This window comes from Bacillus sp. SRB_331, from assembly GCF_003264175.1.
Lineage (GTDB): Bacteria > Bacillota > Bacilli > Bacillales > Bacillaceae_G > Bacillus_A > Bacillus_A mycoides.
In genome coordinates this window covers 173,015-230,066 of record NZ_NADV01000043.1, presented here as the reverse complement: position 1 = coordinate 230,066, position 57,052 = coordinate 173,015, and the positions used below count along the sequence as shown (strand labels likewise).

Genomic DNA, 57,052 nt, shown 5'->3' with positions numbered 1-57,052 from the left:
TCGCGCAAATAGCGTTTTTGTTATAAATTCATCTTTTTCGTTGCCTTACATTGAAACTCTCATATATGGTAAAATATAGTAGTAATATATTTTAAGGAGGTTTTAATATGCCACACGAAGTTTGGCTTCCTATACTCCTAGCAATATTCGTCGTATTTTTCCTTGATAAAGAGGAAAAACACAAACAATAACTTTATTTCTTTGTTCCAGCTTAAATATTGCGTACATATATTTAAGCTGGTATTTTTTCAAATAACGATTTTGTTTAGCTTTCTAACCTTTTCCCTATCTTACATTTATGAATTCAGATATAATAAAATATATAGTTACAACAATTTATTATTAGGAGGTGTAATGATGTCATTTGCAGCATGGAGCGCAATTTTTATGACTTTAATCGGAGCAATGTCCGGAGCAATATTTGGTATAATCTCTTCTAGAAACAAGAGCAAAAACACCAACTAAAAACCTAATAATAAAAGTTAATATCTATTCCAATGACAGCTGATACGTCCTTGACATTTCAGCTGTCACTTTCTATTTAAATAAGGATTCTATTAAGTTATATCTCAATTATTTTGAACGTCTCAGACATATCTGCATTCCACATGCTAACGTAATCTGCATGAGCTTTAGTTGGATACTGTTCCGCTTCTTCTGGTGTATCAACATCCTTGAATTGGTACGCTTCTGGGTTATAGTTTCCATTATGTTTGAGGTACTTTTTTGTTTTTACATTTTGAATTACGTATGCCATTTCCTCATTCCCCTTTTCGAATAATCTTTTTTATATTGCACATACTACCTCTAAGCCGATTTCTCCCCGGCTGCACTCTTTCAAAACGGAGAACGCTCCTTCGTGCCGTGCAAGAACGTAGCAGGTAACTTAATCGGTTGCCTGCTGTTTTTGTGTATAATCCTAAAAATTCTTGTACATACTGTTTAGAGAAAACATCTTAAGCCATTGGTGTCAAACTCCAGCACAAGGCATTCGTAAGGCCGTTCCGATAAATGGATCGGTCTTATTTTATCTTTGCGTTCCCCTTTTCGACAAAATAACGCTTTTGTTAAGATCTATGAATCCATTTCTTAAGTGAAAAACTTTTATAGAAGCACCTTTTTTGGACAAATTTACCGGGTGAATTAGCGGAAATTTCGTGTTATTCTGAACTTGTTGAATAACCCAATACATTCAACAATGCCCTTGATTGCATACTTAGTATGCAACCACCCATCCAGATACCTTAGCTAATACATCCCCCTAATCGTTGTTATAGCTAAGGTATCTTTTTAGATGCCCTGTGTGCAGGGCTTTTTCATTTCAGTGATGATGCTCTTTTTCCCATCTAATTATTGATGCTTTCAGTCCAATTTCTTAATAAAATTCAAATTTGATTAAAGTAACTGTGTTTTCCGTTCTTCCATACGAATTACTTTTCCACTTTGATATACAAATGATTGTTCACCAAATCCACCTTGAGGTGGTTCTATTAGTTGGACTTGACCATTTTTAACAACATATATTCCGTTTATTTTCAAATCTATCTCAGCTGTCATTTCTACAAGATTTTCTTTTCTAATTCCCACCAAGACCACTCCCATATGTTATAATTACTTTGTCGAAGCAAGTCGGGAGCAATCTCGGCTTTTTTGTTTGTCTACAAATATCGCACAACATTTTCTGGAACAAATGATTGTTCAAGAGATAAATGAAGCCGTATTGGAATCGGTTCTTTGCTATCCCTTGCTCGCTTACATATCTCTTCAGCTTCTTCCCATACAAATTCTTTATCCTCCAATCGCTTATAGCGCCAAATACCAATCACGTAATCTTCAAACAACTCATATCGCTCATCAGGCGCTGTCGTTGCTTTTAATTCATCAATCGCTTTGGCTTGACGTGGTATTTGCACAACCACATCTGCATACCGTAATTTTGAATTCAAACGGTGAATATGAGCTTTCTTAGGATCAAACGAAACAACTGGTTCCACGTCAAAAATTGTTAGTTGCTTTGGCATGGTTTTTCCCCTCCAATACCTGCAAGCTTGCAATTAAGATTCCTTCAAGCTGCGTTAACGTTAGTTGATCTAATGTTTGTCCGTTAATTTCAGCTAATCCCAATCCCAATAATTTACGAATGATTGCTAGTTTTCTACGTTCTACTTCCTGACGTAACAACATGCTTAAGCCTCCTGTTGGTGATTGAGCTTTCTCTCTAAATTTACAAACTTACTAAATTCTTTAATGAATGCTAGTTCAACAACACCAACTGGGCCATTTCTCTGTTTCGCTAAAATGATTTCTGTTATGTTTTTATTCTCTGTTTCGCGGTCGTAATAATCTTCACGATATAAGAATGCAATCAAGTCCGCATCTTGCTCAATTTGACCATTTTCACGTAGATCTGAGAGTAACGGTCTTTTATCTTGTCTGCTTTCAACAGCTCGGCTTAATTGCGATAATGCGACTACACATACATTTAACTCACGTGCCATAAGCTTCAGCTTCCGACTAATCTCCCCAATCTCCTGCATGCGGTTTCCTCTATGCTTCGGATCACCTACAATAAGCTGCAAGTAATCAATTGCGACTAGCACCTTTTTATCAGGATACTTACGCTTTAATTTCCTAGTCTTTGCGTAAATCTCTTGCATCGTTACATTTGCTTTATCGTAAATTTCTAATGGTAAATCATTTATCAAGCCCATAGCCTGACTAATCTTTTCCCAATCCTTTAAATTACATAGCTTTTTAGGGTTCTTTAATTTCGTAGCATCTATATTTCCAGTACTTGAGATCATACGCTTAAGTAACTGTTCTTCGCCCATCTCTAGAGAAAAGACCCCTGTTGCTGTATGAGCGCTTGCTGCATGGAAAGCAACGTTTAATACAAATGCTGTTTTCCCCATTGAAGGACGGGCACCGATAATAATTAAATCACCTTCTTGCAATCCTGCGGTCATTCTGTTTAAGTCGTCATAACCAGTTGGTATACCGGTTAAATCACCTACATCAATTTGCATGTTCTTATACAGATCAACTAGGGTTTCCTTTAAATTAAATTCATCTGAATAACCCGTTTCCTCAATGGCGCTTAACTCGTCAATCGATGTACTAATAACGCTCATATCTCTTTCATGCTGAAGACGATTATATAAGTTACCAGCAACCTCCTGAGCATGTCGCATCTTCCACGCCTCAATTACTAAACCTTCATGATAAGAAAAGTTTTTTGTTGTGGTAACAACTTCAGTTAAGTTTACAAAGAACGCAATACCACCAATTTGATTCATAAAACTGTCTTCAAATTTCCCCATGAGAGCAACAAGATCTATCGGGACTTCGGCATCCTCTAATTCTCTCATCGCCTTGAAAATCACTTGGTGCGTTGGTGAAGAAAACTGTTTTACCTTTAGCTGACAATCTTTAATTAAATCGCCTTCTTGAATAATGCTACCTAAAACACTTTGTTCAGCTTCTGTGTTACAAATCATATCGTTGCTCATTGAACCATCCACCCACTTTTTTGATTAAGCGCTGCAAGTTCTTCATCCGTTGGAATGTTTTGTTCCCATGATTGTTGCTGCTGTATTACGTTCTTAGTAGATTCCGATAAGCCTTTTTGTTGATAAGGAGCTTGAGTAGTTTGTTGCCCTTTTGCTAATCGTTGAGCACGAAATGCTTGATCAGCTGCTTCAACATCTGCTACTGTTTTCAATCCCTTAAGATGCCAATCCCGTAAAATCGTATTTACATAATTCATGTTTCTCGTATTCTTCTCTAAAGCAATTTCCATAGCTTTTACAACGAGCTCTGCATTTAAATCATCTATCCAAGCGTGAATACCATCTGCAATAAAAGGTGTAATCAGTCCGAAGTTTTGTTCGTAAAAAGAAATCGGATTAACCTCAACAACTTCTTCCGCGCCTGCGCGTTTTTCTTGTTGTTGTTCTTTTTCTTTTTCTTCTTCTTTTTCTTCTTCCTTGCTAGGGTCTTGGAAGCCCCTTATAAGCCCCTCCAAACGTGCTGATAAATACTCCTTAATTCTTGGAATCTTAAAGTCTTGTTGCACTTCTAATTCCAAGCAAGTTTCATAGAAATCAACTAAAAAATCCTGGTCCTTCACAGATTGAATTTCTTTTAAAACACACTTTTCAATGTTTACATTTTTAATAGGGTTGAATTTTAACCAGTTGATTAAGAACAACTCTTTTGTTTTTTGGTTGTAATTAATTTTCCCGTACTCTGCAAAACGTTCTAATAGCTTCATAACAGTTTCACGGTTATATCCTGTATCAGTTTCAATGATACGAAGTGGAAGCTCATAGATTCCTGATTGAGACGTCTTACTGTTTGTCATCAAATATAAGTAGAAATACTTTTCCTCCGGTGTAAGATCTAAAACAAATGAATCCTGCCAAAATGAAACATGTACTGGTCTATAAACTGCCATATTATTCATCCTCCCGTTTACATATCGCAAATCCGTCCTCTACACGTAATAAGCGATAATTCTTGTACCCTATTTTGAGATATTGGTTTACTAAGTAAATTAGGTGTTGCTCTGAGGTCGCTTGCTGAAATACCTTAGGGTTCAGCAACACTCTATGTAATGATTTGTCTAAAAGCATGTAGCACACTCCGTTGTTATACGAATGCTAATTTGATATAATTAATCCTAAGATCTTTTGCAAAACCATTTATCTATCACTCTGCCAAGTGATAGATTTTTTATTTTCTACGTGTTACTAATGAGGCGTTAACTCCTCTTGCTCTTAAATCTTTAATCACTACACGATAACTCATCGATGCCTCATGTTCTTCTTTAGTATCACGAAGCATTTTAAATTCTTTCATACATCGTTCCAGTTCTTCTTCCCAATGATTTGATTCTTCGGCTGATTTTGCATAAAACATGTTATGAATACATGCAACCATACAGTTATGAAGTTTATTCGCAAATGAAAAGTCTCCTGGAAGAACTAGATCATGAAGACGATCGTATTTATGTGTCATGAATTACGCCTCTTTTCTATTTGAGTTGATGCTGTACGCATCGTTACAACCAGAAAGACGTATTGTAAGGGGATGGGAGGAACAATCCCTTTCTGGTCATAACGACAAGCACAGTGCTTGTCCAAATGATTTATAAAATGTTATAATTGCTTTACAATATTTTTGTTAGAGCTACTGTTGTCTAGGCGGTAGCTTTTTCTTTTGCCCATTTATGTTTTAAAATGAATGATGCTTCGATAATTTTGATTCGAATCCCCACTAACTTCTTCTCTTGCTTTAACTCAACTGACTTTGAATCCTCACCAAGTATTTTCGCTATTTTAATTTCACCAGTTAGTTTTGCATCATAGCGTATTAGTTCCTTATATTCTCTTAAACTTGGTTTCTTATAATCTACTGTCATTTTTCTTCCTCCGTTACAGCACTTTTGTTAAAGTCATTAAGCTATCCACCGATTGAATAATAACGTTTTCTGCCATAGCCTTTTGCAACCAGCTTCTTTGTATTTGTTCCATAATGCCAAAATGAACTTGCTCAAGAGCTTGTACTACACATTGAGTAGCTTGGATTGTATCGAAGATTTCTTTTGCATGAACTGCGTATTCATGTTTCTTTTTTTCATCAAGCTTCCATGACCTTGTTGCAACTTGTAAGTTCATGATTTCCTTTGCTGCCACAATCCCCTCTTCAGCTTGTTTAATGTAGTTCATCAATTGTAGATTTACATCTTGAGTTAATCGTGGATCTGTAGGCGGTAATCCAACACCATAAATATGTTTAATCGCTTGTTGATTCAACTTTGCTCCTGTTGCATGACACCAATCCATCGCAAGCTCAAATTCCGGTTTAGAAAGTCCAGATTCAATACGAGTTAAGCGTTCATGTGTAATGCCAAGGTACTTAGATAGTCCTTTCTTCGTTTTCAGCTGAACATTATCACAACATTCTCTAGCATTCTGTAATAATTCTCCTATTGCTGAATTGCAGTATATGCTTGTTCCCATATCTGTTCGCCTCCATATTTAGTTTTCAAATGGTTACAATGAATTTAGTACATATGTAACTTGTCTATTTTTCATGTAAAAAGAGAGGAACTATTCCTCAATGTTTTCTTTCATTTGCATTTCTTTGATGATCGCCCAACCAGCCTTGTAATATGCTTGAAGGACTTTATCTATATCCTTTTGTGATTTTGGCTCAGGAGCCACAACATGGACTTTCGTTTTTCCAAATTCATAAGTCGCCGCATATTCTTCTTGTTGGCTCATGGTGTCACCTCTTGAAGTGCTTTTTATATGTTTATGCGACTGATCTGTTGGTACTGCCATGTTAGTTGATGGCATTTTCTCACCTACTTTCCATCTAAAAAAGTATAAGATTCTTGTACTTTTGTGTATCAAATTAAATCCTTTACATCACTACCAAGAATAGTGGCTAATCTAATAGCCTTTTCAAGATTTGGATTACTATAACCATTTTCCCAATTACTTATTGTAGATTTTGTAACTTGCATTCTTTTTGCAAGATCTTGTTGCGTTAACTTACTTTTTTTCCTAGCTCTAATTAATTTGATATTTTTGTTCACTGGTTCGCTCCTTGTATAAGTATTTTGTACTTTTATTATAAGTATAAGATTCTTGTACGTCAATATAAATGTACAATTATCTTGTACAAAGTTTTACAATCTATCTATATAAGGTACAATATCTTTGTACTTTTTATTAACGGAGGTGCTAAAAATGTTGAGACAAAGACTAAAAGAGATGCGTAAAACGCGTAAACTCACTCAGCAAGGATTAGCCGATAAAGTAAATACCACTAAAGGCACCATTAGTAACTATGAGAATGGTCATAGCACTCCCTCAAACGAAATGCTAAAAGATTTAGCGAATGTTTTAGGAGTAACAACAGATTATTTATTAGGAAGAGAAGATGAATCAAGAGTGTCTAATGCACTTCCTGATTTAAACAAAAAAGATACTCGTGATATCGCTCGTGACTTAGAAAAGACTTTAAAGGACTTAGAAAATAGCGAAGATGCTTTAATGTTTGACGGAGAACCAATAGACGAACATACAAAAGAAATGATTCGTATTTCTCTAGAAAACTCTATGCGCATGGCAAAACAATTAGCAAAACAAAAATTCACTCCAAACAAGTATAAAAAAGATTGAACGGAGCGAGAAATGAAAATTAAAGACTACATACTGAAAATCGTAAAAAAACACGGCACAACAAACCCCTTTGAAATTGCTAAACGAAAAGATATTATAGTGTTGTTTGAAGACCTAGGGAATACTCTTGGTTTTTACAACACTTATAAACGCTTTAAATTCATTCATATTAATAATAGGATTGACGAAACTACACAACGCTTTGTGTGTGCCCATGAACTAGGACATGCCCTATTACACCCAAAAGCTAATACTCCATTTTTAAGAAATAAAACCTTTTTTTCTGTAGATCGATTAGAGATCGAAGCAAATACATTTGCAGTCGAACTCTTATTACCTGATGAAATGATTTCTGAATATCAAGATACAAATCTATCAATTCAAGAAATAGCTGAAATCTATGGAATTCCAGAAAATTTTGCTCGTTTAAAAAGCTATTAATATGAATTTTAAATACAACTTTATAAGTTAGGAGCTACATAAATGAAAATATTTTTCTCATTTCTATTTGCAATAGCAATGCTAGCCACGTTTATTTTATTAATTACATCATTGGTATTTCGTTTAAAAAAGAAACCAAACACTAAGAAATATTTTAAGTTTACAGGTATGGCTTTTATTTTATCAATTATTTCATTAATTGTAGTTAACATGAACATGACACCACAAGAAAAACAAGAAATTCTCGCTAAACAAAAAGCTGAAGACAAGCTAAAGGCCGAAGAAAAACAAAAAGATAAAGAACAAAAAGAAGCTGAAGACAAGCTAAAAGCCGAAGAGAAGCAAAAAAATAAAGAACAAAAAGAAGCTGAAGACAAGCTAAAAGCCGAAGAGAAACAAAAGGCTAAAGAGCAAAAAGAAGCTGAAGACAAGCTAAAAGCCGAAGAGAAACAAAAGGCTAAAGAGCAAAAAGAGGCTGAAGACAAGCTAAAAGCCGAAGAGGAACAAAAAGCTAAAGAGCAAAAAGAAGCTGATGAAAAACTAAAAGCTGAAGAGAAGAAATTAGCTGAGGAACAAAAAAAGGCTGAAGAAAAACAAAAAGAGTTCATCTCCTATGCTCAAAATATCAGAGGTGGAAATTTTATTAAGGATATGAAGCTTAATAATAAAGAAGCTGAAATTATATTCTATGATTCGTTTGCATCTTATAAATCAGCAAAGACAGATAGCAACGTTACTGAAGAACAATATAAACAATATTTCTCAACTGGAGATGCTATTGAGAAAATGTTTGTAAGTGAACCTGCTAGATTACTAAGACAATTTCCAGATTTAAATACAGTAAAAATTACTCTGCCGTTCGATGGGAAAACATATAGTACTAACTTGGATAGAGATTCTTTGAATACATATCTTGGATTTAAGATTGAAGATTTAAAAGTTGAAGATAAGTCTTGGGTCAAAAAATTTAACGATCCATACGTGTATGATAAAACAAAACGTAACACATTCTTTAAGAAATTTGTTACTGTTCAATAATTCTTAATAAAAATAATTTATATCATGAAACTATTATGAAAGCAGGGATAACAGTTGCTCGTTTGGATTGATAGTTTTTTAAAATCTCCACAAGGATTTGTTGCGCTTGTCAGTGGTTTAGTTACCCTAACTTATTTTATAGCTACGCGTTTAATTCAAGTATTAGCTACAGATGAAATAAATAAACTTTTTTTAAGCAAGGTTCAACAAGTAAATTTAAAAATATGGCATTTCCTTTCAGCCGTATTATATTTTACTGCCTTGTTCGCTGGAAGTGGATTAGCCTTTAATTATTCATTTAGTAAAGTTGATATTGACAACCCAGGTATTTACAAAAACTTTATGTCCTGGTCATTTCTAATTTTTCTTATTTCACTTTTGATTGTAATTTTTAGTCCGTCGATTGTGAAGAAATTCAAAAAATTTAACCGTGTAATTATACCGTTAATTATGTTCAACATGATATTAGGGTTAGTATTTTATTGCTTTGTATTTAATCAACTTACATATATCGGGGTTAATCTAAACTATCTTGCTACAGTGGTACTCTTACCTTTAATACTCGTTTCCTTGTATTCTTTTATTTTTTCAAAAATCAATGCTCAAAAGTTGCCGATCAAGTATCGTATAAAGCCTGTTAGTGAAGACAAAATAAAAATTGAAAAGTTAGTCCATGGGCATATAATTGATGAAAAGAGAACTATTTGTTTCCCTAAAGGTTCTACAGACAAAGATATATTCTATTTATGCGACTTTTCTGCTGAGATTTATCTAAAATATGAAAAAGAAAATGAACATGAACAAAAAAATGAACATGAGGATAATAAATTTGCAATCTCCTCAACTAATAAAGAAATAAATCGAAAAGTTTATAAAAAAGAACATAAAGAAACTTATTAAGCTCCTTCCTGGAGCTTTTCTTTTATTATTATTATTAGTTTTTTTTCTACTATTTATCTACATCTCGTATAATAACTATTAACAAGGAGGCCTAACTATGAAAACCGCAATCTACCTACGTAAATCCCGTGCCGATTTAGAAGCCGAGGCACGAGGCGAAGGCGAAACTTTAGCGAAGCATCGCACTACCCTGCTGAAAATTGCCAAGGAAATGAACTTAAATGTTTTATCTGTTCGTGAGGAAATCGTTTCTGGTGAGAGCTTAGTGAAACGCCCTGAGATGTTAGCGCTGCTTGAAGAAATTGAAGATAATAAATATGATGTTGTTCTTTGTATGGATATGGACCGTTTAGGTCGTGGCGGTATGAAAGAACAGGGAATCATTTTAGAGACGTTTAAACGCTCGAATACGAAGATTATGACACCTAGGAAGACTTATGACCTTAATGATGAGTGGGATGAAGAATACAGCGAATTTGAAGCGTTTATGGCACGTAAGGAGTTAAAGATTATTACACGCCGTATGCAACGAGGTCGTGTCGCTAGTGTAGAGGCTGGGAATTACCTTGGTACACATGCACCATTCGGATATGATATACACCGTTTAAATAAGCGAGAGCGCACTTTAACAATTAATTCAGAAGAAGCTTCTGTTATAAGAATGATATTTGATTGGTATGCAAATGAGGATATGGGTGCGAGTGCAATTAGGAACAAGTTAAACGATCTTGGCTATAAGAGTAAGTTAGGGAATGAATGGAATCCTTATAGCATCTTGGATATATTAAAAAACAATGTGTATATCGGAAAAGTAACGTGGCAAAAACGAAAAGAAGTAAAACGTCCTGACGCTGTGAAACGTAGCTGTGCGAGACAAGATAAATCAGATTGGATTATTGCTGATGGTAAACATGATCCTATTATCCCAGAAAGTTTGTTTGAGCAAGTACAAGAAAAATTAAATTCGAGGTACCACGTTCCTTACAATACAAATGGAATTAAAAATCCTCTAGCCGGCATTATTAAATGTAGTAAATGTGGTTATAGTATGGTCCAACGTTATCCGAAAAATCGAAAGGAAACAATGGATTGTAAGCACCGTGGTTGCGAAAACAAATCAAGCTATACTGAATTAATCGAGAAGCGTTTACTCGAGGCATTAAAAGAATGGTATATCAATTATAAAGCTGATTTTGAAGCACATAAGCAAGGTGACAAATTAAAAGAAACACAAGTTATTCAAATGAATGAAGCTGCATTAAGAAAGCTTGAGAAAGAATTAGTGGATGTCCAAAAACAAAAAAATAATTTACACGATTTATTAGAGCGTGGCGTTTACACCGTCGATATGTTTTTAGAACGTTCGCAAGTCATTTCCGACCGTATCAATGAAATTACTTCCACGATGGAAAACTTAAAGAAAGAAATTAAAACAGAAATTAAGAAGGAAAAAGTGAAGAAAGATACAATACCTCAAGTGGAGCATGTTCTTGATTTGTACTTTAAAACAGATGATCCCAAAAAGAAAAACAGCCTCCTAAAGTCGGTTTTAGAAAAGGCTGTTTATAAGAAAGAAAAGTGGCAAAGGCTCGATGATTTCGAACTTGTGCTTTACCCTAAGCTTCCTCAAGATGGCGACATATAAGCGTTCGTGCTTTGTCGTCACCTTGTTGGTGTAATTAGATTTACTCCATTAAGCCCCAACGCATCATTCGTCGAAACAGCTAACACAACAGGCTTCCCATTTCTAAGCGTCGCTTTTGCTGCCATTAATACTGGAGAGTCTGTCATTGCATTTGCAAATTTACTCATCGAATTCCCTGTTAGTGGTGCAATCACCATGCAATCTAGTGGGATTTTCGGTCCTAGTGGCTCTGCGCCAACGATTGAATTAATTGCCTTAAAACCGGTTATTTCTTCGATCTTTTTAATCCATTCTTCCCCTTCGCCAAATCTAGTATTTGTTGATTGGACAGTATAAGAAACAACGGGACGTACTTCTGCACCTTCTGCAATTAACTTCTCTAAATGTGGCATAACTTCTTCATACGTACAATGTGACCCTGTAAATCCGAAACCAATTCGTTTTCCCTTCAAACTCATTTCTCATCATCCTCCTTTGCGATTGCATCTGCTATTAATAACTGAGAAAGAACATTCGCTAATATTTGTCCTGCTGTTTTCGGTGCAACAATCCCAGGAAGACCAGGTGCTAATAATGCCTTCACTCCACGCTTCTCCGCATAGCGAAAGTCCGTGCCACCTGGCTTAGAAGCTAAATCAATAACTAGCGTATGAGCTGGCATTTTTGAAATAACATTCGCTGTCACAACGAGATGCGGAATTGTATTAATAACAATATCGATATTACCTACTTCTTTCTCTATGTCTTGCATATGAAAAGGAGAAAACATCATTTCTGTAATACGAGCAATATGTTCCGAACGTCTCGCTCCAACTTTGACATGTGCTCCTAATGATTGAAAGGCTCTTGCAACACTCATACCAGTTCTACCAAATCCTAAAACCATTACATTCGATCCATGAATTGTGTAATCAGTATGTTGAATAACCATCATTAGTGTACCTTCTACGGTCGGAATAGAGTTATAGATTGCAACATCATCACGATCAAATAATTTTACAAGTTTGCGATTTGTAGTAGCTACGAGATTTTCCAAGTAAGGTGTACCAATACCTGAATATATAGTGAAGTTTTCTGGCGTCTTTTCAATTTGTTCTTTCGTTATGGAAACTTTCTCATTTGAAAAAATAGTATCTACTTCTCCTCTGGCATTCGTCCCTGCAACCGGCAAAATAATTGCATCTAAAGAAGTGAAATTTAAATCTTGTATACTTTCCTTTGCTGCCCCTGTGAAGCCATGATCTAACTGTTCAAACCCTATTAATGAAAGTTTCGCGTCCAGTTCGACTAGCTTGCGAATTACTTCTAGCTGCCGTGCATCTCCTCCTATGACAGCAATATGCATCTCAGTCAACATTCCCTAATTCACCTTCTTTTTCTTTCATTTATAAGAAAAATGCCTACTTTTTCTTTTTCCTCCACATCATATGTAATGTACGAGTTTGAGGTGATTGAAAAACAAAAAGCACACGTGATTTATCTTCTTTATATAAAGATAAAAAAAAGACAACCAAAATGGTCATCTTTCACTATGATCTTGAATGGTTCGTAAGATCGCAAAGTATCATATCATTTCCAACCTTCTTTATTTTGCTCCATTCTACTCTCACTTCTTGCTGTTCTCTTTTAAAACCTCCCCATTTCCCAGCAGGTATAATAAGCGCTTGTATTTTTCCATCTCTCTCATCAATTTCTAAATCTGCATGACCTAAAACTCCCATTTTTTCTGCTCTTTCTAAATCCACAATCTCTTTGCCACTTAATTCACTTAAACGCATTAAATCTCCCCCTATCCTACTTTTTATGAAGGTTATCCTATAATAAGTACCTATTCTGCATATATAAAAAAAATAACCGTATCTCATATAAAAGAGATACGGTTATTTCCGAAAGCGAATGAATTACAAGATCGATTAAAGTTTCATTCCTTTTGGCAGTTTTCCATCTGGACTAATAAGTGCCGCAGAGAATTCATCGGTAAACATATTGCGAATTAACTCGTCTACATTTTGCTTTGTTACAGTGTTTACACTTTCAATAATCTCATCAAGAGAACGATGTTTACGAAGAAGCAATTCGTTTTTACCATTACGGCTCATACGACTATTCGTACTTTCTAAACTTAACATTAAGTTTCCTTTTAATTGTTCTTTACTGTTAACAAGCTCTTTTTCTGTAATACCTGTATTTTTCAACGTATTTAACGTTTCTTGCATTGTTTCATACAGTGTATCTAATTGTTTACTACCTGTTCCACCGTAAAGTGTTAACATTCCTGTATCTTCATAAGAAGAGTGATAAGAGAATACTGAGTACGCCAATCCACGTTGCTCACGTACTTCTTGGAATAAACGGCTACTCATACTACCGCCTAAAACATTATTTAATACAATTAAGTTATAAATATCTTCGTGTCCCATTTGCAAGCCTTTATATCCTAAACATAAATGAGCTTGTTCTGTTTCCTTCTTACGTGCTACTTTATTGAAATGGAAGATTGGGCTATGTACTTGTTCACGATTTGTTGTCCCTTCGTAACTACCGAAATATTGCTCTACAGTTTGTAAAAATGATTCATCAATATTCCCTGCAATTGATACAACAACATTTTCAGGTGTGTAATGATCTTTCATATATTGACGTAACGTATCACCTGTAAATGTTTCAAGCGTTTCTTCTGTTCCTAAAATAGGATATCCAAGCGGATGCGTTTCATATGTTGCTTTCGTTAACATATCATGCACAATATCATCTGGCGCATCTTCGTACATTTTTATTTCTTCACATACAACATTCTTCTCTTTTTTCAGTTCTTCCTCATCAAATGTTGAATTAAAGAACATATCTGCTAAAACATCTAATGCATATTTAGCATGCTCATCTAGCACTTTCGCATAGTAACATGTATATTCTTTTGAAGTAAAAGCATTTACTTGTCCACCAATGCTATCAAATGATTCTGCAATCTCTCTTGCACTTCGCGTTTCTGTCCCTTTAAAGAACATATGTTCCAAAAAGTGTGAAACCCCATTATTTTTTTCATTTTCATTTCTTGAACCTGCGTGGATCCATATACCAATCGCAACCGAGCGTACAGTTGGTATATTCTCCATAACAATTCTTACACCATTTTTACACGTATATTTTTTAATCAAAAACTTTCCTCCTAATGCCAGTTTCTCTAAATAATTGCTATTATTTAATGATAACAAGTTTAGAGATGAATGTCATGCAAATGTATTTAATCCACACGTTTTTCATCTAGTAATTCTGTAATATTCCCCACTTTATATCCTTGTTCCTTTAAATTTTTAATCATAGTATCTAGCGCTTCTGTTGTAGATGAAGTAGGATGCATTAGCACAATAGCACCTGGATGTATTTTTCGCATTACTCTCTGCAATAGCACACCCGGTTCTGGCCGCTTCCAATCAATTGTATCTACAGTCCACATAATCGTCCCCATTTGGAAATCATCCGCTATTTTTACTACCTCATCCCGAAAGCTTCCACTTGGCGGAGCAAACCATCTCACTTTCTGATTTGTAGCTGCTTCTATCATTCGATTCGTTTTTTGTAATTGATCTCGTATTTCATCTGTAGACAGCGTTTTCATATTAGGGTGTGTGTAAGAATGATTTCCTACTTCTTGATTTGCATCGACAATCATTTTGGCAAATCGTAAGTTTTCTTTCACCCAGCGTCCTTCTAAAAAGAAAGTCGCCTTCACATCATGTTTTTTCAATATCTCTAATATACGTGGCAAATACTCATTACCCCAGGCCACATTAATTGTTAATCCCACCATCTTTTTATTTGGATGTCCTCGATAAATGGGAGCTGGTGGTAAATCTTCTAAGTGAACACTCGGTGATACTTCCTTAAATTCAAGTTGTTTTTGATCAAACTTCTTGATTTTCTTCATATTATTATAGGACGCTTCTATATCCACTTGTTTTCCATTATACCCAGGCGTCGCCTTCCAAATCTTATCAATCATCGCATTTTGCGGCATAATCTCGTACTGTTTTGCATGCTTTTGAATCTCTTCATGCAAGTTATCCTGCGCAAAAACGGAATAAGAGCCACAACCCATATATAAAGAAAATATAAATATGTACGCTAATATACGAGCTTTCATATAAACCCTCCCATTAACTATAAAAAAGAAACCATTTTCTTCTTATCTTTGTTAATTTGAGCGTTATGATGAAAACTATACCTATACTCACATAAAAATCTAAATAAATCACATTTTTTACATAACAAAAAAAGCCAGCTAAACTGGCTTTCACTTATTGTTGCTCTTGTGCGTTTTCTTCTTTAGCTGCTTCTTCTTTAGCTGCTTCTTTTTCTTGCTCTTCTTTTAGCAATACTTTTCTAGATAAGTTTACACGACCTTGTTTGTCAATCTCGATAACTTTAACTGAAATCTCATCACCGATTTTCACAACGTCTTCTACCTTACCTACACGCTCAAGTGCAAGTTCAGAAATGTGAACAAGTCCATCTTTACCGCTAAATAATTCAACGAACGCACCGAATTTTTCAACGCGTTTAACTTTTCCTAAGTAGATTTCGCCTACTTGTACTTCGCGAACGATATCTTCGATAATTTTCTTCGCTTTTTCATTCATCTCTTGATTAATTGATGAAATGAATACTGTACCATCTTGCTCGATGTCAATTTTAACGCCAGTTTCTTCAATGATTTTATTGATCTGTTTACCACTTGGTCCAATAACATCACGAATTTTATCTGGGTTAATTGCCATTGTAATAATCTTCGGAGCATACGCAGATAACTCAATGCGAGGTTCAGCGATAACAGATAACATGTGATTTAGAATGTGCATACGACCAACTTTCGCTTGTTGTAATGCTTCTTCTAAAATCTCACGAGATAAACCATCAATTTTAATGTCCATTTGTAGTGCAGTTACACCTTTTGCAGTACCTGCTACTTTAAAGTCCATATCACCTAAATGGTCTTCCATCCCTTGAATATCTGTTAAAATTGTATAATGCTCACCAGATTTCACTAGACCCATTGCAATACCAGCAACTGGTGCTTTAAGTGGTACACCCGCATCCATCATCGCTAATGTACTACCGCAAATACTCGCTTGTGAAGTAGAACCATTTGACTCTAATACTTCAGATACAAGACGAACTGTATATGGGAAATCCTTTTCAGATGGAAGTACAGGTTCAAGAGCACGTTCTCCTAGTGCTCCGTGACCAATTTCACGACGACCTGGTCCACGCATTGGTCTTGTTTCACCAACACTAAATGAAGGGAAATTATAATGGTGCATAAAGCGTTTTGACTCTTCTACACCTAGACCATCTAAAATTTGCACATCGCCTAATGCACCTAATGTACAAATACTTAATGCTTGCGTTTGTCCACGTGTGAATAGACCAGAACCATGTGTACGAGATAAAATGCCAACCTCTGATGCTAAAGGACGAATTTCGTCACCTTTACGACCATCTGGGCGGATTTTTTCAACTGTAATAAGACGACGTACTTCTTCTTTTACAATTTTATATAAAATCTCACTTACTTGTCCTAATGTATCAGCATCCGCTTCCTCAGCTTCGTAATGCTCAATTACACGCTTTTTCACTACGCTAATTGCATCTTCACGTGCATGTTTTTCGTGCACTTGAATTGCAGAATGCATATCTGTCTCAGCCATTTCACGTACAGCTTGGTTCAAATCAGCATCCACTTCATAAAGTTTCACTGCTGTTTTCTCTTTACCGACAGCTTGTACAATCTCTTCTTGGAATGCAATTAGACGTTTAATTTCATCGTGTCCAAACATAATTGCTTCTAACATTGTTTCTTCAGGTACTTGATCCGCTCCTGCTTCAACCATGTTAATTGCATCTTTCGTACCAGCTACAACAAGGTGCATATCACTTTGTTCTTGCTGTTCTACTGTTGGATTAATAACGAACTCGCCATTAATACGACCAACTGTCGCACCTGCGATTGGACCTTCAAATGGAATATCTGAAATAGATAATGCTAATGAAGAACCAAGCATAGCTGCCATCTCAGAAGAACAGTCTTGATCAACACTCATTACGATGCTGACAACTTGTACTTCATTACGGAAACCATCTGCGAAAAGTGGACGGATTGGACGGTCAATTAAACGACTTGCTAAAATTGCTTTTTCACTTGGACGGCCTTCGCGCTTAATAAAACCGCCTGGGATTTTTCCAACTGCATATAAACGCTCTTCATAGTTTACTGTAAGCGGGAAGAAATCTACATTTTTTGGCTCTTTTGATGCAGTTGCTGTAGATAGAACTGCTGTGTCGCCGTATCTTACTAATACTGCTCCGTTTGCTTGTTTTGCAAGCTGACTTGTTTCAATTGTTAGCTGACGACCAGCTAAATCTATCGAGAAGACTTGCTTTTCCTGACTCATTTAAGTACCCCTCTCAATTTAAAATATTCAATTCTTCTATGTAAATGGATAGTATATCACAATATTCTTTCCTCTAGTATTGCCGAAAATTAAGTAAGCTATAAAGAGTAGAAGATATATTTTTACCTAACAAAAAAGCGGGAATATTCCCGCTTCTTTGACTATCGACGTAAGCCAAGCTTTGTGATTAATTCACGGTAACGTGTGATATCGCTATTACGAAGGTAAGTAAGTAAGTTACGACGTTTACCAACCATCTTTAATAGACCACGACGTGAATGATGATCCTTCTTGTGAGTACGTAAGTGCTCGTTTAGAGTGTTAATTTGCTCCGTTAGGACAGCAATTTGAACCTCTGGAGAACCAGTATCAGTCTCATGAGTTCTAAATTGTGCAATGATTTCATTTTTACGCTCTTGTGTTAAAGCCATCCTATTTCACCTCCTAATAATTAAACCCCCAGTTACCTAGCAAGCATCGGTGAGTCGCAATGCCAAGTAATGGTTGTCATAAAGTACATAACATAGAATACTACTTTTCATTTGAAAAAGCAAGTATATTCTTTACGCTCGCAAAATATTCTTGGGCAACCTTTTTATCTTGAGCGATTTGAGCAACTAACTCATCAATTCCATTAAACTTTTTTTCTTCTCTTATACGCATGTGCCATTCCACTGTAACACTTTGATCGTATATGTCTTTATTAAATTCAAATAGATGCACTTCAATAGATAATTGACGCTCATTCTCTTTGAAAGTTGGTTTATATCCGATATTACATACACCATCATGCCATTCATCATGAACCTTCAATCTTACCGCATATACACCTACAGGTGGCAACAAATATTCATCACTTAAACCTACATTTGCAGTTGGGAAACCAATTTGACGTCCACGCTTATCACCGTGTACAACTGTTCCTTCTACCGTGTAAGCTCTCCCTAAAATAGATGGAATTTGTTCCATTTCACCGTTTCGAATTAACTTTCGTAATGAAGTAGAACTTACTTTTTCTTCTTGATATTCAACTTTTTCGATCACGGTCTGTGTAAACTCCCCTCTTGCATGAAATGGTAAAGTCTCCATCTTCCCTTTTCCTAAACGTCCATATGAATAATCAAAGCCTGCTACTACATGCTTTACATTTAAACCAATAATATACTCATCGACAAACTGCTGTGGTAATAATCCAGCAAATGGCTCATCGAATTTCACCACATATAAGATATCAATTCCTAAACTTGCGATGATTTCTTCTTTAAGGCGCATCGGTGTAATATACTCCACATGCGCTTCTTTTTTTCCTAATACAACAGATGGGTGTGGATGGAACGTCATGACAGCACTTTTACATCCTCTTTCATCCGCTATTTTTTTCGCTGTTCGAATCACACGTTGATGTCCTAAATGAATGCCATCAAAATATCCTAATGCCATTACAGTAGGTGGTAATTCTATTTTATTTTGTTCATGTGGATGAGTTAAATGAATAAGTTTCACGCTTGAATTCACCTTTTTCTGTAATAATCCTTCCAATAATTCATTATAGCTTTAGTTCTTGATTATTCACAAGTACTTTCATTGGCTTTAGCATTCCAGGGTGTTTTGGGTGATGCTCATAAATTGCTAAGCAACGATCATTTTTATCAAATACTGTAATAAATGGTGCTGTTGTTTCTAATTCATTCTTTAAGAACATACCGTTCTTTATTTTTTCAGCTTGCTTTTCATCTACAACCATTTTTGGAAACTTACTTAGCGCCTCATCAATTGAGATGAAAATAGACTCTACTGTTCCATTTTGCACGTTTTCTTCAATTTCTTCAAATGATATGCAATCTTCTAGTAAAAATTCACCAGATGCTGTTCTTACAAGGTGAGACATATGTGATGGAAATCCAAGTTTTTCACCTATCATTACTGCTAGTGTTCTTACATATGTTCCTTTACTACACGTTACACGGAAACGAAATGAAATATTTTCCCCTTCAAAAACTTCACGTTCATCAAGTAATACAAATTCATGAATTGTAATTGTACGAACTGGACGTTCAACTTCTTGTCCTGCCCTTGCATATTCGTATAGTTTCTTCCCGTTAACTTTTACAGCTGAGAACATCGGCGGCATTTGTTCAATTGTCCCTGTTAATTCCGCTAGTACCTCTTCTACTTCTTTACGTGTAATGACACGATTTACATCTTGTTTCTCCACAACTTCACCAGAAGCATCTTCTGTTGTTGTTGAAAATCCTAATGTCACTTCACCTTCGTATGTTTTTGTTTCACTTGTTAAAAATTGCGCAATTTTTGTTGCACGCCCAACGCAAATAGGTAATACTCCTGTTACATCTGGATCCAGTGTCCCTGTATGACCAATTCGTTTCTCACGCAATATCTTTCTTAATTTGAACACACAATCATGTGATGTCATTCCCTTTGGCTTATGTAATAATACTACACCTTCCATATACTCACCTCATCATTATTCTTTTGTAGTAATTGCAATTATGCAAAACTTATTTTACATTGAAAAAATGGATAGACAAATGTCTATCCATTATTCTTCACGTTTACCGTCTTTATTAATTTCATGTAAAAGTGTATCAATTCGATGACCATATCCGATAGACTCATCAAACTCAAAGGTAATTTCTGGTGTTTTACGAAGACGAATACGTTGGCCAATTTCTGAACGAATAAAGCCTTTTGCCTTCGCTAAACCTTTTAATGTATTTTCTTTCTGTTCTTCGTCACCTAAAACAGAAATGTATACTTTAGCAATTTGTAAATCCCCACTCACTTGTACATCTGTTACTGTAACAAATCCAATACGTGGGTCTTTAATTTTACGACTGATAATGTCGCCTAATTCTTTTTTCATTTGCTCGCCCACACGGTTCGCACGTAATTTCATAACTCTTCACCTCATTCAATACCATTCCAAATGTGTTATCGTACGTTCAATTTCAGGAAATGAATCGATATACTCAAGTACACGATTCATTTCTTTTTCACAGACAACACGATTTGAGGATACGGAAACAATTGCAATTTCTGTACGTTGCCATACATCTTGATGCCCAACTTCAGAAACAGCTACATTATAGCGCTGTTTCACACGAGTTAACACACGTTGCAAAATTGCTCGTTTCTCTTTTAAAGAATGCACATCGTAAATCATACACTCGAATGAGAGTGAAGCGATAATCATCGCTTCACTTCTTCCATAACGTATGCTTCAATGATGTCCCCTTCTTTAAGATCATTATATCTCTCAATTGTAATACCACACTCATAGTTTTGTGCAACTTCTTTTACGTCGTCTTTGAAACGTTTTAACGTATCAAGTTTTCCTTCGAACACTACTACGCCATCACGGATAATACGAACGCCACTATCACGTGTAATTTTACCGTCTATTACGTAACAACCTGCGATTGTTCCAACTTTTGTTACTTTGAATGTTTGACGAACTTCCGCTTGACCGATTACTTTTTCTTCGAATTCTGGATCCAGCATACCTTGCATTGCTGATTCAATTTCTTCGATTACTTTATAGATAATACGGTGTAAACGAACATCAACTTTCTCTAATTCAGCTGTACGCTTCGCATTCACATCAGGGCGTACGTTAAATCCAATTACAATTGCATTAGATGCAGAAGCTAAAATAATATCAGATTCTGTAATCGCACCTACGCCTGTATGGATAATTTTCACTTTTACGCCTTCAACATCAATTTTACGAAGTGATGCTGCCATTGCTTCTACAGAACCTTGTACGTCTGCTTTCACAATTAAGTTAATTTCTTTTACATCGCCCTCTTGGATTTGTTGGAATAAATCTTCCAGGCTGAATTTAGATTTCTCACCACGTTGTGCAACTAACGCTTCTTGTGCACGTGATTCACCGATTTGACGAGCTTTCTTCTCATCAGCGAATGCCATGAAACGATCTCCCGCTTGTGGCACTTCATTTAAACCTGTAATTTCAACAGGAGTTGACGGACCAGCAACTTTTACACGACGACCAATATCACTTACCATTGCACGAACACGACCGAATGATGTTCCAACAACAATTGGATCTCCAACTCGAAGTGTACCGTTTTGAACAAGTAATGTCGCGATAGTTCCTTTACCTTTATCAAGCTGTGCTTCAATTACAGTACCAGCTGCATAACGATTTGGATTTGCTTTATATTCTTCTACTTCACTCACAAGAAGGATCATTTCTAGTAAGTTGTCAATTCCCTCGCCTTGAATTGCAGAAATTGGTACGAAAATCGTGTCTCCACCCCAAGCTTCTGGAACTAATTCATATTCTGTTAATTCTTGCATTACACGATCAGGATTTGCCGCTGGTTTATCCATTTTATTCACAGCAACAATAATTGGTACTCCAGCTGCTTTCGCATGGCTAATCGCTTCAACTGTTTGTGGCATAACACCGTCATCAGCTGCAACAACAAGAATTGTAATATCTGTTACTTGTGCACCACGAGCACGCATTGTTGTAAATGCCGCGTGACCTGGTGTATCTAAGAACGTAATCTTCTTATCATTTACATCAACTTGGTATGCACCGATATGCTGAGTAATTCCACCAGCTTCGCCAGCAGTTACTTTTGAATTACGGATAGAGTCAAGCAATGTTGTTTTACCATGGTCAACGTGTCCCATAATTGTAACAACAGCTGGACGTTCTTTTAAGTTTTCTTCATCATCTTGCTCATCGATGAATGTTTCAAATTCAGTTTCACTTACAACTACTTCTTCTTCTACTTCAATACCGTAATCAGTAGCAATTAACTCAATTGTATCTTTATCTAAGTCTTGGTTAATTGTCGCCATAATTCCTAGCATGAAGAGCTTTTTAATAATTTCAGATGGCTCTTTGCTTAACTTTTTAGCAAGGTCACCTACTGTAAGGCTTCCAGAGAAAGTGATTTTATCTGGTGTTTCTACTATTGGTGTTTGTTGTCTTCCAGCAAAGTTATCTTGACGTTTATCTTCATTTGCTTTGCCTTTTTTCTTATTCTTATTGCTGTTCTTTTTACTGCGAACAACTTTCTCTTCTACTTCAAACTCATCTGCAACAGAAGGTTTTTCCGCTCCAGCGCTATATTGATTATCTAATTTGTTTACTACTTCATCTTCTAACATTGTCATATGATTCGAAACCTCGATATTCATCTCTTTTAGTTTTGTCATAAGATCTTTACTTGAGATATTATTTTTTTTTGCATATTCATGTACTCGAATTTTACTCATACCTTCACCCCCGGTAATTTGTATCGAGCATGCTACGTAGCTTTTTCGCAAAGCCTTCATCTAAAATAGCTACAACGACTCGCTCGTCTCTCCCAATCGCATGCCCTAATTGTTGTCGATTTTCGACTTTTCTCATTGGTATGTTGTAGTACGTGGTTTTATCAATGATACGTTTTGTAGTGTTCGCTGACGCATCTTCAGAAAGCAATACTAGCTTTGCTTTGCCACTTCGTACTTCTTTTAAAACGAGTTCTTCACCCGAAATAATTTTTCGAGCGCGGTTTGCTAGTCCTAAAAATGATTTCCAATCAGACACTTATTTCGACTCCTTCTCAACAAGCTCAAGAAGCTCTTCGTACAGAGAACTGTCGATTTTCGCTTTTAGATGATGTTCCAAAATGTTTTTCTTTTGGGCTTGAATAATGCTTTCTTTATCTTTTGATAAATATGCACCTCGTCCTGATTTTTTTCCTGATAAATCAATAGACACTTCGCCCTCTTTGGAACGAACAATGCGAACTAGCTCTCGTTTTGATTTCATCTCTTGCGTCGTAATACATTTTCGTAACGGAACTTTTCGATTGCTCATACTCATCACCTCTATTCGATTTCGTCTTCAGCTGAATCGAATCCGAATGCGATTACGCTATCTTCTTCTGTCACAATACCAAGTTGTTTCGCATCAGACTCACTTTTAATATCAATTTTCCAGCCTGTTAATTTAGCTGCAAGACGCGCATTTTGTCCACGCTTACCAATCGCTAATGAAAGCTGGTGGTCTGGAACAACAACAGTTGTTGCTTTCTCTGCTTCATCTACAAGTACTTTAACAACCTGTGATGGACTTAAAGCATTTGCAACATATTCAACTGGGTCATTCGACCAGCGAACGATGTCAATCTTTTCACCTTTTAGTTCATCTACAACACGTTGTACACGTTGTCCTTTCGGTCCTACACAAGAACCTACTGGATCAACATCGATATTCTCTGCATATACAGAAATTTTAGAACGGTCGCCTGCTTCACGTGCTACAGAGCGAATTTCTACAGTTCCATCATAAATTTCTGGAACTTCCATTTCGAATAAACGTTTTAAAAGACCAGGATGTGTACGTGATACGTAAATTTGTGGTCCTTTTGTTGTCTTTTCTACTTTTGTAATAAATACGCGAATACGATCATGTGGTTTATATTGCTCATTTGGCATTTGCTCACTTACAGGTAATAAAGCTTCTACTTTACCTAAGCTTACATAGATGAAACGAGCATCTTGGCGCTGTACAATACCAACCATAATGTCTTCTTCACGATCACTAAATTCTGAATAAATTACACCACGTTCCGCCTCACGAACTCGTTGTGTTACAACTTGTTTTGCAGTTTGCGCTGCAATACGACCAAAATCTTTTGGCGTTACTTCAATTTCTAGTACGTCACCATCTTGGTAGTTTGGATTAATTTGTCTTGCCTCTTCTACAGAGATTTCAAGACGTGGATCAAACACATTATCTACAACGTCCTTACGTGCTAAAACTTGAATTGTTCCCACTTCTGGGTTAAAGCTCACACGAACGTTTTGTGCTTGGTTAAAATTGCGTTTATAAGCAGAGATTAATGCTGCTTCAATCGCATCAATAATAATATCTTTGCTAATACCTTTTTCTGATTCTAATACGAGCAAAGCATCTAACAACTCAGTGCTCATGAAGATCCCCCTTCTTACTAAAACGTAACAGCAAGTCGCGCATTTGCAACTTTATCCATTGGAATTTGGATTTCTTTTTTACGTGTTTTAATTGTTAATAGTAGTGTAATTGTATTACCGTCGTAGGAAAGTAGCTTTCCTTCAAACATCTTCTCACCATCAATCGGCTTATATGTTTTAATTGCCACTTGTTTTCCTACCGCTTGCTGGAAGTCTTTCTCTTTCTTTAATGGACGTTCCGCTCCAGGAGATGATACATCCAAAAAGTAAAGATGAGGAATTGGATCCTCTTTATCTAAAGCTTCGCTTAAACGTTCACTTACCGCACCGCATTCTTCAATTTCGACTCCCTTTTCAGAATCGATGAATACGCGTAAGAACCAGTCTTGTCCTTCTTGCACATACTCTACATCTACAAGTTCAAGATTTAACTCTTCAACGATTGGCTGCGCAAATGCTTCTACAATTTCTGTGACTTTCTTATCCATAAACAGCCTCCTTCCTGCCGCCATGTACCATTTACAAGAAAAGATCCCGTTCATAAAGACGGTCTATCTTATTCTTTCTCGTTAGCTAACAAAAGCCCCTGCCGTTAAGCAGGGAATATCTGTCTTAGTATTACCAAATTTAAGAAGTAAAACTTGTAACAAAATATGTATATACGACAGAAATATCTTTACTATCTACATAAGCAAAATGTAGATAGTAACACGAAAGAGTGGGTTTCCCCACTCTCTTTTTCACAAAATATACATGACATGGTTATCTCGGTTTATAGTATACCATAGCAAATGTTGATTTGCAAAGATTTTTCCTACCTATTAGAACAGTGACAATTGGTTTTGATCCGGTAAATCTCCTAGACAACCTTGACCATCTAAATACTCAATAATCGTTTTAGAAACCTTACTGCGCTGCTGTAAGTCTTCTTTTGATAAGAAATCACCATTTTTACGAGCTTCAACAATACTGAAAGCTGCGTTTGTACCAAGACCAGGAACTGCATTAAATGGAGGAATTAAAGTATCCCCATCAATTATAAATTCGGTTGCATGCGAGCGGTATAAATCAACCTTTTGGAATGAATAACCACGCTCACACATTTCAAGTGTCATTTCTAGTACCGTTAATAAACTCTTCTCTTTCGGTGCTGCATCCAATCCTTTTTGTGCAATTTCATCAATTTTTACACGTATGGATGCTGAACCTTTCGCCATCGCCTCTACATCAAAGTCATCTGCACGAACTGTAAAATATGCCGCATAGAATAAAAGTGCGAAATGTACTTTAAAGTATGCAATACGTACAGCCATAAGTACGTAAGCAGCCGCATGGGCTTTAGGGAACATGTACTTAATCTTCTTACATGAATCAATATACCAACCTGGTACATTGTTATTTCTCATTTCCTCTTCCCATTCTTCTGGTACACCTTTACCTTTACGCACCGACTCCATGATTTTGAAGGCTAATGATGGATCCAAGCCTTGATAAATTAAATATACCATGATGTCATCACGACAACCGATAACTTCACTCAGTGTACACGTACCGTTATAAATTAATTCATTCGCATTACCTAACCATACATCTGTACCATGGGACAGTCCAGAAATTTGGACAAGCTCTGAAAACGTCGTTGGTTTCGTTTCTTCTAACATTTGTCTTACGAATTTCGTACCAAACTCTGGTATACCAAGTGTACCTGTTTTACAGTTAATTTGTTCTTCCGTTACCCCTAAAGACTCTGGACCAGAGAAAATTTTCATTACTTCTGGATCATCCGTTGGGATTGTTTTCGGGTCAATACCACTTAAATCTTGAAGCATACGAATAACAGTCGGATCATCGTGTCCTAATATATCAAGTTTCAATAAATTATCATGAATTGAGTGGAAGTCAAAGTGCGTTGTTCTCCACTCAGCACCTATTGAATCAGCCGGAAACTGAATTGGTGAAAAGTCAAAAATATCCATGTAATCTGGTACAACGATAATACCACCTGGATGCTGTCCGGTCGTACGCTTTACACCTGTACATCCCGCAACTAAGCGATCAATCTCTGCATTTCGAATTGTTAAGTTATGATCATTAGCATAGCCTTTCACATACCCATAAGCGGTTTTTTCCGCAACCGTACCAATTGTTCCTGCGCGGTATACATAATCTTCACCGAACAGTAATTTCGTATAGTTATGGGCGCGTGGTTGGTATTCTCCGGAGAAATTCAAATCGATATCCGGTACCTTATCCCCTTTAAATCCAAGGAACGTTTCGAAAGGAATGTCATGCCCATCTTTCACATATGGAACATTACATGTTGGGCATTCTTTATCTGGTAAATCAAAACCAGAACCTACAGAACCGTCATTAAAGAACTCTGATTGTTTACACTTTGGACATACATAGTGCGGTGGTAATGGGTTTACTTCTGTAATTTCCATCATCGTTGCAACAAATGATGAACCTACCGATCCACGCGAACCTACTAGATAACCGTCCACTAACGATTTTTTCACAAGCTTATGTGAAATTAAATAAATAACAGCGAATCCATGTCCAATAATACTTTTCAATTCTTTTTCCAAACGAGCTTCTACAATTTCCGGTAGTTCATCTCCATAGATACTTCTTGCCATTATATAGCTCATATCACGTGTTTCATCATCAGCACCTTCAATTTTCGGTGTGTATAAATCATCTTTTACTGGACGAACATCACCAATTAATGATGCGATCTTGTGTGTATTTGTCACAACAATTTCTTTCGCTTTGTCTTCACCTAAGAATGAAAAACAATCTAGCATTTCATTTGTTGTACGGAAATGTACAGGCGGTAATGAATGGCGATTTAACGGATTAGCTCCTCCCTGCGAACTGACTAAAATTTTCCGATATATCGCGTCCTCTGGATCTAAATAATGCACATTCCCAGTAGCAACAACTGGCTTATCTAACGTCTCACCTAGTTTTACTAAGTTAGAAATTATTGTTTTTAACTGTCCTTCATCTCGAACGAGTTCACGTTCCACTAAATGACGTAACACTTCTGGAGGCATAACCTCAATGTAATCGTAAAACTGTGCAATTTCTTCTACTTCTTCAGGCGCTTTTTGCATCATAGCTTCAAACACTTCACCTTTGTCACAAGCTGTTCCTACTAAAATGCCTTCGCGATATTTTTTTAATAGTGATCGTGGTACACGTGGTACACGATAAAAGTAATTCAAGTGAGAATATGAAACAAGTTTATATAAGTTTTTCAATCCAACATCTGATGTGGCAAGTAACGTCATATGACTTGGACGCCCACGTTTATACGCATCCCCTTGTCCCATACTATCGTTTAGTTGATCGTGATATTCAAATCCCTTTTCAATCACATCTTTTAACATCTTCACAAGTAAATATCCCGTTGCTTCTGTATCATAAATCGCACGGTGATGTTGCGTTAATTCAATATCAAGCTTTTTACACATCGTATTTAATCGATGATTTTTCATTTCTGGGAATAAGAACCGTGCAAGTTCTAACGTATCAATAACTGGATTTTTCGTTTTTTCTATCCCAGCCTTTTTAAAACCTACGTTAATAAAGCCCATATCGAAGCTTGCGTTATGAGCAACAAGTGTATGGTCACCCATCCATTCCTCAAACTTTTTAAACACTTCGTCCACTTCTGGTGCATCAGTTAACATATCATCTGTAATACCTGTTAATTCAATAATCGTCGCCGATAATGGTTGATGAGGATTTGCGAAAGATTCAAAGCGATCAATAATTTCTCCACCTTTTATCTTTACAGCAGCTAACTCAATGACTGTATCATATACAGCAGATAACCCTGTTGTCTCAACGTCAAAGACAACATATGTTTCTTCTGCAAGTAGACGATGTGCTTCGTTATATGCTATCGGCACACCATCATTAACTAAATTTGCTTCTACACCATATAGAACTTTAACTCCAGCCTTTTTACCAGCAGAATATGCTTCTGGGAACGACTGTGCAACAGCATGGTCTGTAACTGCAATAGCCTCATGCCCCCATTTTCCAGCTTGGGCAACGAGCTTAGAAACAGAAGTAACAGCATCCATTTGACTCATTGGAGTATGAAGATGAAGTTCTACTCTTTTTTCCCCTTCTTTTGCTTTATCTTTACGAGAAGGTCCCGTTATTTCATTTATATCATTTGCGATCATAACTAAATCACGCACGAATGTATCATTTTGAACTGAACCACGCGCTTTTACCCAAGTTCCTTTTTTCAAGGATTGTAACATCGGGATATCTTCTTTATCACGTGAGAACATCTTAATCATAATAGAGTCCGTATAGTCAGTTATCTTTAAAGTTAATAACGTACGTCCGCTACGAAGTTCTTTCGTCTCTACATGGAAAACATACCCTTGAACGGTTTTTCTTCTTTCTTCATCTTGAATTTCACGCAGCGGCGTAATCTCTTCATCTGGCTTAATAAGATAACCAAGCACAACTGGTCCTTCGTGAACAACATCACTTTCTTCAGCTTGCCTTTTAGCCATCTCTTCCATAGCCTGTATAACTCGTTGACGATCTTCTTCCTGTGTTTGCTCACGAAACTTTTGCATTTCTTCTGCATTTTGCTTTATATGTGTGTCTAACTGAAAACGCGGGAATCCAAAAGCTTCGTATTGATCACCTACTGGTTTCGCAACGTTTTTCTTTAAAGTAGTAGATTCCAGCTCATTATTCACATTTAATAGCAACTTCACGCCATTGACCTGCGGAAGTTGCTTCTTTAAGTACGCGAACATAGGTGAAAATGTAATTCGTTCTGTACAAAGCGGCCAATATGCCTTCACTTCTTCTTCTGTAAATTGTTTATTCTCTGCTTCTAATGCAAATGTTGTTCTTGCAATATGAGAAAATGATTGCTTAAGCTTTGTTTCTAGCAACTCATATAATTCTGTCGGCAAAATACGTGGCACTTGTAAGTCAAAATGCCAACTTTTATTCGCTTTATCAATAACTAGCTTTTCAATACCACCGCCATGTAAATATTGATTTATAAGGTCTTCTGGTATTTGCAACTGTTGGAGCAAAATTTGAAATCGCTCTTGTTGTTCATTTGTTAATGACATAAGCACTCTCCTTCCATTTGCTATTATAAATTGAAACGTACTACAAAGAAAGATTTCTTCCTTCTTCTTTTACAAAATACGTTTACAAAGAAAGAGAAGGTACCTCATTACGAGGTACCTCTTCTTATTTTAAAATATTAGCAATATATGTTTGAAGTTCTTCTACTTTCACTTCTTCAGACTCGCCTGTAGCACGTACTTTCACTTCTACAATACCTTCATCTGCTTTTTTACCAACTGTAACACGAACTGGAAGGCCGAATAAATCTGCATCTGCAAATTTAACACCTGCACGTTCTGCACGATCATCTAGTAATACTTCGTATCCTTGCTCTTGTAATGAGTTATAGATATTTCCACCCATTTCACGTTGTGCATCAGATTTCATATTTACTGGAATTACATGCACATGGAACGGTGCAACAGATTTTGGCCAAACTAAACCATTCTCATCATTAAACTGCTCTGCAATTGCTGCCACTGTACGAGATACACCGATACCGTAACAACCCATAATAAGTGGTTTTGTTTTTCCGTTTTCATCTAGGAACGTTGCGTTCATTGCTTCACTATAACGAGTTCCTAATTTGAATACATGACCAACTTCAATTCCACGTGCGAAAAGAATTGTTCCATTTCCATCTGGAGATTGGTCTCCTTCTTGGATGAAGCGTAAATCTGTATATTGACTTACTTTAAAGTCACGTTCTGGATTTACATTTACATAATGGAATCCTTCTTCGTTCGCTCCTGAACATCCGTTGACAATTGATGCTACAGCATGGTCAGCGATAATTTCGATATCCCCTGTAACACCAATCGGTCCTAAAGAACCCACTTCACAGTTTAATAACTCTTTTATTTCTTCATGTGAAGCAAGCTCAACGACTGAAGCTCCGTATACATTCTTCACTTTTACATCATTGACTTCATGATCGCCACGAACAAGTACTACTACTAATTTCGCATCTACTTTAAACACCATAGATTTAATGCATTTTTCCGCTGCGATATTTAAGAATGCAGATACTTCTTCAATAGCTTTTTGATCTGGAGTTGCTACTTTTTCAAGTGCCTTTTCGGCTTCATCACTCTTCGTATACGTAGCAACAACAGGAGCCATTTCAATATTTGCCGCATAATCAGATGTATCAGAATACGCAATTGTATCTTCACCTACATCAGATAACACCATAAATTCGTGTGTATCTTTTCCACCCATTGCTCCAGAATCAGCTATAACTGCACGGAAATTCAAACCACAACGAGCAAAGATATTAGAATACGCTTTGTATAAACCGCTATATACTTCATCCAAACTTTCTTGTGTTGCATGGAAAGAATACGCATCTTTCATTAAAAATTCTCTTCCGCGTAATAAACCGAAACGTGGTCTTTGCTCATCACGGAATTTTGTTTGAATTTGATATAATGTTAATGGTAGTTTTTTGTATGATTTAATTTCATCACGTACAAGATCTGTAATTACTTCCTCATGAGTTGCCCCTAGCGCAAACTCGCGAGCATTACGATCTTTCATACGCATTAATTCTGATCCGTAAGAATACCAACGACCTGATTCTTGCCATAATTCAGAAGCTTGCATAGCTGGCATTAATAGTTCTACTGCCCCTGCGCGCTCCATTTCTTCACGAACAATACGTTCTACTTTGTGTAACACTTTTAAACCAAATGGTAGAAAACTATAAATACCAGAAGCATTTTGACGCATAAACCCTGCGCGAAGTAATAATTGATGACTCTTAATTTCAGCATCTGCTGGAACTTCACGTAATGTAGGACTGAATACCATACTTTGTTTCATTTATTCGCACCTCTTCATTTTACTCTTACACGCAATAAAATCCCTCACCTCGAGTTAGGTGAGGGATTTTATTCTATGAGCTCTATTTCATTATAAACTTCTTCTTATTTTACAAGAAAAACTTACGGATGTCATTCCATGTTACAACTAACATAAGCAACATTAATAATGCAAACCCAATAAAGTGAACCATTCCTTCTTTTTGACGATCAATTGGTTTTCCTCGTAATGCTTCAATTAAGAAGAAGAACAAACGTCCACCGTCTAAAGCTGGGACTGGTAATAAATTAAATAAACCAAGGTTAATACTTAAAACTGCCGCTAAACTTAGTACACGCGTAAATCCATAATCTACAACTTGATCTGTTAGATTATAAATTCCTACTGGACCTGACAACTCATTAATAGAAAATTGACCCGTTACTAATTTCACAAGAGAATCAAAAATTAGTTTCGTCCATTCGTATGTTTGTTCAAACCCTGATTTAATAGAACCCATCACTGTTTTCTCTACAGGAGAATAAACACCAATTCTACCAACTTCGTCTTTTCCTTCTTTATCAAGCGTTGGTGTTACTTTCACATTAAATTGCTCACTATCACGCTTTACATGTAACGTAATTTCTTTATTTGGGTTTTCACGTACAATCGTTACAACATCTTTCCATGTACTAGTGTTCTTCCCATTGATTGCTTGAATCGTATCGTTTTCTTTTAATCCAGCTTGTTCTGCAGCACTATTCTCCATTACTTTTCCGACCATTGGTTTGTCAACAGGAACTCCTTGTACAAATCCAAGAATCACAAAAATAACAAATGCTAGAATAAAGTTCATTGCAGGACCTGCAAAGATTGTTAGAGCACGTTGGCCCAATTTTTTAGAGCCAAATTGTCTATTGTACGGAGCGATTTGAATTTCTTCTCCCGCAGAAATGATACGAGCTTTTTCATTCACTCGGAATGTTTGCAGTTCTTCCTCGTACTCTTCATAACCCAAAATTGTAAGATTATGCTCTAAATCAGCTTGTTCGACTTCAATGACACGAACATTTGGATATTTTTCATGTCCGTCAAAAACTAATTTCACAACTTCGTCTTTTTCATTTAATACAAGTCCAACCTTTTTTCCAGGTTTTAACTCAACTGTGTCCGCATCCTCGCCAGCCATTCTTACATAGCCACCAAGGGGCAGTAATCGAATCGTATACACCGTTTCATTCTTTTCAAATGAGAATATTTTCGGACCAAAACCAATCGCAAACTCGCGGCACAAAATACCTGCTCTTTTTGCGAAATATAGATGCCCTAGCTCATGGAAAAATACGAGTGCACCGAAAATTAATATAAAGGCAATCGCTGTATTCAATTCCATAACCACCTTTGCTAAATTTGTTCCATCACAAACCGTCTTGTGGCTGCGTCAATTTCCTGAATTTCCTCTAAGCTCGGACGTGCAATGACAGTGTGATGGTGCATTGCTTTTTCAATGAGGTCTTCCACTGTTAAGAAACCAATTCTCTTTTGTAAAAAAGCTTCAACAGCTACTTCATTTGCCGCGTTCATTACAGCCGGCATACTTCCACCTGTCTTTCCAGCTTCATACGCAAAACGTAGACAACGGAAACGCTCTTGATTCATTTTCTCAAAATGCAATGTTCCCATTTCCCATAAATTTAACTGTTTCGTGTCTGAAAGAGGCAATCTATCAGGATATGTAAGCGCGTATTGAATCGGTACTCGCATATCAGGTGAGCCAAGCTGTGCCATTACACTACGATCTTCAAATTCAACCATAGAATGAATAATACTTTCTTTATGTAGAACAACATCGATTTGCTCATAAGGGATACCAAAAAGCCAGTGTGCTTCAATTACTTCTAGCCCCTTATTCATCATTGTAGCAGAATCAATTGTAATTTTCGAACCCATTGACCAGTTTGGATGACGAAGTGCATCTTCTACGGTCACTTGATGCAATTCATCTCTCGTTTTATCACGAAAACTTCCGCCTGAAGCAGTTATAATTAAGCGAGAGATTCTTTTTTCATTTTCACCATTCAAGCATTGAAAAATAGCTGAATGTTCACTGTCTACTGGAAGTAACGATACATTATGTTTTCGTGCTGCTTCCATTACAAGATGCCCTGCAGTTACTAACGTTTCTTTATTTGCAATTCCAATTGTTTTTTTCGCCTCAATTGCGCGGAGTGTCGGTAACAACCCTACGCTACCTACAACAGCATTCACTACAATTTCTGTATCTGGGTGCAGCGCTACTTCTAATAAGCCTTCGCTACCATATACTACTTTTGTATTACCAGAAACAGCTTGTAATTTTAAAACATCTTCCTCTCTTTGCACAGAGACAATTTGCGGGGAAAATTCTTGAATTACCTTTACTGCATAATCAACATTTTTCCCTACAGAAAAAGCAACGAGACGGAATTGGTCTGGGTGCGAGCGTAACACATCTAATGTTTGTGTACCGATTGATCCGCTTGCACCTAGTAAACTAATGTTTTTCATGACTCCAACCCCTCGTTCATTTATTAATTGTATTGTAATAAGAAGTATAGAATTGGTAACACAAATAACCAACTATCTGTTCGATCTAAAATACCACCATGTCCAGGTAAAATTGTACCTGAATCCTTTACACCATAATGGCGTTTAAATGCAGATTGCACTAAATCACCAATTTGTCCAAAAATAGAAATGATAATCGTCAGAACGATTAAAACTCCTACATTCGCTTCAACTGGGAAGAACATATTGTAAACAAGTGCAACAACAATTCCACAAACAATACCGCCTAATGAACCTTCAATCGTTTTATTCGGACTAATTTCTGGCCATAATTTTCTTTTTCCAAATGCTTTCCCTATGAAATATGCACCTGAATCAGTTGCCCATATGACAAATAGTGCACAGAACACATATTTGATTCCTAATATTCTCGTTTCATTTAAATATAAGAATCCCATTCCAACATATGTCGTTGCCATAAGTAAAAATGAAGCATTGTCAAAAGTAAATGTATTCTTAGAAAGGACTGTATATGATAAAAGTAATAAAACAATCACAAATGTGATTTCTAATTTACCTAACCCAATCCACGTAAACAGTTCTGATGCACTACTCGGAATTAAAATAATCCACAATAATACTGCAGCTAAAACTGTTGGTACCGAAATAAGCGTAAGCTTGTTCATACGAATTAATTCATATAAACCTATAGAAGCAAGTGCATACACTAAAACTGTAAAAGGCACGCCACCGTAAATTACGATGGGAATGAATAGCGCGGCAGCAATCACTCCAGTAATAATTCTCTGTTTCACTACCAAACCCTCTCTTTCTACACGCCTCCGAATCTGCGCCCTCTATGTTGAAAGTCTGTAATCGCATTTAGCAAATGTTCCTCGGTAAAATCTGGCCAATACACATCTGTAAACCAAAATTCCGAATAAGCAATTTGCCATAACATGAAATTACTAATACGTAGCTCTCCGCTTGTACGGATTAACAACTCTGGATCAGGTAAAGAACTCGTCATTAAGTAAGAAGAAATCTTTTCTTCACTTATTTCTTCCGAACGAATTTTTCCTTCCTCACTATCTTTCATCATATGTTGCACAGCAGAAACGATTTCATCTCGACTTCCATAGTTTAACGCGAAATTAAGAATTAATCCCGTATTCTCTTTCGTATCTTCCATGGCTTTTTCCATCGCTCTGCGCGTATGCGTAGGAAGACGATCTTTTTGCCCTATTACTCGGACTTGTACGTTTTCTTCAATCAACTCTGGTAAAAATGCACCTAAAAATTCTTCTGGAAGCTTCATCAAATAATCAACTTCTTTTTTCGGTCTTTTCCAGTTCTCAGTCGAAAAAGCATAAAGAGTTAATACTTTCACATCAAGCTTACTTGCAAATTTTGTGATTTTCTTCACAACTTGCATACCTTCATGATGACCAGCAATGCGAGGCATGGCTCTTCTCTTTGCCCATCTTCCATTACCATCCATAATAATAGCAATATGTTCTGGGATATATCCTTTTTTCACTTTTTCAATGAGATGATCAAACGATGTGACCTTTTTACTTTTAAAAAAAGGAAACTTTTTAAACATCATTCACACCCTCCAACAAGCAGACGTATGCCTAAAAGTGTAAAAAGACCCCCTTAAGAAGAGGGTCATATTTGCGAAATTATCGCTATTACACTTCCATAATTTCTTTTTCTTTGTTTTTTGCGATTTCGTCAACTTTTGCAATATATTTATCTGTTTCTTTTTGGATATCTTCAGTATATCCTCTTAAATCATCTTCTGTAATGTCGCCAGCTTTTTCAAGCTTCTTAAGGTCATCATTACTGTCACGACGTACGTTACGAACAGCAACTTTTGCTTCCTCAGCATATTTCTTCACAACTTTTACAAGATCGCGACGACGCTCTTCTGTTAATGCAGGGAATGCAATACGAATTACAGTTCCATCATTAGAAGGGTTTAAGCCTAAATCTGCTTTTAAAATTGCTTTTTCAATATCACCGATAGAAGTTTTATCATAAGGTTGAATTACAAGCAAACGTGCTTCTGGAACTGTAATGTTCGCTAATTGCACAACTGGTGTTGGTGCACCATAGTAATCAACTTGTACCTTATCTAATACAGACGCGCTTGCACGACCAGCGCGAACTGTTGCTAATTCACGAGAATAAGCAGCAACTGCTTTTTCCATTTTTTCATTTGAAGACTTCAATACTTGTTGTCCCATAATTTATTTCCCCCTTACAACTGTTCCAATATTTTCGCCTAAAACGGCACGTTTAATGTTACCTTTTTCCATAACCGAGAATACAATTAATGAAATATCATTATCCATACATAAAGAAGAAGCTGTAGAATCCATTACACCTAAACCTGCTTTTAATACATCTAAGTAAGTAAGTGTTTCGTATTTCGTAGCTGTTGGGTCAATAGATGGATCTGCACTATATACGCCATCCACATTATTTTTCGCCATTAAAATAACGTCCGCTTCGATTTCAGCTGCACGTAATGCTGCTGTTGTATCTGTAGAGAAGTATGGGTTACCTGTACCTGCAGCAAAGATAACAACACGTTTTTTCTCTAAGTGACGAATTGCTTTACGACGAATGTAAGGCTCTGCCACTTGACGCATCTCAATTGAAGTTTGTACGCGAGTTTGAATTCCAATATTCTCTAAGCTATCTTGAAGAGCTAATGAATTCATAACTGTTGCTAACATGCCCATGTAATCTGCTCCTGCACGATCCATGCCCATTTCGCTTCCAATTTTCCCACGCCAAATGTTACCGCCACCAACAACAACAGCAACCTCTACATCAAGTTCTGCAATTTCTTTCACTTGTTCCGCAACTGACTTAATAACAGCTGGGTTAATTCCAAATCCTTGCTCGCCAGCTAAAGCTTCTCCGCTCAGCTTTAAAACGACACGATTATATTTCGGTTTACTCATAATGAACCTCCAATTGCTTACATCTTTATTTTAAAAAAGGGAACACAATGTGTTCCCTAATCTGTATTAGTTGTTACCTTTTACTTGGTTCATTACTTCTTCAGCAAAGTTGTCTTCGCGTTTTTCGATACCTTCACCAACAGCGTAGCGAACGAATCCTTTTAATGTTCCGCCTTTAGACTCAACGAATTGACGAACTTTCATGTCAGGATTCTTAACGAATGTTTGGTCAAGTAAGCAAATCTCTTCAAAGAATTTGCCAAGACGGCCTTCTACCATTTTCGCAACGATTTTTTCAGGCTTGCCTTCGTTTAAAGCTTGTTGTGTTAATACTTGACGCTCATGCTCAACTTCTTCAGCTGTTACAGCATCGCGGTCGATGTATTTAGGGTTAACTGCTGCGATGTGCATTGCTACATCTTTAGCAGCTGCTTCGTCAGTAGAACCTTCAAGAACTGTTAATACACCAATACGTCCACCCATGTGTAGGTAAGCGCCGAATGCATCAGCATCAGTTTTTGATACGATTTCGAAACGACGAAGTGTAAGTTTTTCACCAATTTTAGCGATTGCTTCGTTGATGTGCTCTTCTACTGTTTTGCCGCCTTCGATTGTTTGAGCCATAGCTTCTTCAACGTTAGCAGGTTTGTTAGCTAATAAGTGAGCAGCTAATTCTTTAATTAACGCTTGGAAACCTTCGTTTTTCGCAACGAAATCAGTCTCAGAGTTTAATTCTAAGATTAAACCTTCGTTACCGTTTGTTTCGATGAAAGTTAAACCTTCAGCAGCGATGCGGTCTGCTTTTTTAGCAGCTTTCGCAATACCTTTTTCACGTAAGAAGTCAATTGCTTTCTCCATGTCGCCGTTAGTTTCTGTTAAAGCTTTTTTGCAGTCCATCATACCTGCGCCAGTTTTTTCGCGAAGTTCTTTTACCATTTGTGCAGTGATTGCCATATTTTTCATCCTCCTAAAATATGTATTTATACCTTTTATAAAGGTGTTTATACCTTAAAAAAGGTGATAAAAGGCCGAACCCCTTATCACCTTTCCAAATTTGTTACGCAGTAACAGTTTCTTCACCTTGTTTTGTTTCAAGGATCGCGTCTGCCATTTTAGATGTAAGAAGTTTTACAGCACGAATTGCATCATCGTTTGCTGGAATAACGTGATCGATTTCGTCCGGATCACAGTTTGTATCAACGATACCGATGATTGGAATGTGTAATTTGCGTGCTTCAGCAACTGCAATACGCTCTTTACGAGGGTCTACTATGAATAATGCACTTGGAAGACCTTTCATATCTTTAATACCGCCTAAGAATTTCTCAAGACGCTCTAACTCTTTTTTAAGTTGAACAACTTCTTTCTTAGGAAGTACTTCGAAAGTACCATCTTCTTGCATTCTTTCGATATCTTTAAGACGCTTGATACGCTTTTGGATTGTTTGGAAGTTTGTTAAAGTTCCACCTAACCAACGTTGGTTAACGAAGTACATACCAGCACGAGTTGCTTCTTCTTTAATAGCTTCTTGTGCTTGTTTTTTAGTACCTACGAATAAAATGTCTCCACCTTCAGCAGCGATGTCACGCATCGTTCTGTAAGCTTCCTCAACTTTTTTCACAGTTTTTTGTAAGTCGATGATGTAGATACCGTTACGCTCTGTGAAGATGTAACGCTTCATTTTTGGGTTCCAACGACGAGTTTGATGTCCGAAATGAACACCAGCTTCAAGCAATTGTTTCATAGAAATTACTGACATAATTTAGTTCCTCCTAAATGGTTTTTTTGATATCCTCCGTTTACTTCATCTCTAAGCGAAACTACGAACGTAGCACCAACACTTAAATCAGTAAACGTGTGTACTTTGTACTGACACCACTGCTTACTATATCATACTGAAATATTACAATCAAGTCGAAAATGCGAACAATGTAAAACTTTCTTTTTTTCACGCTCAAACCCTAGTATTACCAACCTTCAATTCCTTTAAGCAAGGAATTGAAGGTTAATTAATAGTTTTCTAATGAATGTTGTCATGACGCCTTACGTAAGCGAAATCATTCACTTAAAAAAACAAAAAACTCTCCTCAAGCGAGGAGAGTTTTTTTATAAATTAGTTTGTTTTTAATTTAGCAAGTTCCTGTAGAAACTTGTCGTTTAGCACTTTAATGTATGTTCCTTTCATACCTAAAGAGCGAGACTCAATAACACCAGCACTTTCTAATTTACGTAGTGCATTTACGATTACCGAACGAGTAATTCCTACGCGATCAGCAATTTTACTTGCAACAAGTAAACCTTCTGTTCCATTTAATTCTTCGAAGATATGCTCGATTGCTTCTAACTCACTGTAAGATAATGAGCTAATCGCCATTTGAACAACAGCTTTACTACGTGCTTCCTCTTCGATTTCTTCTGCTTTTTCACGTAAGATTTCCATACCTACAACAGTTGAGCTGTATTCAGCAAGAATTAAATCATCGTCTAAGAACTCTTGACCAAGACGAGCTAATACTAGTGTACCTAGACGCTCACCGCCACCAACGATTGGTACGATTGTAGTTAAACCTTGACCGAATAATTCTCTATTTTCTACTGGGAATGCTGTGTAGTCACTATCCACACCTAAATTTGAAGATGTTTCTGTAACATTGAATAAACTTTGCGTATACTCTTCTGGGAATTGACGCTCTGCAAGCATGTGCTTCATACGTTCGTTTTCGATTTGTTGGTGAATCGCATATCCTAATAATTTACCGCGACGACTTACAACGAACACGTTCGCTTCAATTACTTCACACATTGTGTCAGACATCTCTCTAAAGTTTACAGGCTTTCCTGCTGCGCTCTGTAATAACGCATTTAATTTTCTCGTTTTTGCTAATAATTCCATTTCAAAATTTCCTCCTACATGTTACTTACATATTTTTTCATCACTTGGAAACTAGGGCGAGTCACCTGATGACACTATTACAAAATAAACTGGCTCACATCTTTATTTTTAGCTATTGTCGCTAATTTTCCCTCAACATATTGAGGTGTTATCGTTATTTTCTCTAACGTAATTTCAGATGCCTCAAACGATAAATCTTCAAGGAGCTTCTCCATAACAGTATGAAGTCTTCTCGCTCCAATATTATCTGTATCCTGATTAACTTGATAAGCAATCTCAGCAATCTTACGAATAGCTTCGTCTGAAAATTCAATTTCTATACCTTCAGTCGCTAATAACGCCGTGTACTGTTTAATTAGCGCATTGTCAGGCTCGATTAATATTTTAACAAAATCATCCGCCGATAATTTTGTTAATTCTACTCGAATCGGAAATCTCCCTTGCAATTCCGGAATTAAATCCGACGGTTTAGACATATGGAACGCTCCAGCTGCAACAAATAAAATATAATCCGTTTTTACTGATCCGTATTTCGTTGCTACATTCGATCCTTCTACAATCGGTAAAATGTCACGTTGCACACCTTCACGCGATACATCTACGCTATTCGACTGCTTACCAGCAATTTTGTCAATTTCATCGATAAAAATAATCCCGAGCTGTTCAGCACGATAAACAGCCTCTTGTGTAACTTCATCCATATCAATTAAGCGCTGTGCCTCTTCATTTGTCAAGAGTTTTCTTGCTTCTTTTACAGAAAGTTTACGTTTTTTCGTTTTTTTCGGCATGATACTTCCTAGTGCATCTTGGAAATTCATTCCCATTTGCTCCATGCCAGTTCCTTGCAACATATCAAACATAGAAGACTGTTGTTCCGTCACTTCGATCGATATCACTTCATCTTCAAGAAGGCCTGCCGCAAGCTTTCTTTCCACATCTTGACGTTTCTTTTCGATTTCATCATCTTCCTGCGCATCAGATGTTTGGTTTGAATTTTGATTACCACCAAAAAGCATTTCTAATGGATTTTTAAATCCAGATTGCTTCTCCGGACTCGGCACTAAAATTTCAACAAGACGTTGATTCGCTTGCTCTTCTGCTTTATCTTGAACTTTAACTACCATTTCCTCTTTCACAATACGAACAGACGTTTCAACAAGGTCACGGACCATCGACTCTACATCTCGACCCACATATCCAACTTCTGTAAATTTCGTCGCTTCAACCTTAATAAAAGGTGCTCCAACGAGTTTCGCCATTCGCCGTGCTACCTCTGTTTTACCAACACCTGTCGGTCCAATCATTAAAATGTTTTTAGGTGCAATTTCATCACGTAAATTTTCAACTAATTTACTGCGACGGTATCGATTTCGTAGAGCTACAGCAACCGCTTTCTTTGCATCTTTTTGACCGATGATGTATTGATCTAATTTTTCCACAATTTGACGCGGAGTAAAATGTAAATGCATATAAAATGCCTCCCTTACGATTCTACAATTCTTCAACAATTATGTTGTGGTTCGTATAAACACAAATATCGCCTGCAATTTCTAAACTGGCCTTCGCAATTTGTTTCGCTGTTAAATGTTCACTTGCATGTTGCTTTAAAGCACGACCAGCAGCAAGTGCATAATGTCCGCCTGAACCAATTGCTAAAATACCATCATCTGGTTCAATCACTTCTCCTGTACCTGAAACAAGGAGCATCGTTGTTTTATCCATGACAATGAGCATTGCTTCTAGCTGACGTAGCATTTTATCACCACGCCATTGTTTCGCCATCTCAACTGCAGCACGCTGCAAGTTGCCATTATACTCTTCTAATTTCCCTTCAAACATTTCAAAAAGAGTAAATGCATCAGCAACTGATCCTGCAAAACCAGCTAAAACTTTCCCTTGGAAAAGTTTGCGAACTTTGCGAGCTGTATGTTTCATTACAACAGCATTCCCCATCGTTACCTGACCATCTCCAGCCATTGCACATTCTCCATTATGATGAACTGCAAATATCGTTGTAGCGTGGAAATTTCCCATAGAAAAAACTCCTTTATATGTTTTTATAGCCTTAAAAGCAATTTATGCCCGCGGGTGATGCTTCATGTACACAGAACGCAATCTTTCTTTAGAGACATGCGTATAAATTTGTGTGGTTGACAAATTCTCATGACCTAATAGCTCCTGCACAGTACGTAAATCCGCTCCTTCATCTAACATATGTGTAGCAAATGTATGCCTTAACATATGGGGACTTATCCGCATTGTAAGTGAAGCTTTCTTAATGAGTTCGTTCAAAACATAACGTACACCCTGATCTGTTAACGGCTTACCTTTCGCATTTAAAAATACCATATGAGATTGTTCTTCAGTCTTTTGAGCTAACTGTTTTCTCCCGTTCTCTATATAAGTAATTAAAGCATCTTGTGCATAGCTTCCGAACGGAATATATCTTTGTTTTTTCCCTTTTCCCATCACTAAAATTGTTCCCACTGCAAAGTCAATGTCGGTAAGTTGCAAATTAACGCATTCGCTTACACGAATCCCAGTTGCATACATCAACTCTAATAAAGCTTGATTCCTTTGACCTAATGGCGCCCCTGTATCAGAAACTTCAAACAATTCCTCTAACTCTTCAGCATATAAAAACTTTGGGATTGACAATTCTTTCTTGGGAAGTGACGCAAGTGCAAACGGATTATCTTTTTGATAACCTTCACGCATCAAAAAACGATATAAACTTCGTAAGCTTGATACTTTCCTTGCGACAGATTTACGGGCTAACTTCTGATCGTGCAACGTCGTCAAGTATAAACGAACATCCGCGTATGTAACATCTAAAAAAGAGGATATGCCTTCTCGCTCCATAAATTGCACAAAATGTTCTAAATCATTTTGATAACTTGCAATTGTATATTTTGAATAATTTCTTTCAATTTGTAAATATCCAACGAATAATTGTAACAATTTCTTCACATTCACATCCATATAATTCACCTCAATAAAGGCTACTAAATCGTATCACAACTTAGTAGCCTTTGCAAGAAATTTAATTAAATATTTACAAAATTTTGAATTGTTTCCAAAGCACGTGTAGCATATGCTTCATTTCGCTCTTGTTTCTTTTTAATTTTCTTCTCTAACGGTGTAAATAAACCAAAGTTTGCATTCATTGGCTGGAAGTTTTTCGCATTTGTCGCAGTAATATAATTTGCCATACTTCCCATTGCAGTTACAGGTGGTAATACAACTGGCTCTTCACCTTGTACAAGTCGAGCAGCGTTAATACCCGCTAATAATCCTGATGCTGCTGATTCAACATAACCCTCTACACCAGTCATTTGACCAGCGAAGAATAAATCATCACGTTGTTTATATTGATATGTTGGACGAAGTAAATTAGGCGAATTAATAAACGTATTACGATGCATTACACCATAACGTACAATCTCTGCGTTTTCTAGTCCTGGAATTAGCTGTAACACTTCTTTTTGTGGCCCCCACTTTAAATGTGTTTGGAAACCTACAATATTATATAATGTTCCTGCTGCATCATCTTGACGTAACTGAACAACCGCATACGGTGTTTTCCCTGTTTTCGGATCTTCTAACCCAACAGGCTTCATCGGTCCAAATACTAACGTCTGTCTTCCTCTACTTGCCATAACTTCTACTGGCATACAACCTTCAAAGAAAATTTCTTTTTCAAATTCTTTTAAAGGCACTGTCTCAGCAGCAATTAAAGCCTCATAAAAACGATCAAACTCTTCTTCTGTCATTGGACAGTTTAAATATGCCGCTTCACCTTTATCATAACGGGATTTTAAATATACTTTATTCATGTCAATGCTGTCTTTCTCAACGATTGGCGCTGCAGCATCATAGAAATAAAAATAATCTTCACCTGTTAGTTTTTTTAATTGTGCAGAAAGATCCGGAGACGTAAGTGGACCTGTCGCAATAACAGTTGGTCCCTCTGGAATTTCAGTGATTTCCTCATTCATTACAGTTACGTTCGGATGATTTTTCACATATTCAGTCACTTTCGCCGCGAATTCATGACGGTCTACAGCTAAGGCACCTCCTGCTGGTACAGAGCACTCATCAGCTGCACGAATAATGACAGAATCCATTAGACGCATTTCTTCTTTAATAACACCAACAGCATTTGTCAATGTGTTTGCGCGAAGTGAGTTACTACATACTAATTCAGCAAATTTATCTGTATGATGAGCTGGTGTTTGCCTTACTGGTCTCATTTCATATAATTTTACTTGGACACCACGCTTTGCAATTTGGTAAGCTGCTTCGCTTCCTGCAAGACCTGCGCCAATGACGTTTACTACTTGTGTTGTCATATATATCACCTTTCCTTTTCTTCCCGAAAAAAATGTGAGCAGTTACGCTCACATTTGTTGTTCTTCTTCATAATCACACGAAATACATTGTACTTGCACGCCTTTTTTTAACTTTTTCTCTACGAGCATACCTTCACACTTCGGACATTTACGACCAATCGGCTTATCCCAAGATACAAAGTCACATTCTGGATACGTACCGCATCCGTAGAAAAGGCGTTTCTTTTTATTACTACGGCGTTCAATAATTTGCCCTTTATCACACTTCGGACAAGTAACACCGATTTCTTTTACAATCGGTTTTGTATTACGACATTCCGGGAAATTTGAACAAGCCATAAACTTCCCATATTTACCCATTTTAAAGACCATCGGGTGACTACATAATTCACAGTCTTCCCCAGCTGGTTCATCTTTAATTTCCACTTCACGCATTTCTTTTTCCGCTTTTTCTAAGCGCGGTTCAAATCCTACGTAGAAATCATCAACAATTTTCACCCAATTTGCATTTCCTTCTTCTACTTCATCAAGGCTTTGCTCCATATTGGCAGTAAATTCAATGTTAATAATTTCTGGGAAAAACTCTAAAATAAGTTCGATTACTATTCCACCAAGCTCAGTCGGAACGAAGCGTTTATTATCTAAAGCAACGTATCCTCGTTTTTGGATTGTTTCAAGTGTCGGTACATAAGTAGACGGTCTCCCAATTCCAAGCTCTTCAAGTGTTCTTACTAGACGAGCCTCTGTGTAACGCGGCGGAGGCTGTGTGTAATGTTGCTTTGGTTCTATATCTTTTGAAAATACAGTTTCACCTACTTCTAACGGTGGCAACATCTTATCCTTTTCTTCCGCACCATCATCTTTCGACTCTACGTACACTTTCATAAATCCTGGGAACTTTACAACTGATCCACTTGCACGGAACTGAACATTGTTATTAATGAGTTTCGCTGTAACAGTATCCATTATAGCAGATGCCATTTGACTTGCAACAAATCGCTCCCAAATCAGTTTATACAAACGGAGTTGATCACGACTTAAGAAACTTTTTAGTTCCTCTGGCTTTCTCATTACCGAAGTAGGACGAATCGCCTCATGCGCATCTTGTGCTTTCGACTTTTTCGTTTCTTTCCTCTTCTCTGTTCCTATGTATTCCGCACCAAACGCCTCAGTAATGTAATCACGAGCCTCTGTTTGAGCTGTTTCTGAGATACGTGTTGAATCAGTTCTCATATACGTAATAAGACCTACAGTCCCTTGTTTTCCAAGATCTATCCCTTCATACAGCTGCTGTGCAAGCATCATTGTTTTCTTTGCTCGCATATTTAACTTACGCGCTGCCTCTTGTTGCAAGGAAGATGTTGTAAACGGTAATGCAGGGTTACGCTTTCGCTCTTTTCGCGTTACATTTTCAACCGAAAACGCATTGTCTTTCATCTTTTCGATTATTTCGTTCACTTGTGCTTCGTTCGTTAATTGAACTTTTTCACCATCTACACCGTAAAAGCTTGCTTCAAATGTGTCTTTCCCTTTCACAAATTCTGTTTTAATTGTCCAGAATTCTTCAGGTTCAAAACTTTGAATTTCTTTTTCACGTTCGATGATTAAACGAACTGCTACAGATTGTACGCGTCCTGCACTTAATCCTTTTTTTACTTTCTTCCATAATAAAGGACTAATATTGTAACCAACAAGACGATCGAGTATACGCCTTGCCTGTTGTGCATCTACTAAATCCATATTAATTGCACGAGGATATTTAAATGATTCTTTTATTGCATCTTTTGTAATCTCATTAAATACAACTCGGCAATCTGATTCAACGTCCACATTTAACGTATTTGCTAAATGCCAAGCAATTGCTTCTCCTTCACGATCCGGATCGGCCGCGAGATAGACTTTCTTTGCTTTTTTTGCCGCTGATTTTAAATCTTTTAAAACGGGACCCTTACCACGAATGGTAATATACTTCGGAGTGAAGTTATTCTTTACTTCTATCCCCATTTGGCTTTTAGGTAAATCGCGGACATGTCCCATGGACGCGACGACTTTGTATTTTTTCCCTAAATATTTTTCAATGGTCTTCGCCTTAGAAGGCGACTCCACGATTACGAGGTAATCTGACATGCTAGTGCCTCCTTAAGAGGTGGATTCAAGTCTTCATCAATCTTATTGATTTCTCTTGTTTTTGTCAATCAAGAATGAATATACCATACAGCGACAATCTACCATTTGTCAATAATTGTTTAATAAAAACATAAAAATATATGGTTAATTTAAAATTTCTTCAAGGATATCCTCCGCATTTCTTACTAGCTTGGCGCCTTGTTGAATTAGATGATTCGTTCCTGCTGCACTCTCTATAAATATAGGTCCAGGAAGCGCAAACACCTCTCTATTTTGTTCTAGCGCAAGGTCTGCAGTAATAAGGGATCCACTTCTCGTTTTTGCTTCTACAACTAAAACACCTTTACTTATACCGCTAATAATTCGATTTCTTTTTGGGAAATACCATTTTTTCGGCACATAATGGGGCGGATACTCTGTCAATAACAATATATAATCTTTCCACGTGTCATATAAACCTCTATTCTCCTTTGGATACATATAAGATAATCCGTGTCCTAATATTGCAATGGTCGGGCAATGCTGCCTTACTGTAACTTCATGAGCAATTGTATCTATCCCTCTTGCAAACCCACTAACAATAAGCCATTCTTTTTCAAGTAAAGGTTGTAAAATAAACTTCATACTCTCCTTACCATATAAAGACGGTTCTCTCGTTCCAACAATCGCTAATTTATTTACTTTATTTAGAAAATCTCTTTCTCCTTTTCCGTATAAAACAAAAGGGGGATCTTGTATTTCTCGCAATAATTGTGGATAGTCCTTATCCCATATTGTTATATAAAATATTCTCTTTTTTTCTAACTGGGATACATATTGTTGGAGATTTGAAATTTGAAGAAAATTTACTAGTTCTAAAGATTTTTTCGAGGATATTCCAGCGTAATATTCAAATTGTTTCGGACTAAAAGTGTATATTCCCTTCAGTTCCGGATCAACATATAGTAGTCTCTCCATCGCCTTCCAATGATCCGCCAACATGTAATGAAGGTGCAATAAACGTTCTCTTTTCATCTCAATTCTCCTTACCCATAATTTTGATTATGTAAACAAAAAATGTGTAAAAAGACACCCTCTAATAAGAAGGTGTCTTTCAAAAAGATTAGTAGTTTTTACAAGTCTCAAATAATCCCTTTTCTTTTAAAACAGAGATTAATGTTTCACCCATAACAGCTGGTGTTTCCGCTACTTTAATACCACAAGCTTCCATTGTTTTAATCTTTTCAGCAGCAGTTCCTTTGCCGCCAGAAATGATCGCCCCAGCATGACCCATACGTTTGCCTTCAGGCGCTGTTTGACCACCAATGAAGCCTACAACTGGTTTTGTCATATTAGCTTGTACCCATTCTGCTGCTTCTTCTTCTGCCGTACCGCCGATTTCACCAATCATAATTACAGCATGCGTTTCTTCATCTTCATTAAATGCTTTTAACGCATCAATAAAGTCCGTACCGTTAACAGGGTCTCCCCCGATACCTACAGCAGTAGATTGGCCAATACCTTCTTGCGTTAACTGATGTACAGCTTCATACGTTAATGTACCAGAGCGAGATACGATACCAACATGACCTTTTTTGTGAATATATCCTGGCATAATACCAATTTTACATTCGTCAGGTGTAATGACACCAGGGCAGTTTGGTCCAAGTAAACGTGTATGTTTACCCGCCATATATCTCTTTACATTTACCATATCTAATACAGGGATTCCTTCAGTAATACATACTACTAAATCAATCTTTGCATCAACAGCTTCCATAATTGCATCAGCCGCAAAAGCGGGTGGAACGTATACAACTGAAGCGTTTGCGCCTGTTGCTTTCACAGCATCTTCTACTGTATCAAATACTGGTACGCCTTCAATATCAGTGCCACCTTTACCTGGTGTTACACCACCTACAATTTTCGTACCGTATTCAATCATTTGCTTTGTATGGAATAACCCTTGAGAACCTGTAATACCTTGAACAATAACTTTTGTATCTTTATTAACTAATACGCTCATTTTTCTCCCCCGCTTTCTATTAGCCCACTAGTGAAACAATTTTTTGTGCACCGTCTGCCATAGATTCTGCTGCAACAATATTTAAACCAGACTCATTTAAAATTTTCTTTCCTAGCTCTACGTTTGTACCTTCAAGACGTACAACTAAAGGCAACTCAAGGCCTACCTGCTTCGTCGCTTCAATAACACCTTCTGCGATAACATCACACTTCATAATGCCACCAAAAATGTTAACGAAGATACCTTTTACATTTTTGTCAGAAAGGATAATTTTGAATGCTTCTGTAACTTTTTCAGCTGTTGCGCCGCCACCAACATCTAAGAAGTTAGCTGGGTCACCATGGTAATGTTTAATGATATCCATTGTAGCCATTGCTAAACCTGCACCATTAACCATACAACCGATATTTCCATCTAAAGGAATGTAGTTTAAGTCATATTTAGAAGCTTCAATTTCTTTTGAATCTTCTTCTTCAAGATCACGAAGTTCTAAAATATCTTTATTGCGATATAACGCATTAGAATCAAAGTTTAATTTTGCATCTAACGCCATAACTTTACCGTCACCTGTTGTAACAAGTGGATTAATCTCAGCGATAGAGCAATCTTTTTCGATAAACGCACTGTATAAGCCCATCATAAACTTCACAGCTTGTCCTACAAGTTCTTTTGGAATATTGATGTTAAACGCGATTCTACGCGCTTGGAAACCTTGTAAACCTACTGCTGGATCAATATATTCTTTAAAGATTTTTTCAGGCGTTTTTTCTGCTACTTCTTCAATTTCTGTTCCACCTTCTTCAGATGCCATTAAAACAACTTGAGAAGTTGCACGATCTAATACAAGACCTACATAATATTCTTTTTTAATATCGCAACCTTCTTCGATAAGTAAGCGTTTTACTTCCTTACCTTCAGGACCTGTTTGATGCGTCACAAGTGTAGTTCCTAAAATGCTTTCTGCATATGTACGAACTTCTTCTAAATTTTTCGCAACTTTTACACCGCCAGCTTTGCCGCGTCCACCAGCGTGAATTTGCGCTTTAACTACACATACTTCCGTTCCTAATTCTTTCGCTGCTTCTACAGCTTCTTCTACTGTAAATGCAACCTTCCCGTTCGGAACGCTAACCCCATAGCTTCTAAGGACTGCCTTACCTTGGTACTCATGGATATTCATGGTCCCATCCTCCCCTGTTTTCCTGTTTTACTCGAAAAGTTTTTTAATGTTTAAAAAACATTACATTGCCATTGTATAAGATGATTGGCACGCTGTCTACAATAAAGTGTCAGAAAACTGAAATCGCTTTATTCTTTTTCGAAAATAATAATGTTTATATACCAAAATAAAAAATAAGCTGTGAATATACAGCTTATTTTTGAATCATATCTTTAATTGGCGCGAATGATTTTCGATGTTCCTCTAATACTCCATGTACTTCAATCGCTTCTAAATGCTGTTTCGTCCCATATCCCATATGTTGTTCGAATCCATATGCAGGATACTTTCCTCCTAACTCTTTCATCATGCGATCTCTCGTCACTTTCGCAATAATAGATGCAGCTGAAATAGAGACACTTTTCGCATCACCTTTAATGATTGATGTTTGCGGAATTGATGTAGGAAGCTTCATCGCATCGATTAATAAATATTCTGGTGTACATGATAAATTAGCAACGGCATCTAACATCGCTTGCTTCGTCGCTTGATAAATATTTATTTCATCAATAACTTGTGGTGATATAATTCCAACTCCAATCGCAATTGCATGCTCTTTAATTTCATCATAAAAACGCTCACGTTTCGCTTCACTTAATTTTTTCGAGTCATTTAATCCTGGAATATAAAAATCTTCTGGAAGGACGACAGCCGCCGTCACAACCGGTCCTGCTAACGGCCCACGACCCACTTCATCAATGCCAGCAATGTATGTGAGCCCTTTTTCACGTAACTCATTTTCGTACTTTGACATTTCTAGAAATTTTTCTCTTTCTTTTTGCGCTAACTCTTTTTGTTTATACCACTTCAAAATTAGTTTTTGAACACCTTTTCGCTCATCTTTCACTAACATTTGAAAACGCTCGTCTTCTTCATTCATAATTTCTTGCAGCAAACATTCCGCTTCATGAATAGTCATTTTTTGCATCTATTTACACTCCTTTTAAACGTAACCAAAAAGAAAAGACGTACAAACGCACGTCTTATACTTCTTCTACTTTTTCCGCATCTTCTATCTGCTCTGCAAACTCTTCTGGTGTTTCAAATGTCATTTTTCCAAATCTTCCACCACGAAGCTCACGAAGTATAAGCTCAGATGTTTTATCATAATCAATCATTCCGCCGCCCATTAAGCAACCTCTATTTTTTCCAATTGCATCAAATAACTCCACAATTTCTTCTGGAATGTCATTTAAATTATATCGCTCTTTTAAACGTTCTGGATAATGTTTTTCCATAAAACGTAACGCATAAATAGCTACATCCTGTAGATTTAATATAGAATCTTTAATTGCACCAGTCGTCGCTAAACGAAGACCAACTAATTCATCTTCAAATTTAGGCCACAAAATACCTGGTGTATCTAATAATTCCATTTCTTTCCCAACTTTAATCCACTGCTGGGCCGTTGTCACACCAGGACGATCTCCTGTTTTTGCTATATTCTTCTTCGCTAATTTATTAATTAGTGTAGATTTACCAACGTTTGGAATACCTACAATTAAAGCACGAATTGCTCTTGGTCTAATGCCTTTAGCAACCATTTTATCGAATTTTTCTTTGACAAGAACTTTACAAGCTGCTGCAATTTCTTTCATACCTTGTCCAGCTTGCGCATTAATTGAAATTGCCTTTTGACCTCTTTCATCAAAATATGCAATCCACTGCTTTGTAAGACGATCATCCGCCATATCCGCTTTATTTAAAACAACAAGCCTTGGTTTATGTGTAATAATTTCATCAATCATTGGATTACGAGAAGATAAAGGTAATCGAGCATCTACAAGCTCAATTACAACATCAATTAACTTTAATTTTTCTGTTACTTGGCGTCTAGCCTTTGCCATATGTCCTGGGAACCATTGAATTACCATGTTGCCACCTTCTTTTTCTTTTATTTCACAATACGTGCATCTTTTAACGGCCAATATAGCATATTTGCTTTACCAATCACTTGGTCCATTGAAATTGTACCAATCGAACGGCTATCTTTACTAAAACGACGATTATCGCCTAAAACAAATAATTGACCTTCTGGAACAGTTTTCTTTCCTGTCATTTCTTCAAGAGTAAAATCATATGTAAGCGGTCCGTCAGCAAGTTGTTTTTTCTGCTTATCTAAATACGGCTCCTCATAAGGTTTCCCGTTAACATATAGTTTATCATTACGGTATTCGATTTCGTCGCCTGGCAGGCCAATAATACGCTTAATATAATCTTTTTCTTCCGTCGCTCGGAATACAATAATATCAAAGCGTTTCGGATCACCTATGTGATAGCCAATTTTATTAACAATCATTCGATCACGGTCATGTAAAGTCGGCGACATCGATACACCGTCTACGAGAATTGGGGCAAAGAAAAACTGTCTAATTACGCCCGCTAATACAACAGCAATCAAAATTGCTTTGATCCATTCCCAAAGTGAGCTCTTCTCTTTCTTCATGCTTTCCCCTCCACTGTTATGTAAGCTGCTCGTATTATACCAAAATTTCATATAGATTGGAAAAAGGGAGCTTGTGTATTTACAAGCTCCCATACATGTCTTATCGAATTTCTTTAATACGTGCTTTTTTACCGCGAAGGTTACGTAAGTAGTATAACTTAGCACGACGTACTTTACCACGGCGAAGTACTTCGATGTTCGCGATTCTTGGCGTGTGAACTGGGAATGTACGCTCAACACCTACACCGTAAGAAATCTTACGAACTGTGAATGTTTCACTGATTCCGCCACCACGACGTTTAATTACAACACCTTCGAAAAGCTGAATTCTTTCACGAGTTCCCTCAACTACTTTTACGTGTACACGTAAAGTGTCTCCAGGACGGAATGAAGGAAGGTCAGTTTTCAATTGGCCTTTTGTGATTTCTGTGATTAATTGTTGCATATTAAATTCTCTCCTTTAAACAGATGCTCTTATAAAGTCTTATTAAATTACAGCGGAACATCGTTAATACGGCTACTGATTTCAGTAGCACAAATGTTATAATAGCATATTGCTAGGACTGTTGCAATAGAAAATATATCAAGCCCTTATCGGTCTTCTTTAATCTGTTCCAGCCATTTCTCTTCTTGCTTAGATAATTCTCGTTCTTCCAGTAAATCCGGTCTACGTGTGTACGTACGACGTAGTGACTCTTTATGGCGCCATTCATCAATGTTTTTATGATTTCCTGACATTAGTACATCCGGTACCTTCATACCACGAAAATCAGCAGGACGTGTATAATGTGGGTGTTCTAACAAACCTGTGCTAAAAGAGTCTTCCACTTGTGACGTTTGATTCCCAAGCACTCCTGGCAAAAGACGTACAACACTGTCAGTGACTACCATAGAAGCCAATTCTCCACCCGTTAATACGTAATCCCCAATAGAAATCTCATCTGTTACAAGATGCTCACGAATTCGTTCATCGTATCCTTCATAATGGCCACATACAAAAATAACATGCTCTTCTCCAGCAAGCTCTTCTGCCTTCTTCTGCGTGAAACGCTCTCCTTGTGGACACATTAAGACGATTCTCGGCTTACGGTCTGTTTCCTTCGTTAACTCTTCTACTGCGTCAAAGATAGGCTGTGGGGTTAATACCATACCAGCGCCCCCACCATACGGATAATCATCTACACTATTATGCTTACTAGTTGTATACTCACGAAAATTGACAACACGAAGCTCTACCGCTTCTTTTTCTTGTGCTTTCTTTAAAATTGAAGAACCAAATACACCCGTAAACATATCTGGAAACAATGTTAAAATGTCAATTTTCATTATAGTAGCCCTTCCATTACATGAATGGTTACTAATTTATTTTCAATGTTAACTTGAAGTACAACGTCATCAATATAAGGAATTAACAAATCTTGACCCTTTGGACGTTTAATCACCCAAACGTCATTCGCACCAGGAGATAGAATCTCTTTGATTGTTCCTAACGCTTCTCCTTCTTCCGTTACAACGTTGCAACCAATAATTTCATGGTAGTAGTATTCACCTTCAGCTAGTTCGCCTAACTGCTCTTCTGGTACTTTTATTAAAGAACCTTTTAACTTCTCTACTTCATCTACATTGTTGTATCCTTCAAGTGTTAATAAATCAAATGTCTTATGTTGACGATGAGAAGTTACCTTCACTGTAAGATAGTCTGTACCTTTCTCATCCCATATGTATAACGTGTTCCCTACTTTATATCGCTCTTCTGGAAAATCAGTACGAGAAATAACACGAATTTCTCCTTTTACGCCATGAGTATTTACAATTTTCCCTACATTAAACCATTTTGTCATAAATAGTATGTCACCCCTGGTTTCTATATAAATTAAGCATTTCCATTTTATATATGGAACATGCAATTTCTCTTTAAATGTTAAAAAAGGGAGAGGAAATAACTCCTCGCCCTTTTTACGTTTATTGAATTTCCAGTGTGACGTTCTCATCATTATGATGTCCCACTGAATACAAGAGCATTCTAATCGCTTTCGCAACTTTCCCTTGCTTTCCAATGACTTTTCCAACATCCTCAGGATGTACAGTTAATCGATACTTTATTTCTCCGTTGCAAAGTTCCTGTGTAACTTTTACATCTCCAGGATGATCCACAAGAGGTTTAACAATTGTCTCGACTAACATTTTCATTGTCATTGCCTCAATTACTTACCTTGTTTAGATAAGTGGAATTTCTCCATGATACCTTGGTTAGAGAAAAGGTTACGAACTGTATCAGATGGTTTAGCACCATTTCCTAACCATTTTAATGCTGCTTCTTCGTTGATCTTAACTTCCGCTGGTTGAGCAACCGGATTGTAAGTACCGATTTCCTCAATGAAACGTCCGTCACGAGGAGAACGAGAATCTGCAACAACTACACGATAGAAAGGAGTTTTTTTAGCTCCCATACGTTTTAAACGAATTTTAACTGCCATTTATAAAGCACCTCCGAATTTATTTCACACAGATAATTATATTAGCAAAAAGACTATTGCTTTGTAAAGTATTTTTTCTTAACAGAGCCATCTTTTTTCCTTACATGAATGGAAACTTCAATCCACCTAGTCCTTTTTTCTTACCTTTTTGCATTCCCGTCATCGTCTTCATCATTTTTTTCATATCATCAAATTGCTTGATTAGACGATTGATTTCTTGTACCGTTGTACCGCTACCTTTGGCAATGCGCTTTTTACGACTAGCATTGATTATTTCCGGTTGTTCTCGTTCTACTTTAGTCATAGAACGAATAATTGCCTCAATATGACCAATTTGTTTTTCATCAACTTGTGCATTTTTCAGCCCTTTAATTTTATTTGCACCAGGAAGCATTCCTAACAATTCGTCAAGCGGTCCAAGTTGACGCACTTGTCCAAGTTGTTCTAGGAAATCGTCAAGCGTAAACGAAAGCGTACGCATTTTTTGCTCAAGTTCTTTTGCTTTCTCTTCATCAACTGTAGCTTGCGCTTTTTCAATTAATGTTAAGACGTCGCCCATCCCTAAAATACGGGATGCCATACGTTCTGGATGGAACGCTTCAATTGCATCTAGTTTTTCACCCATACCAGCAAATTTAATTGGTGTATTTGTTACAGCCTTAATAGATAATGCCGCACCACCGCGCGTATCACCATCTAATTTCGTTAATACAACACCTGTTAATCCTAACTGTTCATGGAAACTTTGTGCTACATTTACCGCGTCTTGTCCTGTCATCGCATCGACAACAAGGAAAATTTCATCCGGTTTCGCAACTTCTTTGACTTTCGCTAATTCACCCATTAGTTCTTCATCAATATGCAGGCGACCCGCTGTATCGATTAAAACGTAATCGTGATGATCTTCTTTTGCTTTCGCAATCGCTTGTTTCGCAATTTCAACCGGACTTACTTGATCTCCTAAGGAGAAAACAGGCATGTCCAATTGCTTCCCTAATGTTTCAAGCTGTTTAATCGCTGCTGGACGGTAAATATCCGCTGCAACAAGCATCGGTTTACGATTATGCTTTTTACGAAGCAAATTTGCAAGCTTACCTGTCGTCGTTGTTTTACCCGCACCTTGCAGACCAACCATCATTATAACAGTAGGTGGCTTATTAGCAACAGCAATTTTGCTTTGCTCTCCGCCCATAAGTTCTGTAAGTTCTTCCTGTACGATTTTAATTACTTGTTGTCCAGGTGTCAAACTTTTCATTACATCTTGTCCGACAGCACGCTCAGACACACGCTTTATAAAATCTTTTACTACTTTAAAGTTAACATCCGCTTCTAAAAGAGCTAGACGAACTTCTCTCATCATTTCTTTTACATCGGCTTCAGAAACTTTTCCTTTGCCGCGGATTTTTTGCATTGTCTGTTGAAGTCGGTCGGCTAATCCTTCAAATGCCATATTGCCGCCCTCCTAATCTAATTTTTCGATAGCTTCAACAACTTGTTTCATTTCTTCATTTACATGCTCTTCTTCGCTGATTAGCTGTTTTAGCTTTGCAACAAGTCGCTGTCGCTCTTGAAACTTTTGAAGTAATACTAATTTATCTTCATATTCTTCAAGCATCGCTTCAGTCCGTTTAATGTTATCATACACGGCTTGGCGACTTACATCAAATTCTTCCGCAATTTCACCAAGAGATAAATCATCTAGATAATAAAGCGACATATAACTTCTTTGTTTTTGCGTTAACAACGATTGATAAAAATCAAATAAATAGTTCATTCTCGTTGTTTTCTCGAGCATGTTGGATCATCCTTTGTTAAGTGATTTCCCTTTACATGACTTAGTTTACATGGAGTATAAAAGAGTGTCAAGTTTTTTTCTTAACATCACATATTTTTATAAAAAAAGAAGCGGAAATACCGCTTCTTTCCCTTACACTTCTTCTGTTTCTACTACGTTCGCAAACAAACCATAAACATATTGTTCTGGATCAAACTGTTGCAGATCATCCATTTGCTCTCCTAGCCCAACAAATTTCACCGGAACATCCATTTCGTTACGAATCGCTAAGACGATACCACCTTTAGCAGTTCCATCTAACTTCGTTAAAACAATACCAGTAACATTCGTGGCTTCACGGAATGTTTTCGCTTGACTTAAACCATTTTGCCCTGTTGTTGCATCAATAACAAGTAATACTTCATGAGGAGCCCCTGGTACTTCACGCTCAATTACGCGCTTCACTTTCTCTAACTCATTCATTAAGTTTACTTTATTTTGTAAGCGTCCCGCTGTATCACATAGCAATACATCCACTTTACGGGCCTTTGCCGCTTGTACAGCATCATACATAACAGCCGCTGGATCAGATCCTGACCCTTGTTTAATTACTTCTACACCAACACGATCGCCCCATACTTCTAATTGCTCAATCGC

General features: G+C 37.0%; 61 protein-coding genes and 1 pseudogene (1 of these 62 only partly in view). 5 read left to right on the top strand and 57 right to left on the bottom strand.

What is annotated here, in order from left to right:
• Positions 1-562 precede the first annotated feature (562 nt).
• The 11 genes from B5P42_RS25670 to B5P42_RS25620 form a co-directional block, all read right to left on the bottom strand.
• Positions 563-757 carry a hypothetical protein gene (locus B5P42_RS25670; protein ID WP_113735525.1) on the bottom strand — a complete coding sequence of 65 codons (195 nt, stop codon included), beginning with the start codon at positions 755-757 and terminating at the stop codon, positions 563-565.
• 638 nt (positions 758-1,395) lie between these two features.
• Positions 1,396-1,587 carry a DUF3954 domain-containing protein gene (locus B5P42_RS25665; RefSeq protein ID WP_000512853.1) on the bottom strand — a complete coding sequence of 64 codons (192 nt, stop codon included), beginning with the start codon at positions 1,585-1,587 and terminating at the stop codon, positions 1,396-1,398.
• Between the two features lie 71 nt (positions 1,588-1,658).
• Positions 1,659-2,021: a cell division protein SepF gene (locus B5P42_RS25660; protein WP_113735524.1), complete on the bottom strand. Its 363-nt coding sequence runs from the start codon at positions 2,019-2,021 to the stop codon at positions 1,659-1,661.
• The gene (locus B5P42_RS25655) at positions 1,996-2,184 is read right to left on the bottom strand and encodes a hypothetical protein (RefSeq protein ID WP_113735523.1); all 189 of its coding nucleotides are present in this window, start codon (positions 2,182-2,184) and stop codon (positions 1,996-1,998) included. The genes B5P42_RS25660 and B5P42_RS25655 overlap by 26 nt, the downstream gene beginning before the upstream one ends.
• Positions 2,185-2,186: 2 nt before the next feature.
• Positions 2,187-3,509 carry a replicative DNA helicase gene (dnaB, locus tag B5P42_RS25650; RefSeq protein ID WP_113735522.1) on the bottom strand — a complete coding sequence of 441 codons (1,323 nt, stop codon included), beginning with the start codon at positions 3,507-3,509 and terminating at the stop codon, positions 2,187-2,189.
• Positions 3,506-4,456 carry a DnaD domain-containing protein gene (locus tag B5P42_RS25645; RefSeq protein ID WP_113735521.1) on the bottom strand — a complete coding sequence of 317 codons (951 nt, stop codon included), beginning with the start codon at positions 4,454-4,456 and terminating at the stop codon, positions 3,506-3,508. Before B5P42_RS25645 ends, dnaB begins: the two co-directional genes overlap by 4 nt.
• A gap of 278 nt (positions 4,457-4,734) precedes the next feature.
• On the bottom strand, positions 4,735-5,019 hold the full coding sequence (locus tag B5P42_RS25640; RefSeq protein WP_002088134.1) for a hypothetical protein: 285 nt from the start codon (positions 5,017-5,019) through the stop codon (positions 4,735-4,737).
• A 181-nt stretch (positions 5,020-5,200) separates the two neighbouring features.
• On the bottom strand, positions 5,201-5,422 hold the full coding sequence (locus tag B5P42_RS25635) for a hypothetical protein (protein ID WP_002165166.1): 222 nt from the start codon (positions 5,420-5,422) through the stop codon (positions 5,201-5,203).
• Between the two features lie 13 nt (positions 5,423-5,435).
• On the bottom strand, positions 5,436-6,023 hold the full coding sequence (locus B5P42_RS25630; RefSeq protein WP_113735520.1) for a sporulation sigma factor-processing peptidase: 588 nt from the start codon (positions 6,021-6,023) through the stop codon (positions 5,436-5,438).
• A gap of 90 nt (positions 6,024-6,113) precedes the next feature.
• Positions 6,114-6,362: a hypothetical protein gene (locus B5P42_RS25625; protein WP_113735519.1), complete on the bottom strand. Its 249-nt coding sequence runs from the start codon at positions 6,360-6,362 to the stop codon at positions 6,114-6,116.
• Between the two features lie 53 nt (positions 6,363-6,415).
• Positions 6,416-6,604 (bottom strand): helix-turn-helix transcriptional regulator, encoded by a 189-nt coding sequence (locus B5P42_RS25620; RefSeq protein WP_050822091.1) that lies wholly within the window; start codon positions 6,602-6,604, stop codon positions 6,416-6,418.
• 154 nt (positions 6,605-6,758) lie between these two features.
• Between B5P42_RS25620 and B5P42_RS25615 the strand changes: the two genes are divergently transcribed.
• The 5 genes from B5P42_RS25615 to B5P42_RS25595 all read left to right on the top strand — a co-directional run bounded on the left by B5P42_RS25615 (position 6,759) and on the right by B5P42_RS25595 (position 11,217).
• Positions 6,759-7,193 carry a helix-turn-helix domain-containing protein gene (locus B5P42_RS25615; protein ID WP_048558725.1) on the top strand — a complete coding sequence of 145 codons (435 nt, stop codon included), beginning with the start codon at positions 6,759-6,761 and terminating at the stop codon, positions 7,191-7,193.
• 12 nt (positions 7,194-7,205) lie between these two features.
• Complete coding sequence (locus tag B5P42_RS25610; protein ID WP_113735518.1) at positions 7,206-7,634, top strand: ImmA/IrrE family metallo-endopeptidase; 429 nt, start codon at positions 7,206-7,208, stop codon at positions 7,632-7,634.
• 42 nt (positions 7,635-7,676) lie between these two features.
• Positions 7,677-8,672 carry a hypothetical protein gene (locus B5P42_RS25605; protein WP_113735517.1) on the top strand — a complete coding sequence of 332 codons (996 nt, stop codon included), beginning with the start codon at positions 7,677-7,679 and terminating at the stop codon, positions 8,670-8,672.
• 54 nt (positions 8,673-8,726) lie between these two features.
• Positions 8,727-9,572, top strand: a complete 846-nt coding sequence (locus B5P42_RS25600) for a hypothetical protein (RefSeq protein WP_113735516.1) — start codon at positions 8,727-8,729, stop codon at positions 9,570-9,572.
• Positions 9,573-9,669: 97 nt separating this feature from the next.
• A complete protein-coding gene (locus tag B5P42_RS25595; protein ID WP_113735515.1) occupies positions 9,670-11,217 on the top strand; it encodes a recombinase family protein in 1,548 nt (515 codons plus the stop codon).
• Between the two features lie 32 nt (positions 11,218-11,249).
• Here the strand turns inward: B5P42_RS25595 and dpaB are convergent.
• The 46 genes and pseudogenes from dpaB to ftsY form a co-directional block, all read right to left on the bottom strand.
• Positions 11,250-11,675 (bottom strand): annotated as a pseudogene (gene dpaB, locus B5P42_RS25590) (dipicolinate synthase subunit B); the annotation flags it as partial.
• Complete coding sequence (gene dpaA, locus B5P42_RS25585; RefSeq protein ID WP_002128797.1) at positions 11,672-12,574, bottom strand: dipicolinic acid synthetase subunit A; 903 nt, start codon at positions 12,572-12,574, stop codon at positions 11,672-11,674. The pseudogene dpaB and the gene dpaA, both read right to left, overlap by 4 nt.
• 172 nt (positions 12,575-12,746) lie before the next feature.
• Positions 12,747-12,995: a YlmC/YmxH family sporulation protein gene (locus tag B5P42_RS25580; RefSeq protein ID WP_002014571.1), complete on the bottom strand. Its 249-nt coding sequence runs from the start codon at positions 12,993-12,995 to the stop codon at positions 12,747-12,749.
• A gap of 135 nt (positions 12,996-13,130) precedes the next feature.
• Positions 13,131-14,372 (bottom strand): M16 family metallopeptidase, encoded by a 1,242-nt coding sequence (locus tag B5P42_RS25575; protein ID WP_113735514.1) that lies wholly within the window; start codon positions 14,370-14,372, stop codon positions 13,131-13,133.
• An 86-nt stretch (positions 14,373-14,458) separates the two neighbouring features.
• On the bottom strand, positions 14,459-15,358 hold the full coding sequence (locus B5P42_RS25570) for a polysaccharide deacetylase family protein (RefSeq protein ID WP_113735513.1): 900 nt from the start codon (positions 15,356-15,358) through the stop codon (positions 14,459-14,461).
• A 154-nt stretch (positions 15,359-15,512) separates the two neighbouring features.
• Entirely contained in the window at positions 15,513-17,666 is a 2,154-nt protein-coding gene (gene pnp, locus B5P42_RS25565) for a polyribonucleotide nucleotidyltransferase (protein ID WP_002033682.1), read from the bottom strand.
• Between the two features lie 161 nt (positions 17,667-17,827).
• Positions 17,828-18,097 carry a 30S ribosomal protein S15 gene (gene rpsO, locus B5P42_RS25560; RefSeq protein WP_001229392.1) on the bottom strand — a complete coding sequence of 90 codons (270 nt, stop codon included), beginning with the start codon at positions 18,095-18,097 and terminating at the stop codon, positions 17,828-17,830.
• A 100-nt stretch (positions 18,098-18,197) separates the two neighbouring features.
• Positions 18,198-19,169 (bottom strand): bifunctional riboflavin kinase/FAD synthetase, encoded by a 972-nt coding sequence (gene ribF, locus B5P42_RS25555; RefSeq protein ID WP_002128800.1) that lies wholly within the window; start codon positions 19,167-19,169, stop codon positions 18,198-18,200.
• A gap of 43 nt (positions 19,170-19,212) precedes the next feature.
• Positions 19,213-20,136: a tRNA pseudouridine(55) synthase TruB gene (gene truB, locus B5P42_RS25550; protein WP_002033681.1), complete on the bottom strand. Its 924-nt coding sequence runs from the start codon at positions 20,134-20,136 to the stop codon at positions 19,213-19,215.
• Between the two features lie 90 nt (positions 20,137-20,226).
• On the bottom strand, positions 20,227-20,583 hold the full coding sequence (gene rbfA / locus B5P42_RS25545; protein WP_000776437.1) for a 30S ribosome-binding factor RbfA: 357 nt from the start codon (positions 20,581-20,583) through the stop codon (positions 20,227-20,229).
• A 15-nt stretch (positions 20,584-20,598) separates the two neighbouring features.
• Positions 20,599-20,880, bottom strand: a complete 282-nt coding sequence (locus tag B5P42_RS25540) for a DUF503 domain-containing protein (protein ID WP_002088157.1) — start codon at positions 20,878-20,880, stop codon at positions 20,599-20,601.
• A complete protein-coding gene (gene infB / locus B5P42_RS25535; protein ID WP_002014558.1) occupies positions 20,877-22,943 on the bottom strand; it encodes a translation initiation factor IF-2 in 2,067 nt (688 codons plus the stop codon). Before infB ends, B5P42_RS25540 begins: the two co-directional genes overlap by 4 nt.
• Positions 22,944-22,947: 4 nt before the next feature.
• Positions 22,948-23,259, bottom strand: a complete 312-nt coding sequence (locus tag B5P42_RS25530) for a YlxQ family RNA-binding protein (RefSeq protein ID WP_002111365.1) — start codon at positions 23,257-23,259, stop codon at positions 22,948-22,950.
• Positions 23,260-23,532: an RNase P modulator RnpM gene (gene rnpM / locus B5P42_RS25525; RefSeq protein WP_113735512.1), complete on the bottom strand. Its 273-nt coding sequence runs from the start codon at positions 23,530-23,532 to the stop codon at positions 23,260-23,262.
• An 11-nt stretch (positions 23,533-23,543) separates the two neighbouring features.
• Positions 23,544-24,650, bottom strand: a complete 1,107-nt coding sequence (gene nusA / locus B5P42_RS25520) for a transcription termination factor NusA (RefSeq protein WP_002014554.1) — start codon at positions 24,648-24,650, stop codon at positions 23,544-23,546.
• 17 nt (positions 24,651-24,667) lie between these two features.
• Complete coding sequence (gene rimP / locus B5P42_RS25515) at positions 24,668-25,138, bottom strand: ribosome maturation factor RimP (RefSeq protein ID WP_002088165.1); 471 nt, start codon at positions 25,136-25,138, stop codon at positions 24,668-24,670.
• 333 nt (positions 25,139-25,471) lie between these two features.
• Entirely contained in the window at positions 25,472-29,773 is a 4,302-nt protein-coding gene (locus tag B5P42_RS25510) for a PolC-type DNA polymerase III (protein ID WP_060749551.1), read from the bottom strand.
• A 124-nt stretch (positions 29,774-29,897) separates the two neighbouring features.
• Complete coding sequence (locus B5P42_RS25505) at positions 29,898-31,598, bottom strand: proline--tRNA ligase (protein ID WP_002128803.1); 1,701 nt, start codon at positions 31,596-31,598, stop codon at positions 29,898-29,900.
• Between the two features lie 109 nt (positions 31,599-31,707).
• Positions 31,708-32,964: an RIP metalloprotease RseP gene (gene rseP, locus B5P42_RS25500; protein WP_002088169.1), complete on the bottom strand. Its 1,257-nt coding sequence runs from the start codon at positions 32,962-32,964 to the stop codon at positions 31,708-31,710.
• 17 nt (positions 32,965-32,981) lie between these two features.
• Complete coding sequence (dxr, locus tag B5P42_RS25495; RefSeq protein ID WP_002014547.1) at positions 32,982-34,124, bottom strand: 1-deoxy-D-xylulose-5-phosphate reductoisomerase; 1,143 nt, start codon at positions 34,122-34,124, stop codon at positions 32,982-32,984.
• 23 nt (positions 34,125-34,147) lie between these two features.
• Positions 34,148-34,939, bottom strand: coding sequence for a phosphatidate cytidylyltransferase (gene cdsA / locus B5P42_RS25490; RefSeq protein WP_002088171.1), 792 nt, complete (start codon positions 34,937-34,939; stop codon positions 34,148-34,150).
• 17 nt (positions 34,940-34,956) lie between these two features.
• Positions 34,957-35,733, bottom strand: coding sequence for an undecaprenyl pyrophosphate synthase (locus tag B5P42_RS25485; RefSeq protein WP_002014545.1), 777 nt, complete (start codon positions 35,731-35,733; stop codon positions 34,957-34,959).
• 85 nt (positions 35,734-35,818) lie between these two features.
• Positions 35,819-36,376, bottom strand: coding sequence for a ribosome recycling factor (gene frr / locus B5P42_RS25480; RefSeq protein ID WP_113735511.1), 558 nt, complete (start codon positions 36,374-36,376; stop codon positions 35,819-35,821).
• Positions 36,377-36,379: 3 nt separating this feature from the next.
• Positions 36,380-37,102, bottom strand: coding sequence for a UMP kinase (gene pyrH, locus B5P42_RS25475; protein ID WP_002014544.1), 723 nt, complete (start codon positions 37,100-37,102; stop codon positions 36,380-36,382).
• Positions 37,103-37,168: 66 nt separating this feature from the next.
• Positions 37,169-38,056 (bottom strand): translation elongation factor Ts, encoded by an 888-nt coding sequence (tsf, locus tag B5P42_RS25470; RefSeq protein ID WP_002088177.1) that lies wholly within the window; start codon positions 38,054-38,056, stop codon positions 37,169-37,171.
• A 103-nt stretch (positions 38,057-38,159) separates the two neighbouring features.
• On the bottom strand, positions 38,160-38,861 hold the full coding sequence (rpsB, locus tag B5P42_RS25465; protein WP_002088178.1) for a 30S ribosomal protein S2: 702 nt from the start codon (positions 38,859-38,861) through the stop codon (positions 38,160-38,162).
• A 354-nt stretch (positions 38,862-39,215) separates the two neighbouring features.
• Positions 39,216-39,995: a GTP-sensing pleiotropic transcriptional regulator CodY gene (gene codY, locus B5P42_RS25460; RefSeq protein ID WP_002014541.1), complete on the bottom strand. Its 780-nt coding sequence runs from the start codon at positions 39,993-39,995 to the stop codon at positions 39,216-39,218.
• Positions 39,996-40,072: 77 nt separating this feature from the next.
• Entirely contained in the window at positions 40,073-41,464 is a 1,392-nt protein-coding gene (gene hslU, locus B5P42_RS25455; RefSeq protein ID WP_113735510.1) for an ATP-dependent protease ATPase subunit HslU, read from the bottom strand.
• A gap of 22 nt (positions 41,465-41,486) precedes the next feature.
• A complete protein-coding gene (gene hslV / locus B5P42_RS25450; RefSeq protein WP_002014538.1) occupies positions 41,487-42,029 on the bottom strand; it encodes an ATP-dependent protease proteolytic subunit HslV in 543 nt (180 codons plus the stop codon).
• 42 nt (positions 42,030-42,071) lie between these two features.
• Positions 42,072-42,971, bottom strand: a complete 900-nt coding sequence (xerC, locus tag B5P42_RS25445) for a tyrosine recombinase XerC (RefSeq protein WP_078175468.1) — start codon at positions 42,969-42,971, stop codon at positions 42,072-42,074.
• A gap of 71 nt (positions 42,972-43,042) precedes the next feature.
• The gene (trmFO, locus tag B5P42_RS25440) at positions 43,043-44,347 is read right to left on the bottom strand and encodes an FADH(2)-oxidizing methylenetetrahydrofolate--tRNA-(uracil(54)-C(5))-methyltransferase TrmFO (RefSeq protein WP_002066796.1); all 1,305 of its coding nucleotides are present in this window, start codon (positions 44,345-44,347) and stop codon (positions 43,043-43,045) included.
• 48 nt (positions 44,348-44,395) lie between these two features.
• On the bottom strand, positions 44,396-46,474 hold the full coding sequence (gene topA, locus B5P42_RS25435) for a type I DNA topoisomerase (RefSeq protein ID WP_002088184.1): 2,079 nt from the start codon (positions 46,472-46,474) through the stop codon (positions 44,396-44,398).
• A 144-nt stretch (positions 46,475-46,618) separates the two neighbouring features.
• Positions 46,619-47,488, bottom strand: a complete 870-nt coding sequence (gene dprA / locus B5P42_RS25430) for a DNA-processing protein DprA (RefSeq protein WP_002014531.1) — start codon at positions 47,486-47,488, stop codon at positions 46,619-46,621.
• A gap of 88 nt (positions 47,489-47,576) precedes the next feature.
• Positions 47,577-48,479 carry a succinate--CoA ligase subunit alpha gene (sucD, locus tag B5P42_RS25425; protein ID WP_000115186.1) on the bottom strand — a complete coding sequence of 301 codons (903 nt, stop codon included), beginning with the start codon at positions 48,477-48,479 and terminating at the stop codon, positions 47,577-47,579.
• Between the two features lie 19 nt (positions 48,480-48,498).
• Positions 48,499-49,659: an ADP-forming succinate--CoA ligase subunit beta gene (sucC, locus tag B5P42_RS25420; protein WP_002014529.1), complete on the bottom strand. Its 1,161-nt coding sequence runs from the start codon at positions 49,657-49,659 to the stop codon at positions 48,499-48,501.
• Between the two features lie 193 nt (positions 49,660-49,852).
• Positions 49,853-50,626, bottom strand: coding sequence for a ribonuclease HII (locus tag B5P42_RS25415; RefSeq protein WP_002014527.1), 774 nt, complete (start codon positions 50,624-50,626; stop codon positions 49,853-49,855).
• Positions 50,627-50,681: 55 nt separating this feature from the next.
• On the bottom strand, positions 50,682-51,572 hold the full coding sequence (ylqF, locus tag B5P42_RS25410; RefSeq protein ID WP_113735509.1) for a ribosome biogenesis GTPase YlqF: 891 nt from the start codon (positions 51,570-51,572) through the stop codon (positions 50,682-50,684).
• A 20-nt stretch (positions 51,573-51,592) separates the two neighbouring features.
• Positions 51,593-52,144, bottom strand: a complete 552-nt coding sequence (lepB, locus tag B5P42_RS25405) for a signal peptidase I (protein WP_002066791.1) — start codon at positions 52,142-52,144, stop codon at positions 51,593-51,595.
• 100 nt (positions 52,145-52,244) lie between these two features.
• On the bottom strand, positions 52,245-52,589 hold the full coding sequence (gene rplS, locus B5P42_RS25400; protein WP_002014524.1) for a 50S ribosomal protein L19: 345 nt from the start codon (positions 52,587-52,589) through the stop codon (positions 52,245-52,247).
• Between the two features lie 146 nt (positions 52,590-52,735).
• Complete coding sequence (gene trmD, locus B5P42_RS25395) at positions 52,736-53,470, bottom strand: tRNA (guanosine(37)-N1)-methyltransferase TrmD (protein WP_002014522.1); 735 nt, start codon at positions 53,468-53,470, stop codon at positions 52,736-52,738.
• Positions 53,470-53,985: a ribosome maturation factor RimM gene (gene rimM / locus B5P42_RS25390; RefSeq protein WP_002014521.1), complete on the bottom strand. Its 516-nt coding sequence runs from the start codon at positions 53,983-53,985 to the stop codon at positions 53,470-53,472. Before rimM ends, trmD begins: the two co-directional genes overlap by 1 nt.
• Before the next feature lie 121 nt (positions 53,986-54,106).
• Positions 54,107-54,334 (bottom strand): KH domain-containing protein, encoded by a 228-nt coding sequence (locus B5P42_RS25385; protein ID WP_002088196.1) that lies wholly within the window; start codon positions 54,332-54,334, stop codon positions 54,107-54,109.
• A 14-nt stretch (positions 54,335-54,348) separates the two neighbouring features.
• Positions 54,349-54,621 (bottom strand): 30S ribosomal protein S16, encoded by a 273-nt coding sequence (gene rpsP, locus B5P42_RS25380; RefSeq protein WP_000268750.1) that lies wholly within the window; start codon positions 54,619-54,621, stop codon positions 54,349-54,351.
• Between the two features lie 100 nt (positions 54,622-54,721).
• On the bottom strand, positions 54,722-56,071 hold the full coding sequence (gene ffh, locus B5P42_RS25375; RefSeq protein WP_002014519.1) for a signal recognition particle protein: 1,350 nt from the start codon (positions 56,069-56,071) through the stop codon (positions 54,722-54,724).
• Between the two features lie 12 nt (positions 56,072-56,083).
• Positions 56,084-56,416, bottom strand: a complete 333-nt coding sequence (locus tag B5P42_RS25370) for a putative DNA-binding protein (RefSeq protein ID WP_000891061.1) — start codon at positions 56,414-56,416, stop codon at positions 56,084-56,086.
• Between the two features lie 132 nt (positions 56,417-56,548).
• Positions 56,549-57,052, bottom strand: the 3' portion of a protein-coding gene (gene ftsY, locus B5P42_RS25365) for a signal recognition particle-docking protein FtsY (protein ID WP_002088200.1). It continues 486 nt past the right edge of the window; the window shows 504 of its 990 coding nt (coding positions 487-990); its start codon lies beyond the right edge, outside the window; its stop codon occupies positions 56,549-56,551.

Excerpts from the sequence above, each read along its gene's own strand:
- rbfA (WP_000776437.1), bottom strand. The coding sequence starts at position 20,583 with ATGAAATTACGTGCGAACCGTGTGGGCGAGCAAATGAAAAAAGAATTA.
- nusA (WP_002014554.1), bottom strand. The coding sequence starts at position 24,650 with ATGAGCACTGAGTTGTTAGATGCTTTGCTCGTATTAGAATCAGAAAAA.
- dprA (WP_002014531.1), bottom strand. The coding sequence starts at position 47,488 with ATGAAAAGAGAACGTTTATTGCACCTTCATTACATGTTGGCGGATCAT.
- pyrH (WP_002014544.1), bottom strand. The coding sequence starts at position 37,102 with ATGAGTAAACCGAAATATAATCGTGTCGTTTTAAAGCTGAGCGGAGAA.
- hslV (WP_002014538.1), bottom strand. The coding sequence starts at position 42,029 with ATGGGAAATTTCCACGCTACAACGATATTTGCAGTTCATCATAATGGA.
- B5P42_RS25415 (WP_002014527.1), bottom strand. The coding sequence starts at position 50,626 with ATGCAAAAAATGACTATTCATGAAGCGGAATGTTTGCTGCAAGAAATT.
- sucC (WP_002014529.1), bottom strand. The coding sequence starts at position 49,659 with ATGAATATCCATGAGTACCAAGGTAAGGCAGTCCTTAGAAGCTATGGG.
- B5P42_RS25370 (WP_000891061.1), bottom strand. The coding sequence starts at position 56,416 with ATGCTCGAGAAAACAACGAGAATGAACTATTTATTTGATTTTTATCAA.
- B5P42_RS25570 (WP_113735513.1), bottom strand. The coding sequence starts at position 15,358 with ATGAAAGCTCGTATATTAGCGTACATATTTATATTTTCTTTATATATG.
- rnpM (WP_113735512.1), bottom strand. The coding sequence starts at position 23,532 with ATGAGCAATCGAAAAGTTCCGTTACGAAAATGTATTACGACGCAAGAG.
- rpsP (WP_000268750.1), bottom strand. The coding sequence starts at position 54,621 with ATGGCAGTTAAAATTCGTTTAAAACGTATGGGAGCTAAAAAAACTCCT.
- B5P42_RS25630 (WP_113735520.1), bottom strand. The coding sequence starts at position 6,023 with ATGGGAACAAGCATATACTGCAATTCAGCAATAGGAGAATTATTACAG.
- B5P42_RS25645 (WP_113735521.1), bottom strand. The coding sequence starts at position 4,456 with ATGGCAGTTTATAGACCAGTACATGTTTCATTTTGGCAGGATTCATTT.
- hslU (WP_113735510.1), bottom strand. The coding sequence starts at position 41,464 with ATGCATTTACATTTTACTCCGCGTCAAATTGTGGAAAAATTAGATCAA.
- B5P42_RS25385 (WP_002088196.1), bottom strand. The coding sequence starts at position 54,334 with ATGAAAATGTTAGTCGAGACAATTGTTAAACCTCTTGTGGATCATCCT.
- infB (WP_002014558.1), bottom strand. The coding sequence starts at position 22,943 with ATGAGTAAAATTCGAGTACATGAATATGCAAAAAAAAATAATATCTCA.
- trmD (WP_002014522.1), bottom strand. The coding sequence starts at position 53,470 with ATGAAAATTGACATTTTAACATTGTTTCCAGATATGTTTACGGGTGTA.
- rpsB (WP_002088178.1), bottom strand. The coding sequence starts at position 38,861 with ATGTCAGTAATTTCTATGAAACAATTGCTTGAAGCTGGTGTTCATTTC.
- dpaA (WP_002128797.1), bottom strand. The coding sequence starts at position 12,574 with ATGTTGACTGAGATGCATATTGCTGTCATAGGAGGAGATGCACGGCAG.
- topA (WP_002088184.1), bottom strand. The coding sequence starts at position 46,474 with ATGTCAGATTACCTCGTAATCGTGGAGTCGCCTTCTAAGGCGAAGACC.
- truB (WP_002033681.1), bottom strand. The coding sequence starts at position 20,136 with ATGGAAGGTGTAGTATTATTACATAAGCCAAAGGGAATGACATCACAT.
- ffh (WP_002014519.1), bottom strand. The coding sequence starts at position 56,071 with ATGGCATTTGAAGGATTAGCCGACCGACTTCAACAGACAATGCAAAAA.
- B5P42_RS25670 (WP_113735525.1), bottom strand. The coding sequence starts at position 757 with ATGGCATACGTAATTCAAAATGTAAAAACAAAAAAGTACCTCAAACAT.
- B5P42_RS25580 (WP_002014571.1), bottom strand. The coding sequence starts at position 12,995 with ATGCGTTTAAGTGAATTAAGTGGCAAAGAGATTGTGGATTTAGAAAGA.
- sucD (WP_000115186.1), bottom strand. The coding sequence starts at position 48,479 with ATGAGCGTATTAGTTAATAAAGATACAAAAGTTATTGTTCAAGGTATT.
- rplS (WP_002014524.1), bottom strand. The coding sequence starts at position 52,589 with ATGCAACAATTAATCACAGAAATCACAAAAGGCCAATTGAAAACTGAC.
- dxr (WP_002014547.1), bottom strand. The coding sequence starts at position 34,124 with ATGAAAAACATTAGTTTACTAGGTGCAAGCGGATCAATCGGTACACAA.
- lepB (WP_002066791.1), bottom strand. The coding sequence starts at position 52,144 with ATGAAGAAAGAGAAGAGCTCACTTTGGGAATGGATCAAAGCAATTTTG.
- pnp (WP_002033682.1), bottom strand. The coding sequence starts at position 17,666 with ATGAGTCAGGAAAAGCAAGTCTTCTCGATAGATTTAGCTGGTCGTCAG.
- rimM (WP_002014521.1), bottom strand. The coding sequence starts at position 53,985 with ATGACAAAATGGTTTAATGTAGGGAAAATTGTAAATACTCATGGCGTA.
- codY (WP_002014541.1), bottom strand. The coding sequence starts at position 39,995 with ATGGAATTATTAGCAAAAACGAGAAAATTAAATGCGTTATTACAGAGC.
- B5P42_RS25655 (WP_113735523.1), bottom strand. The coding sequence starts at position 2,184 with ATGTTGTTACGTCAGGAAGTAGAACGTAGAAAACTAGCAATCATTCGT.
- B5P42_RS25660 (WP_113735524.1), bottom strand. The coding sequence starts at position 2,021 with ATGCCAAAGCAACTAACAATTTTTGACGTGGAACCAGTTGTTTCGTTT.
- trmFO (WP_002066796.1), bottom strand. The coding sequence starts at position 44,347 with ATGACAACACAAGTAGTAAACGTCATTGGCGCAGGTCTTGCAGGAAGC.
- frr (WP_113735511.1), bottom strand. The coding sequence starts at position 36,376 with ATGGGACAACAAGTATTGAAGTCTTCAAATGAAAAAATGGAAAAAGCA.
- B5P42_RS25505 (WP_002128803.1), bottom strand. The coding sequence starts at position 31,598 with ATGAAACAAAGTATGGTATTCAGTCCTACATTACGTGAAGTTCCAGCA.
- rimP (WP_002088165.1), bottom strand. The coding sequence starts at position 25,138 with ATGGATAAGAAAGTCACAGAAATTGTAGAAGCATTTGCGCAGCCAATC.
- rpsO (WP_001229392.1), bottom strand. The coding sequence starts at position 18,097 with ATGGCTTTAACACAAGAGCGTAAAAATGAAATCATTGCACAATTTAGA.
- B5P42_RS25610 (WP_113735518.1), top strand. The coding sequence starts at position 7,206 with ATGAAAATTAAAGACTACATACTGAAAATCGTAAAAAAACACGGCACA.
- B5P42_RS25595 (WP_113735515.1), top strand. The coding sequence starts at position 9,670 with ATGAAAACCGCAATCTACCTACGTAAATCCCGTGCCGATTTAGAAGCC.
- ylqF (WP_113735509.1), bottom strand. The coding sequence starts at position 51,572 with ATGGTAATTCAATGGTTCCCAGGACATATGGCAAAGGCTAGACGCCAA.
- B5P42_RS25510 (WP_060749551.1), bottom strand. The coding sequence starts at position 29,773 with ATGTCATTAACAAATGAACAACAAGAGCGATTTCAAATTTTGCTCCAA.
- B5P42_RS25615 (WP_048558725.1), top strand. The coding sequence starts at position 6,759 with ATGTTGAGACAAAGACTAAAAGAGATGCGTAAAACGCGTAAACTCACT.
- B5P42_RS25540 (WP_002088157.1), bottom strand. The coding sequence starts at position 20,880 with ATGATTATCGCTTCACTCTCATTCGAGTGTATGATTTACGATGTGCAT.
- B5P42_RS25635 (WP_002165166.1), bottom strand. The coding sequence starts at position 5,422 with ATGACAGTAGATTATAAGAAACCAAGTTTAAGAGAATATAAGGAACTA.
- B5P42_RS25485 (WP_002014545.1), bottom strand. The coding sequence starts at position 35,733 with ATGATGTTTAAAAAGTTTCCTTTTTTTAAAAGTAAAAAGGTCACATCG.
- tsf (WP_002088177.1), bottom strand. The coding sequence starts at position 38,056 with ATGGCAATCACTGCACAAATGGTAAAAGAACTTCGCGAAAAAACTGGC.
- B5P42_RS25640 (WP_002088134.1), bottom strand. The coding sequence starts at position 5,019 with ATGACACATAAATACGATCGTCTTCATGATCTAGTTCTTCCAGGAGAC.
- B5P42_RS25625 (WP_113735519.1), bottom strand. The coding sequence starts at position 6,362 with ATGCCATCAACTAACATGGCAGTACCAACAGATCAGTCGCATAAACAT.
- dnaB (WP_113735522.1), bottom strand. The coding sequence starts at position 3,509 with ATGAGCAACGATATGATTTGTAACACAGAAGCTGAACAAAGTGTTTTA.
- B5P42_RS25605 (WP_113735517.1), top strand. The coding sequence starts at position 7,677 with ATGAAAATATTTTTCTCATTTCTATTTGCAATAGCAATGCTAGCCACG.